The 52,438-nt window shown below is 45.1% G+C and carries 51 protein-coding genes; 17 read left to right on the top strand and 34 right to left on the bottom strand.

What is annotated here, in order from left to right:
• Positions 1-18: 18 nt before the first annotated feature.
• Both H6F98_RS22700 and H6F98_RS22705 read right to left on the bottom strand, forming a co-directional pair.
• Entirely contained in the window at positions 19-255 is a 237-nt protein-coding gene (locus tag H6F98_RS22700) for a hypothetical protein (protein WP_192220992.1), read from the bottom strand.
• A 1-nt stretch (position 256) separates the two neighbouring features.
• A complete protein-coding gene (locus H6F98_RS22705) occupies positions 257-1,282 on the bottom strand; it encodes a lipopolysaccharide assembly protein LapB (RefSeq protein WP_192220993.1) in 1,026 nt (341 codons plus the stop codon).
• 230 nt (positions 1,283-1,512) lie between these two features.
• On the opposite strand from H6F98_RS22705, the gene H6F98_RS22710 reads away from it, so the two are divergent.
• A complete protein-coding gene (locus H6F98_RS22710; RefSeq protein ID WP_192220994.1) occupies positions 1,513-3,564 on the top strand; it encodes an elongation factor G in 2,052 nt (683 codons plus the stop codon).
• 97 nt (positions 3,565-3,661) lie between these two features.
• On the opposite strand, the gene tsaD is transcribed toward H6F98_RS22710, so the two are convergent.
• Positions 3,662-4,702 carry a tRNA (adenosine(37)-N6)-threonylcarbamoyltransferase complex transferase subunit TsaD gene (tsaD, locus tag H6F98_RS22715; RefSeq protein ID WP_192220995.1) on the bottom strand — a complete coding sequence of 347 codons (1,041 nt, stop codon included), beginning with the start codon at positions 4,700-4,702 and terminating at the stop codon, positions 3,662-3,664.
• Positions 4,703-4,849: 147 nt separating this feature from the next.
• On the opposite strand from tsaD, the gene H6F98_RS22720 reads away from it, so the two are divergent.
• The 6 genes from H6F98_RS22720 to H6F98_RS22745 all read left to right on the top strand — a co-directional run bounded on the left by H6F98_RS22720 (position 4,850) and on the right by H6F98_RS22745 (position 8,278).
• Positions 4,850-5,359 carry a Photosystem I reaction center subunit III gene (locus H6F98_RS22720; RefSeq protein ID WP_192220996.1) on the top strand — a complete coding sequence of 170 codons (510 nt, stop codon included), beginning with the start codon at positions 4,850-4,852 and terminating at the stop codon, positions 5,357-5,359.
• Between the two features lie 40 nt (positions 5,360-5,399).
• Positions 5,400-5,534 carry a Photosystem I reaction center subunit IX gene (locus H6F98_RS22725; RefSeq protein ID WP_192220997.1) on the top strand — a complete coding sequence of 45 codons (135 nt, stop codon included), beginning with the start codon at positions 5,400-5,402 and terminating at the stop codon, positions 5,532-5,534.
• Between the two features lie 195 nt (positions 5,535-5,729).
• Positions 5,730-6,329: a DJ-1/PfpI family protein gene (locus H6F98_RS22730; RefSeq protein WP_192220998.1), complete on the top strand. Its 600-nt coding sequence runs from the start codon at positions 5,730-5,732 to the stop codon at positions 6,327-6,329.
• A 132-nt stretch (positions 6,330-6,461) separates the two neighbouring features.
• Positions 6,462-7,025, top strand: coding sequence for a Uma2 family endonuclease (locus H6F98_RS22735; protein ID WP_192221038.1), 564 nt, complete (start codon positions 6,462-6,464; stop codon positions 7,023-7,025).
• A 213-nt stretch (positions 7,026-7,238) separates the two neighbouring features.
• Complete coding sequence (mug, locus tag H6F98_RS22740) at positions 7,239-7,793, top strand: G/U mismatch-specific DNA glycosylase (RefSeq protein WP_192220999.1); 555 nt, start codon at positions 7,239-7,241, stop codon at positions 7,791-7,793.
• A 71-nt stretch (positions 7,794-7,864) separates the two neighbouring features.
• The gene (locus H6F98_RS22745; protein WP_192221000.1) at positions 7,865-8,278 is read left to right on the top strand and encodes a hypothetical protein; all 414 of its coding nucleotides are present in this window, start codon (positions 7,865-7,867) and stop codon (positions 8,276-8,278) included.
• Between the two features lie 133 nt (positions 8,279-8,411).
• Here H6F98_RS22745 and H6F98_RS22750 read toward each other — a convergent pair whose 3' ends face one another.
• From H6F98_RS22750 to H6F98_RS22770, 5 genes are all read right to left on the bottom strand, one after another.
• Positions 8,412-8,999, bottom strand: coding sequence for an HdeD family acid-resistance protein (locus H6F98_RS22750; protein WP_192221001.1), 588 nt, complete (start codon positions 8,997-8,999; stop codon positions 8,412-8,414).
• 405 nt (positions 9,000-9,404) lie between these two features.
• A complete protein-coding gene (gene ubiG / locus H6F98_RS22755) occupies positions 9,405-10,163 on the bottom strand; it encodes a bifunctional 2-polyprenyl-6-hydroxyphenol methylase/3-demethylubiquinol 3-O-methyltransferase UbiG (RefSeq protein ID WP_192221002.1) in 759 nt (252 codons plus the stop codon).
• 396 nt (positions 10,164-10,559) lie between these two features.
• Positions 10,560-11,672: a tetratricopeptide repeat protein gene (locus H6F98_RS22760; protein WP_192221003.1), complete on the bottom strand. Its 1,113-nt coding sequence runs from the start codon at positions 11,670-11,672 to the stop codon at positions 10,560-10,562.
• A gap of 247 nt (positions 11,673-11,919) precedes the next feature.
• On the bottom strand, positions 11,920-12,384 hold the full coding sequence (locus H6F98_RS22765; RefSeq protein ID WP_192221004.1) for an NUDIX hydrolase: 465 nt from the start codon (positions 12,382-12,384) through the stop codon (positions 11,920-11,922).
• Positions 12,365-12,826, bottom strand: coding sequence for a hypothetical protein (locus tag H6F98_RS22770; protein ID WP_192221005.1), 462 nt, complete (start codon positions 12,824-12,826; stop codon positions 12,365-12,367). Before H6F98_RS22770 ends, H6F98_RS22765 begins: the two co-directional genes overlap by 20 nt.
• A gap of 268 nt (positions 12,827-13,094) precedes the next feature.
• On the opposite strand from H6F98_RS22770, the gene folD reads away from it, so the two are divergent.
• The 3 genes from folD (at position 13,095) to H6F98_RS22785 (ending at position 15,603) form a co-directional block, all read left to right on the top strand.
• Positions 13,095-13,976: a bifunctional methylenetetrahydrofolate dehydrogenase/methenyltetrahydrofolate cyclohydrolase FolD gene (folD, locus tag H6F98_RS22775; RefSeq protein ID WP_192221006.1), complete on the top strand. Its 882-nt coding sequence runs from the start codon at positions 13,095-13,097 to the stop codon at positions 13,974-13,976.
• A gap of 81 nt (positions 13,977-14,057) precedes the next feature.
• Complete coding sequence (crtE, locus tag H6F98_RS22780) at positions 14,058-14,987, top strand: geranylgeranyl diphosphate synthase CrtE (protein WP_192221007.1); 930 nt, start codon at positions 14,058-14,060, stop codon at positions 14,985-14,987.
• A gap of 154 nt (positions 14,988-15,141) precedes the next feature.
• The gene (locus H6F98_RS22785; protein ID WP_192221008.1) at positions 15,142-15,603 is read left to right on the top strand and encodes a divergent PAP2 family protein; all 462 of its coding nucleotides are present in this window, start codon (positions 15,142-15,144) and stop codon (positions 15,601-15,603) included.
• Between the two features lie 210 nt (positions 15,604-15,813).
• Here the strand turns inward: H6F98_RS22785 and H6F98_RS22790 are convergent, their stop codons facing one another.
• The 4 genes from H6F98_RS22790 to H6F98_RS22805 all read right to left on the bottom strand — a co-directional run bounded on the left by H6F98_RS22790 (position 15,814) and on the right by H6F98_RS22805 (position 18,292).
• Positions 15,814-16,032 carry a hypothetical protein gene (locus H6F98_RS22790; RefSeq protein ID WP_192221009.1) on the bottom strand — a complete coding sequence of 73 codons (219 nt, stop codon included), beginning with the start codon at positions 16,030-16,032 and terminating at the stop codon, positions 15,814-15,816.
• Positions 16,033-16,212: 180 nt separating this feature from the next.
• The gene (locus H6F98_RS22795) at positions 16,213-16,782 is read right to left on the bottom strand and encodes a hypothetical protein (protein WP_199348829.1); all 570 of its coding nucleotides are present in this window, start codon (positions 16,780-16,782) and stop codon (positions 16,213-16,215) included.
• A 339-nt stretch (positions 16,783-17,121) separates the two neighbouring features.
• Positions 17,122-17,451 (bottom strand): MgPME-cyclase complex family protein, encoded by a 330-nt coding sequence (locus tag H6F98_RS22800; RefSeq protein ID WP_192221010.1) that lies wholly within the window; start codon positions 17,449-17,451, stop codon positions 17,122-17,124.
• 118 nt (positions 17,452-17,569) lie between these two features.
• Positions 17,570-18,292 carry a pyridoxine 5'-phosphate synthase gene (locus H6F98_RS22805; RefSeq protein WP_192221011.1) on the bottom strand — a complete coding sequence of 241 codons (723 nt, stop codon included), beginning with the start codon at positions 18,290-18,292 and terminating at the stop codon, positions 17,570-17,572.
• Positions 18,293-18,738: 446 nt separating this feature from the next.
• Here H6F98_RS22805 and ilvB point away from each other — a divergent pair, with 446 nt between their 5' ends.
• Complete coding sequence (ilvB, locus tag H6F98_RS22810) at positions 18,739-20,595, top strand: biosynthetic-type acetolactate synthase large subunit (protein WP_192221012.1); 1,857 nt, start codon at positions 18,739-18,741, stop codon at positions 20,593-20,595.
• A 102-nt stretch (positions 20,596-20,697) separates the two neighbouring features.
• Here ilvB and H6F98_RS22815 read toward each other — a convergent pair whose 3' ends face one another.
• Positions 20,698-20,838 carry a hypothetical protein gene (locus H6F98_RS22815; protein WP_192221013.1) on the bottom strand — a complete coding sequence of 47 codons (141 nt, stop codon included), beginning with the start codon at positions 20,836-20,838 and terminating at the stop codon, positions 20,698-20,700.
• 8 nt (positions 20,839-20,846) lie between these two features.
• Here H6F98_RS22815 and H6F98_RS22820 point away from each other — a divergent pair, with 8 nt between their 5' ends.
• Complete coding sequence (locus H6F98_RS22820; protein ID WP_192221014.1) at positions 20,847-22,067, top strand: glycoside hydrolase family 10 protein; 1,221 nt, start codon at positions 20,847-20,849, stop codon at positions 22,065-22,067.
• A gap of 452 nt (positions 22,068-22,519) precedes the next feature.
• On the opposite strand, the gene H6F98_RS22825 is transcribed toward H6F98_RS22820, so the two are convergent.
• The 10 genes from H6F98_RS22825 to H6F98_RS22870 all read right to left on the bottom strand — a co-directional run bounded on the left by H6F98_RS22825 (position 22,520) and on the right by H6F98_RS22870 (position 33,321).
• Complete coding sequence (locus H6F98_RS22825; protein ID WP_192221015.1) at positions 22,520-23,080, bottom strand: ATP/GTP-binding protein; 561 nt, start codon at positions 23,078-23,080, stop codon at positions 22,520-22,522.
• Positions 23,081-23,232: 152 nt separating this feature from the next.
• Positions 23,233-23,604 (bottom strand): roadblock/LC7 domain-containing protein, encoded by a 372-nt coding sequence (locus H6F98_RS22830; RefSeq protein ID WP_192221016.1) that lies wholly within the window; start codon positions 23,602-23,604, stop codon positions 23,233-23,235.
• A 914-nt stretch (positions 23,605-24,518) separates the two neighbouring features.
• Positions 24,519-25,172 (bottom strand): ATP/GTP-binding protein, encoded by a 654-nt coding sequence (locus H6F98_RS22835; protein WP_192221017.1) that lies wholly within the window; start codon positions 25,170-25,172, stop codon positions 24,519-24,521.
• A 414-nt stretch (positions 25,173-25,586) separates the two neighbouring features.
• Positions 25,587-25,958, bottom strand: a complete 372-nt coding sequence (locus H6F98_RS22840; RefSeq protein ID WP_192221018.1) for a roadblock/LC7 domain-containing protein — start codon at positions 25,956-25,958, stop codon at positions 25,587-25,589.
• Positions 25,959-26,317: 359 nt separating this feature from the next.
• On the bottom strand, positions 26,318-26,689 hold the full coding sequence (locus H6F98_RS22845) for a roadblock/LC7 domain-containing protein (protein ID WP_192221019.1): 372 nt from the start codon (positions 26,687-26,689) through the stop codon (positions 26,318-26,320).
• Positions 26,690-26,824: 135 nt separating this feature from the next.
• Entirely contained in the window at positions 26,825-27,310 is a 486-nt protein-coding gene (locus tag H6F98_RS22850; protein WP_192221020.1) for a hypothetical protein, read from the bottom strand.
• 89 nt (positions 27,311-27,399) lie between these two features.
• A complete protein-coding gene (locus H6F98_RS22855; RefSeq protein WP_192221021.1) occupies positions 27,400-27,954 on the bottom strand; it encodes a protoglobin domain-containing protein in 555 nt (184 codons plus the stop codon).
• 1,564 nt (positions 27,955-29,518) lie between these two features.
• On the bottom strand, positions 29,519-30,673 hold the full coding sequence (locus tag H6F98_RS22860) for a saccharopine dehydrogenase family protein (protein WP_396813029.1): 1,155 nt from the start codon (positions 30,671-30,673) through the stop codon (positions 29,519-29,521).
• Between the two features lie 201 nt (positions 30,674-30,874).
• Positions 30,875-32,344: a glycolate oxidase subunit GlcD gene (gene glcD / locus H6F98_RS22865; RefSeq protein WP_192221041.1), complete on the bottom strand. Its 1,470-nt coding sequence runs from the start codon at positions 32,342-32,344 to the stop codon at positions 30,875-30,877.
• Positions 32,345-32,538: 194 nt separating this feature from the next.
• Positions 32,539-33,321 (bottom strand): GDSL-type esterase/lipase family protein, encoded by a 783-nt coding sequence (locus tag H6F98_RS22870; RefSeq protein ID WP_242058657.1) that lies wholly within the window; start codon positions 33,319-33,321, stop codon positions 32,539-32,541.
• Between the two features lie 755 nt (positions 33,322-34,076).
• Here H6F98_RS22870 and H6F98_RS22875 point away from each other — a divergent pair.
• Together H6F98_RS22875 and H6F98_RS22880 are read left to right on the top strand one after the other, a co-directional pair.
• Positions 34,077-34,445 carry a Mo-dependent nitrogenase C-terminal domain-containing protein gene (locus H6F98_RS22875; protein WP_192221022.1) on the top strand — a complete coding sequence of 123 codons (369 nt, stop codon included), beginning with the start codon at positions 34,077-34,079 and terminating at the stop codon, positions 34,443-34,445.
• A 229-nt stretch (positions 34,446-34,674) separates the two neighbouring features.
• A complete protein-coding gene (locus H6F98_RS22880) occupies positions 34,675-35,031 on the top strand; it encodes a Mo-dependent nitrogenase C-terminal domain-containing protein (protein WP_192221023.1) in 357 nt (118 codons plus the stop codon).
• Between the two features lie 258 nt (positions 35,032-35,289).
• Here H6F98_RS22880 and H6F98_RS22885 read toward each other — a convergent pair whose 3' ends face one another.
• The 8 genes from H6F98_RS22885 to H6F98_RS22920 form a co-directional block, all read right to left on the bottom strand.
• Positions 35,290-35,823 (bottom strand): proprotein convertase P-domain-containing protein, encoded by a 534-nt coding sequence (locus tag H6F98_RS22885; RefSeq protein WP_192221024.1) that lies wholly within the window; start codon positions 35,821-35,823, stop codon positions 35,290-35,292.
• Positions 35,824-36,966: 1,143 nt separating this feature from the next.
• Complete coding sequence (locus H6F98_RS22890; RefSeq protein WP_192221025.1) at positions 36,967-37,683, bottom strand: heme oxygenase (biliverdin-producing); 717 nt, start codon at positions 37,681-37,683, stop codon at positions 36,967-36,969.
• A 167-nt stretch (positions 37,684-37,850) separates the two neighbouring features.
• On the bottom strand, positions 37,851-38,567 hold the full coding sequence (folE, locus tag H6F98_RS22895; protein WP_192221026.1) for a GTP cyclohydrolase I FolE: 717 nt from the start codon (positions 38,565-38,567) through the stop codon (positions 37,851-37,853).
• 94 nt (positions 38,568-38,661) lie between these two features.
• Entirely contained in the window at positions 38,662-39,387 is a 726-nt protein-coding gene (locus H6F98_RS22900; RefSeq protein WP_192221027.1) for an SDR family oxidoreductase, read from the bottom strand.
• Positions 39,388-39,836: 449 nt separating this feature from the next.
• Complete coding sequence (accA, locus tag H6F98_RS22905; RefSeq protein ID WP_192221028.1) at positions 39,837-40,814, bottom strand: acetyl-CoA carboxylase carboxyl transferase subunit alpha; 978 nt, start codon at positions 40,812-40,814, stop codon at positions 39,837-39,839.
• 182 nt (positions 40,815-40,996) lie between these two features.
• Positions 40,997-42,019, bottom strand: coding sequence for a long-chain acyl-[acyl-carrier-protein] reductase (locus H6F98_RS22910; protein ID WP_192221029.1), 1,023 nt, complete (start codon positions 42,017-42,019; stop codon positions 40,997-40,999).
• Positions 42,020-42,190: 171 nt separating this feature from the next.
• Complete coding sequence (locus tag H6F98_RS22915) at positions 42,191-43,777, bottom strand: B12-binding domain-containing radical SAM protein (RefSeq protein ID WP_192221030.1); 1,587 nt, start codon at positions 43,775-43,777, stop codon at positions 42,191-42,193.
• Between the two features lie 88 nt (positions 43,778-43,865).
• Positions 43,866-44,561 carry an aldehyde oxygenase (deformylating) gene (locus tag H6F98_RS22920; protein ID WP_192221031.1) on the bottom strand — a complete coding sequence of 232 codons (696 nt, stop codon included), beginning with the start codon at positions 44,559-44,561 and terminating at the stop codon, positions 43,866-43,868.
• A 187-nt stretch (positions 44,562-44,748) separates the two neighbouring features.
• On the opposite strand from H6F98_RS22920, the gene H6F98_RS22925 reads away from it, so the two are divergent.
• From H6F98_RS22925 to H6F98_RS22935, 3 genes are all read left to right on the top strand, one after another.
• Positions 44,749-45,585, top strand: coding sequence for a carbohydrate ABC transporter permease (locus tag H6F98_RS22925; RefSeq protein WP_192221032.1), 837 nt, complete (start codon positions 44,749-44,751; stop codon positions 45,583-45,585).
• 465 nt (positions 45,586-46,050) lie between these two features.
• A complete protein-coding gene (locus tag H6F98_RS22930; RefSeq protein ID WP_192221033.1) occupies positions 46,051-47,379 on the top strand; it encodes a glycosyltransferase family 4 protein in 1,329 nt (442 codons plus the stop codon).
• Positions 47,380-47,546: 167 nt separating this feature from the next.
• Complete coding sequence (locus H6F98_RS22935; RefSeq protein WP_192221034.1) at positions 47,547-48,125, top strand: YdcF family protein; 579 nt, start codon at positions 47,547-47,549, stop codon at positions 48,123-48,125.
• Positions 48,126-48,203: 78 nt separating this feature from the next.
• Here the strand turns inward: H6F98_RS22935 and H6F98_RS22940 are convergent, their stop codons facing one another.
• The 3 genes from H6F98_RS22940 to H6F98_RS22950 form a co-directional block, all read right to left on the bottom strand.
• The gene (locus tag H6F98_RS22940) at positions 48,204-50,675 is read right to left on the bottom strand and encodes an ATP-dependent Clp protease ATP-binding subunit (protein ID WP_192221035.1); all 2,472 of its coding nucleotides are present in this window, start codon (positions 50,673-50,675) and stop codon (positions 48,204-48,206) included.
• 271 nt (positions 50,676-50,946) lie between these two features.
• Positions 50,947-51,183 (bottom strand): hypothetical protein, encoded by a 237-nt coding sequence (locus H6F98_RS22945; RefSeq protein ID WP_192221036.1) that lies wholly within the window; start codon positions 51,181-51,183, stop codon positions 50,947-50,949.
• Between the two features lie 418 nt (positions 51,184-51,601).
• Complete coding sequence (locus H6F98_RS22950) at positions 51,602-51,814, bottom strand: hypothetical protein (protein WP_192221037.1); 213 nt, start codon at positions 51,812-51,814, stop codon at positions 51,602-51,604.
• Positions 51,815-52,438 lie beyond the last annotated feature (624 nt).

Genomic DNA, 52,438 nt, shown 5'->3' on the forward strand with positions numbered 1-52,438 from the left:
CTTAAAAGGGTTGGGATCTCAACCTTTGGCGTAGAGGATGTAAGACAGTCTCAGACTGCAATCCTTGCTTGATGCCTGAATCCCATCGGCTTCTAGCCGTGGGAGTGGATCAATTAAGGTAATTCTTTTGAAGGGATAAAAGTAACACCAAATCTGAGCACAGGAAACATGCGTAACAGCGAGTGCGAGGTGGGAATCTTGTTCGCGATAATCCGCCGCGAACAAAACGCCTTTGTGTATCAGTGGTTGCTTCATCTTATGAGCTGGGTAATTGATTGAGCAGTTCTTCTGCTTGACGTGCCCACTGAGTATTGCCCTGACTACTGTAGAGATCTTTGGCATATTGCAAAACTTCTTGGGCATCACTCCAGCGATTCTGACGCACGAATACTAAGCCAGCTCCGTAGTAAGCATTGGCATAGTTAGAGTTACTTTGGGCTGCTTTTCGGAAGGCTTCGAGAGCGGCATCGAAGTTTCCCTCATTAAATAAAATTGAGCCAAGATTGTAGTGGGCTTCTGGATATTTAGAGTTGATTTTAATTGCTTGTTCAAATGACTTTTTTGCTTCATTTACTTTGCTTTGTTGCAAATAAATCAACCCTAAATGATATGCCGGTTCTGGCGCATTTGTGCTGAACTGCATCGCACTTTTGAAAGCTGTGATCGCTTTTTCTTGTTCTCCCAACTGCGAAAGAACCAAACCATAGTTGTAATGAGCAACACCGAGATTAGGTTCCAGTTCCAGTGCCCGTGATAGGTACTCTCGTGCCTGCGGTAAATTATTGCCTTCCAAAAGCGCTGCCCCCAAATTGGCATACGCCATCGCGAAGCTGGAATCTATCTGGGTGGCGCGGTAAAAGGCATCGGCTGAGGCTTGCAATTGCCCTGCTTGCCGTAGGGCTAAGCCAAGGTTGTAATGGGCTGGGGCGAGTTGTGGGTTCAGCTCAGCCGCCCGTTGAAAAGCTGCGATCGCATCTGGCAACTTACCCTGTTCAATTAGCGCCAGTCCCTGATTAAGCTGCTCAAGCGCAGCAGGTTGTGTCGGTTTTAATGCCGGGAGTGACTGTGCCAGGGGTTCGATAGCAACAGCACTAAGCGTCGCTCCATTAAACAACAGTAAACTCAACCCAATGGTGAAGATGGGGAGATGGCGGGATGGGGAGATGGCGGGATGGGACAAGCGGAAATTGAGTCGCTTTCTGTTGAAAAATGTTAAGCTTGTTTGGGGAAAATCTTGCTTTATTTTGAAACAAATTCGTTTCCAGTTGTTGCTTAAATTCATAAAAGTTAGAAGTCATTCATTCCAAGTAATCTAACTTAATTTTTGAAGAAGTTTCCCTTACAAGACATTGCAAGGATTGTTGTATTGAGGTGAGAACGCGCTAATCTCACAGGCAGATAGTTTTAATCCCATATAAATATTGGCATCGGCAACTCGTAGTCGGGCATTCAGTCGCTATGGCGTAAGCTTATGCCAAGCCACTCAACATTAGATTATTCTGGGGGCGAATCATGAACGAAAATGTCAGTTCTGCCACACGTAATGTAGCAATTGTTGGTCCGTATTTAAGTGGTAAAACAACCCTTTTAGAAAGTTTGCTGTCCGTCACAGGTGCGATTTCTCGGAAAGGCAGCATCAAGGACGGTAACACAGTAGGCGATGGTGCAGCAGAGGCACGCGATCGCTCGATGAGTGTAGAAGTCTCGGCGGCGAGTACAGAGTATCAAGGTATCTGCTTCAACTTTTTAGATTGTCCCGGTTCTGTAGAGTTTACCCAAGAAACCTACAACGCTTTGATTGGTGTCGATGCGGCTGTAGTCGTTTGTGAACCTGTAAGCGATCGCGTCCTCACACTTGCTCCTTTATTTAAATTCCTCGACGATTGGGAAATCCCGCACCTCGTCTTCATCAACAAAATGGATCGGCTCACTTGTGATGGTGATGCCTGTGGTAACCCTTACCGAGAAGTTCTGGATGCTCTAAAATCCGTCTCAACACGCCCCCTAGTGCCGCATCAGTACCCCATTGGTAAAGGAGAACACCTAATTGGTTTTATTGATTTAGTCAGTGAGCAAGCCTACCATTACCATCCTGGAGCCGCCGCTGACCCTGTGCCACTGCCAGAATCCTTGCAAGAGCAGGAAAAGGCGGCACGAGCCGAAATGCTAGAAGAGTTAGCCAATTTTGACGACCACCTGCTAGAAGAACTATTAGAGGAAATTGAACCACCAACAGAAGAAATCCTCCAAGACCTGAAGATGGAATTGGGGGCAGACTTAATTGTGCCTGTATTTATTGGTGCGGCGGAGCAAGATTATGGAGTAAGACCGTTAGTTGAAGCACTGTTACGGGAAGCGCCAACGCCAGAGACAACGGCTGAACGACGAGGATTGGCTGGAGACACTAAAACTGCTGTTGTCCAGGTGCTAAAAACCTACTACACACCTCAAGGTGGCAAACTCTCACTCGTGCGTGTGTGGCAAGGTCAGCTAACAGATGGCATTATCCTCAATGGTGTTCGTGTTGGTGGCTTGTACCGTATGCTTGGTCAGCAACAACAGTCAATCTCGGAAGCCTCTGCGGGTGAAATTGTTGCACTTGGACGCTTGGAAGATATTTCAACCAGTACAACCCTAACCACGAATGGAAATGCGATTACATTACCCAAAGCTAAATCACTTGTACCTGTCTATGCATTAGCGATCGCACCAGAGAAACGCAAAGATGAAGTGAAGCTTAGTGGGGCATTAACCAAGCTTCAGGAAGAAGACCCCTCTCTTGCCTGGGAACAACATGGCGACACCCACGAAATCATCCTCTGGGGACAGGGTGAAATTCATCTCCAGGTTGCACTAGACCGACTACGGCGCAAATATAACCTGCCGATGAGTACTCACCTACCGCGAGTACCCTACAAAGAAACGATCCGCAAAGCCACCTCTTCTCACGGACGCTACAAGCACCAAAGTGGTGGTCATGGACAGTTTGGTGATGTTCACCTCGACATCAAACCCCTGTCCCGTGGTGAGGGCTTTAACTTCTCGCAATCGATTGTGGGTGGTGTTGTTCCGAAGCAGTACATCCCTGGTGTCGAGATAGGCGTTCGGGAGTATTTAGTACATGGCCCCCTAGGTTTCCCAGTCGTTGATGTTGCTGTGACACTGACGAATGGCTCTTACCATAGCGTCGATAGTTCTGAACAAGCGTTTAAGCAGGCAGCACGGCTAGCGATGACGGAAGGGATGCCCAATTGTGAGCCAACCCTCCTAGAGCCGATTATGTCGATTCAGGTATGTGCGCCTAAGGAATATACCTCGAAAGTTCTGCAACTCGTCACCGGACGTCGTGGGCAAATTCTCGGCTATGAGGGTCGTTCTGATTGGCCAGGTTGGGACTGTGTGTCTGGGTATCTCCCACAGGCAGAGATGCATGACTTTATTGTGGAATTGCGATCGCTCACACTAGGGGTCGGGTTCTTTCACTGGCAATACGACCATCTCCAGGAAGTTCCAGGCAAGTTGGCGGAAAACGTGCTGGCAACTATGAGCAACGGTAACGGTTAATCTGCCTAATATCGGGCACCAGTAGAGTAGGGGCGCAAGGTTTGCGCCCCTACAGAGGTTACTGGACAAACTACCAGTTGTTCCTACGCTTAACCTGCTACGAATAAAGCTGCATAACGCTAGTGAGGGGGAGACGCGACTGTACTCCTAATGTGAGTGGAGAGGTATGCCCTCGACTAAGATGATCAGCCGCCGCACAGCCAATCATCGCCGCGTTGTCAGTACAGTATTTGAGGGGAGGGAAAAGTACCCGCAAGTTATGACTGGCGGCAGCCGCTTGTAAATGCTTTCTCAATCCGCTGTTGGCAGCAACACCACCGCCAACGGCAATCGTGTTCAGACCATAATCCGAAGCACACGCGATCGCACGTTTGGTAAGCGATCGCGCTACGGTTTCCTGGAAGCTAGCGGCAATGTCATTGACAGGTAACTCAGATGTATCCTGCTCTAGTTTCTGTACCAAGCGCAGTACTGCTGTCTTCAAGCCGCTAAAACTGGAGTCATAGGGGTGATAGCCGCCATCAGGACGGGAAATCTTGCCTTCTGGTAGGGGAAAGGCTGCGGGATTACCAACTTTGGCTAAGCGGTCAATCACTGGGCCACCGGGATAGCCTAGCTTCAACAATCGCGCTACCTTATCAAACGCTTCACCTGCCGCATCATCTCGGGTTTCTCCTAGCGTTTCGTAATGACCACAGTCTTTGACATAAATTAAGCTCGTGTGACCACCAGAAACCAGTAAACACAGGAAGGGTGGCTCTAACTCTGGTTCACTCAGATAGGTCGCGTAAATGTGACCTTCTAGATGATGGACACCGAGGAATGGCTTTTGGTGGACAACGGCAAGGGTTTTAGCGGCGGTTAAACCGACTAGCAAGGCACCGACTAATCCGGGCGCACAGGTTGCCGCGATTCCATCAATTGCATCCCAGCCGAGTTCAGCTTCAAGGAACGCTTGTGCGATCGCCTCATTAATCGCCTCGACGTGACTGCGTGAAGCCACTTCCGGTACCACTCCACCATACTGTTGATGAACCGAAATTTGAGAAGCAACGACACTACTACAACAGATACGATTTTTAACAATCGCTACTGCTGTTTCATCACAACTAGTTTCTATCGCTAACACGCAAGTCATTGGCGAATGACCTTGATAAAAAGGCTACTTTTATTTAATTAAACTTTACTAGGCTAACCCATCGGAGTAATATTGCTTGGATGTACAGAGAGTTCCATCTTTTTTTGTACATAGAACTTTTTGTTTTGTAACAAAAGGAAATATTTCATGCGTCGATTGTTAGCTTTGATTTTTGCCGTTAGTCTGTGGTTTACCTATACAACCGCAGCCTCAGCAAACACATCGGAACCGAAAGCGGGACTTGTGCCATGCAGTGAATCCCCAGCTTTTCAGCAACGGGCTAAGGATGCTAAAGATACTATTGGCGATCCCCGTTCAGGAGAAAACCGATTTGACTATTACAGCAAAAACTTCCTTTGCGGCCCCGATGGTTTACCCCGCATCATTGCGGATGGTAGCCTGAGCCATGCTGATGAATTTATCATCCCTGGCTTACTATTTCTTTACATCGCTGGTTGGATTGGTTGGGTTGGTCGTTCTTACCTGATATCGGTCAGAAAAGAACCTAATCCAGAAATGAAAGAAATCATCATTGATGTGCCCCGTGCCCTCAAATTCATGTTAACTGGCTTTACTTGGCCCTTAGCAGCACTCAAAGAATTCCTTTCTGGTGAACTAACCGCTAAGGAAGAGGAAATTCCAGTTTCACCTCGTTAATCTTGTTTAACTTACTTACTGAATTTTGGGAGAAGAGTTCATGGCAGCAAAACAAAATGATTTTCTTACCTGGCTTTCCCTGGCACCAGTCCAGCTTATCCTTCTACTCTCAGGTCATGCTGTGCTGTTAATTGCAATAAATATCCTTTACCCAGATCTACTTTCTTTGGGCTAAGGTTCTGACAGTAGTCGTTGAGAAAAGCCATCTTTCAAGGTTTTCTAATTAGAGTTGGTTGAAACCCGTGATTGTTGAAAAGCGATCGCGGGTTTCATGTATTACAAATGTCGGTCTAAGATAGCATAGTCATAAGGAGCTTAAGTTGCTTCTGTAGCTTGCTTTTTATTGGAACTATCCAGAAGTGAGAAAAAGATGACTGGAAAGAAGATTTTAATGCTTGTAGGTGACTTTGTTGAAGACTATGAGGTGATGGTACCTTTCCAAGCATTACAAATGGTAGGACATACCGTTCATGCAGTTTGCCCTGATAAAAAAGCGGGAGAAACAGTAAGAACAGCCGTTCATGACTTTGAAGGTGACCAAACCTACAGCGAAAAACCAGGCCACAACTTCAAATTAAACGCGACATTTGATGAAATAACCGCTGATTCCTACGATGCCTTGGTAATTCCTGGAGGTCGTGCGCCGGAATATATTCGCCTCAATGACAAGGTACTCGAAATTACCCGTCACTTTGCCGAGACAAAGAAGCCGATTGCATCCATTTGCCACGGATTGCAGGTTTTAGCGGCAGCGGGTGTACTCGAAGGCAAGAGTTGCACCGCTTACCCCGCTTGTGGCCCCGATGTCACCCGTGCGGGTGGACTCTATGTTCATATTCCACCGGATGAGGCGATGGTTGATGGCAACCTGGTAACCGCACCCGCATGGCTTGCACATCCTAACTGGTTAGCAGAATTCTTGAAGCTTTTGGGAACCAAAATTGAGCAACAAGAAATGGTTACTGCATAGTACCATCTTCCGGTTAGATGGGCGTTCTAGGAGGATTGTTGAACTCAATCTATAAACTTTCAACGGTTGTGGTGGGCATTGCCCACCCTACCCAGCTATATCGGCATTCAGCGTAAAGCGAACCAATCTCAAATGGTACAGACACCCCCTAAATCTTTGACTTTGGAAGAGTTTCTGAAGTTACCAGAAACCGAACCCGCCAACGAGTATGTTGATGGTCAAATTATACAAAAGCCAATGCCCCAGGGAGAGCATAGCACCATCCAAGGTGAACTGATTATTGCGATCAATGCTGTTGTTAAGCCCAAAAAAGTTGCAAGAGCATTTCCAGAACTCCGTTGTACGTTTGGTGGCAAGTCAATTGTGCCAGATGTAGCCATATTTACAGGGGAAAGGATTCCTCGTAAAGAAAATGGCGGTGTCGCCAATGTATTCCAATTAGCTCCTGATTGGATAATTGAAATCCTATCTCCAGACCAAAGTGCTACTAAAGTCACGAAAAAAATTCTGCACAGCCTCAAGTATGAGACACAAATGGGCTGGCTAATCGACCCGGACGACCAGACAATATTTGTTTACCGACCAAAGCAACAGCCAGAGGTGTTTGACGCAGTGGAAGAACAGCTTCCCGTGCCTTCCTTTGCTAGCGAACTCCGCTTAACAGTAGGCGAGTTGTTTGGTTGGCTATTGGAGTGATGATGATAGTTTAAAATTATCGCGTCTTTCACCAAACAGGATAAGGGTGCGATCGCTTACCTCTCCCGCAGAATATCGCCTTGAATCTGACGGTTGAGCAAGTGTTTGCCTGGTTGCGGGCATCCAGATGAATTGAACAGAAAGTGCGATCGCCTTTTAATTGAAGAGAATGATTGCTACAACACGCCGCACTAACGCCCCTTAAAAAAAGAAATGACCTCTGTTCGTAAACCAACAAAAGACGAGATTCGTGCTGCCGTTGGTGGGACTATTCCAGACATCATTGCGCCTGACTTGCACATCTTGTTTTGCGGCATCAATCCCAGTCTGTATAGTGCAGCCGTGGGACATCACTTTGCACGTCCAGGCAATCGCTTCTGGCCAACCTTACATGGGGCAGGCTTCAGTGAGCGATTGCTGACACCCTTTGAAGATCGCAACCTCCTGCAACGGGGATATGGTCTTACGAATATTGTGGAACGGGCAACAGCAAGAGCTGATGAATTAAACTCGGAAGAACTCGTTACAGGTCAACAACAGTTGGCAGCCAAAGTTCAGCACTATCGACCCCGGTTTCTTGCTGTACTGGGGATTGGGGCATATCGCACAGCATTCAACCAACCGAAGGCAGTGATGGGACGACAAGGCGATTCGCTGCATGGTGCAACCATTTGGGTACTGCCCAACCCCAGTGGGTTGAATGCCCACTATCAACTTGATGCTCTCAAACAGACCTATCGAGAACTCCTATTGGCGGTTGAACTATAAGATTGGTTCAAGTTACGTAGGGAGGAACACCACGATTATGATGAAGAGAGTAGCGATCGCAATCCTTATCAATGTCTTCAGGCTATTCTCCTCTCGATCTTTCATTCCAACGCCTTCGCGAGGTACGTGCTGCACTGCTCCGTCTTCATAAGGCACTCCTCGACTCAGAACGAGATGTCTACGAGCAGTTTTACGGACGTATTCGGTCAAACGGAGAGTTTTTTCAGCTTGTTCTCGAAGATGAATGGTTTAGCTGGCTGCGCCCATTCTCTCAATTTATCGTTGAGATTGATGAAGCCTTGAGTGCCAAGGAGCCGATAACATTGGACAGAGCCAACGAGTTGTTAGACGAAGTGCGCTCCTTGGTTTCTCCCACAGAAGAAGGGACGAATCGAGAGCAGCGTTACTATCAAGCTATTCAACGCGATCCAGGCATTGCGCTCATGCACGCAGAAGTGTCAAGGTGGCTAACGACTGACCGTTAACTGAGTGACTCGCCCAAAGAAGCAAAGGCAGCTTACTATTCATCTCAAAATCAGCAGGGGCGCACTGCTACGCCCCCACAATACCAATATGCTTGCCTTGGGATGCTCACATCATGCCCGAAACCACAGCATTTTAAGCTGAAGTAGCTGTGTCAGCATGATTTAGGGCTGAACGCGCATTCAACGACAGCATCACTCGTGAAACGCCAGTGAAGAGAACGCTGATACCAACTAAAGTACCAATCAGCCAAGGTGCATTAAACGGCCACTGAAACCAAATCATTGCACCCAGCACCAGGGTAATGATGCCGTTACCCAGTGCCCATGTCCAGTTTTGTTGTGGACGTAACCGGAAGGCAAGAATCAACTCAAACACACCTTCAGTTAGCAAAAAGCTACCGAGCAACAAAGTCAGCGTCAGGACACCCGTTAAGGGGTAAACAAACAACATCACACCCGTTGCAATGTACAGAACACTCAACGACAGCTTCCAGATGAAGCCTTGATCATTATTGCGAGTTTGAAACGCATAGATTAGCTTGCTAACTCCCGCAGAGACAAGGATAAAAGCAATCCAAGTCTCAGCAACGATTGTAGAGAAAGCAGGAGATACGATCGCAAGAATCCCCAAAACAATTAAAAGAGCGCCAATCCAGAGCGATCCTTTAATCTCCTTCTTGATGTCACTAGACTGAACATTAGTTGAAACGTCGCTTGTCATATAAATCTTTTCCTTGTATTTATCTAACCCTATACTCAGGATAAAAAAAATCTTAACAACTGTACACAATCCTAGGATAGACTTTGCCTCAATAGGCTTCTTCTCTCTATTGATTGAGTATTGATACAAAAGACATTAAACTTAGGGCAGATTCTCAGTGGCCTAATTTTGAATACTAAGCTCCCTGGAAATCAGTTCAGCACGACTAATCTCGTCTTCTGTGCATCTACTATTACCCAATAATTTGTCTGCAATCAATAGTTGAGTTGCTTTTTGTTTTGCCCTAATAGCTTGAGCTAAAATAGAGAGTGATCAAGAGAATAAAAAATATTTACAAATCCCATCAAAAGAAAGACTAATAACTTGTATTTTTAAGCTATTAAATTAAGTAGAATAGCTTTTACGTTATCTTTTAACAGTCTTGCCAATATAGCAAACTGAAGTGTCCTCATTAATTTGGATTTTAAATAATTCAGGTTTCTCACCCTGTCTTTGATTGCTTAAACCCTTCGCGACAATATTTTTAAGAGTTTCAAAGTTAGTACCATCCGTTATGTCAAACCCTTTGATTACAATATCTGAAAAGCCAATGCTTTCCATTAATTCGCTCAATTCATTGGGTTTGATAAACTTATTCCAGTCATGAAGACCTTGTGGGAGTTGCCTTAGAAGGTCTTCTAAAAGCCAAATCATTATTACCTTTGATTTAAAAGTTCTGTTAATTGTATCAAATAAAAAAATTCCATTTTTGTTCAAGACCCTATAAGCTTCTGAAAGGACTTTCTTCAAATCTCCAACATGCTCTAAAACATCAAAGCATAAAACAACATCAAAAGTATTATCGTAGTAAGGGAGGTCTTCAGCCGCTCCACACTGATAATCAATTTTCAAACCATTATTTCTAGCGTGTTCTCGTGCAGTTTCAATTGAATTCAAAGATAAATCAATGCCTGATACCTTAGCTCCTAACTTAGCTAGTACCTCACAGGCTAATCCCCCTCCGCACCCAATGTCTAAAGCCTTGATTCCTTTCCAATTCGGAATATAATTATTAAAAAATTCAAACCTTGTTTGATTAAAGTGGTCTGATAGATTTAGAGCTTCACCTTCCTTCCACCAGCTCTCAGCATTTAACTCATAGTATTCTAAATCATTCCTTTTCATCTTTTAGCCTGCGTGTAATTGTAGAGCTTAGCTGTTTTTTGTTTGCAGGATTTTTCCGCTCTTATTAAAGAGAATAAATTTTACAGCTTTACCCAACTTCTACCGAAAGCATAGATCTAGTGTTAAGTCAGTTTGTAATCAAAAACACTAATAATTTTCCAGCGCCCTCCTATCACCCAATCACTCTCTTGAAAATAGGTGGTAGGGGAGAAAATTTTTCATCATTTATTGTGAAGGCAATTCATGGGAAGTCTTGTACCTAGAGTGTCAATTTGCTCAACGTTAACCCCTTCCTTTAGGTAGAAGACCAGGCAAAATAGCTATGACTAAAGCCGAGATTGTTTCTAAAGCTGATGGAGTCAAAAGTTAATAAAACAGAATCATCTAAACCGATTGTTATCTCTGCTCAAAGAAATGCTTGAGTGCTTCTTCACTAGGGTTATCGCCAAAGGTTCTAACAATTTCTAAGGCTTGTTGATAACACTGCTCTCCTTGAGCCTCTAAATTGAGACGGTCATAAGCGGTTACTAGATGCTGGAGAAATCTTTCACTCTCCGCAATGTCATCTAGAAGCATCGTACTGCTGGTTGTGTAGTGGTGGGCTTGCAAAATTCCTAAAGCTTGGAAGTGATACCCCAATGATTGAGGAAAGTAGCCTAGCTTATAGTGAACTGCGCCAATGTAATCCAGGCATCTTGCTTTAGCGTTCGCTGACGTGCCAACTACCTTGCGAATCGCCAAGGCTTGCTGATACGACTGCAAAGCTTGCCGTTCCTGGTTCAGCCTGACATAGGCTGTGCCCATACTCTCAAGGGTGATTGCCTCGCCCTTGTAGTTGCTGACTTTTTGGCAAATTGCTAAGCCTTGCTCGAAGAAAGCCAGTGCTTGACGAGGGCGATTGAGTTGTAAATAAATTTCCCCAATCGTGTAAAGAGTAGCGCTTTCGTCGGTTGGTGAATTACCTAAGCTTTGAAACTTGCTCAGCGCTTGACGAGAGCAAAAGAGTGCTTGCTCTAATTGACCTAAACAGCTATAAACTGACCCAAGCTGATTAAAGGTTCTTGCAACACAATGCTCATCACGGGTTTCTTTATAAATCACTAACGCTTGTAAATAAACCTTTAGCGCTTTGCGTTCTTGACCAGTCTGACGATAAGCCGCCCCCAGACAATTGAGAATGACAGCAATGCTAGAGCGATTCTTGTTCGCTTGGGCAATCTGCAACGCTTGCTCTAGGCACTTAACACCCCAAGCATACTCTCCAAGATTGCAATGAACTAAGCCTATACCCCTGAGACTGTTGATTTGGTTCTCACGGTCGTTGTTCGCTTGAGCATTTGCTAGAGTTCGATGGAGTTCCTTCAAGGCGGACTGTAGCTGGCTTTGGCGATCGCGTTTGCCTTGATGCCGCCTGGTACAACAACAGCCACAAGACTGCACCGTGTTGCTTTCTTCTCCCTGCTCATGCAGCCGCTCTAATTCAGCTTTAGGATTAAGATAAGTTTGCATGGTGCGAGTTCTCCCTCTACAGACTTCAGAGATTCTGTGATCTAAATGGTTATACCTCTCAAGCCTTCAAGGGATATGCAGATGCAATGTGCTAAATCTGACCTGATGACTACTAGACTTTTTGCAAAAGTCAATTAAAGCGAGGTAGCTTTAGTCTTATCACTCCTTTTTTCTCTATTTACGCAAAAATACTAAGCTTGCTCGGCATGAAGCCTTGCCTCGGTTAGATACTGTTAACCAATAACCGTCAACCCTCAACAAGCATCGACTTGCCATCCGTTTTTTCTACCTTTTCAAGAAAGTCCAGCAGAATACGTTGGTGAGGATGTCCTAGAGGTCGCGCCTGACCTGCTTTTTCTGAATAACAACTTCCTGCCCTAATCTCATCAGGCGTTAGCAAACCCATATCCCAGCCTTCTCCTAGCACCAGTTGATTTAGCTCTACTGTTAGGGGAGCATGGAAAACATGACGAGTCACGTCTGAATCCAGATAACAATGAAACTTTGAAATCCAAGGAGGGCTGTAGCTAATTTCTTCTAGTAATTCTCGCCTGACGGCTTCTTCGGGTGTCTCACCGGGGTCGAGATGACCGCCAAAAAAGCCCCAACAACCGGGATAGATGATGCCAGGGATATTATCTCGTAGCTGCATCAAAAAGCGGTCTGGGGTGTGAATGATTGCGATCGCTACTTCAAGGGGTTTGCTGTTCATTACGCTCCTCTGGGAGTGGTGATGGCCTCAGTTGTCCAGCTCTTCGTTGTAGTTGTTGCTGCTCTTGGACAAAGACTTCGCCTAAATCTTGTCCACCGACAGGAATGCTTTGAAATTGCACCTGACCTTGGATCACAACTTCATCACCGATATTCGGGGGAGATTGATTGGTGAGTACCCAGATGGTGCCAGTATCATCCTCCAGCTTATAGGCAGTATTTTCCAATAATGGAGCGCGATTGGTGACTTGACCTTGGAGGTAAACTGTAGCAACAGCATTCTGATCTTTCGGGATTTCACCGATCTTTGTGATGTTCCCTCTGAAACCGCCCAGACTAATCCCACCCATACTCAGGGGAGCTGAGTTTCCACAGCTAATTAGCCCTCCGCCAAAGAAAACAAAGCACAACGGCAGAAGATAAAACACTATTGATTTTGACATTCCCCCCGTTGACAAGGAAGAGTGGGAGGGGTTACCTTTTGCCTCTCTATGTTGCATTGCTGTGACTACTCCCAACGCTAAACAGCTTACACGGTTATAGCGTGAGCTTTGAGAATTTGAATACCCAACGCTGCCACTTTCTGACGAACAACTCGTTTGTTAATCATTTTTAACCAATGAGCGAAATCTGAGAAACTGTTATGGTTTAATGTCTAGCTGCTGAACGTGAACGACACCAAGTACCTCAGAAAACGCTCCTTCAACTGCAATGGACTCATCACACTCCTACTTACTCGATGGTAAAGCCCTTGCTCAACGAATTCAGACACAATTACAAGAACAGATCAAACCTTTGCTCTCGGCAACGGGTCGCCCTCCTGGATTAGCCGTGCTGATGGTGGGTGATAACCCTGGCAGCCTCGCCTATGTGCGAGGGAAAGAACGTGCCTGCGCCAAGGTTGGGATCGCCTCTTTTGGTCGCCATTTTCCGGCTAATACGTCCCAGGTAGAACTAGAGCAAACGATTCAAGCTCTCAATCAAGATGAGCGCGTGGATGGGATTCTTGTTCAACTCCCGTTACCTGACCATTTAGATTCTGTTTCCCTACTGCACCAAATTCATCCAGATAAAGATGCTGATGGACTGCATCCCGTTAATCTAGGGCGCTTAGTCCGAGGGGAAACTGGATTACGCAGTTGCACGCCTGCTGGTGTAATGCGCCTGTTGCGAGAGTACCAAATTGATTTAAAAGGCAAACAGGTAGTTGTTGTCGGACGCAGCATCTTGGTGGGAAAGCCGTTGGCGCTGATGCTTCTGGAAGCCGATGCGACGGTAACAATCGCCCACTCGCGATCGCACAATCTCCCTGAGATTACCCGGAATGCTGACATCCTCATTGCTGCTGTCGGACGCCCTCGATTAATTACGGCTGATATGGTTAAGCCGAAAGCCGTAGTCATTGATGTTGGGATCAATCGCATCACTGATGAAGATGGGAAATCACGCCTGGTTGGGGATGTTGACTTTGACGCAGTTCGGGAAGTTGCCCAATTTATTACCCCTGTGCCTGGTGGTGTTGGAGCGATGACTGTTGCCATGCTGTTACAAAATACTGTGCTTAGCTATACGCGATCGCACTTTGTCGGCTAGCGCGAGAGTTAATCGCACGCATAAAGACCCCAAGCCCCGTAGAATTGTTAGGACAGTGACAAAACATCAAGGAACTAAGGCATGGTAGCGACGGATGGGCGACCTGCCCCCAAAGGGGAATCCCCTGCTTTTGACTTATCAACTTACCTAAAAGAGCGGTGTATCCAAGTCGAGGCAGCTCTCGACCTTTCGCTCCCGCTCACCTACCCTGAAAAGATTTACGAGGCAATGCGCTATTCCCTACTCGCTGGGGGTAAACGGTTGCGTCCGATTCTTTGCCTTGCGACATGTGAGTTAGTGGGTGGCACCGTTGAGATGGCGATGCCTACTGCCTGTGCGTTGGAAATGATCCATACCATGTCATTAATTCATGATGACCTCCCGGCAATGGATAATGACGATTATCGTCGGGGGAAACTCACCAATCACAAGGTTTATGGTGAAGACATTGCGATTCTGGCAGGAGATGGCTTGTTAGCTTATGCCTTTGAGTATATTGCTACTCAAACCCAGGATGTCACAGCAGGGCGAGTACTACAGGTAATTGCTCGGCTAGGTAGGGCGGTGAGCGCTTCAGGATTAGTGGGAGGCCAAGTGGTTGACCTGGAATCGGAAGGAAAGCCAGATATTCAGGAAGAAACCCTTACTTATATTCATACTCACAAAACTGGCGCGTTGCTAGAAGCCTGTGTAGTTTGTGGGGGAATTTTAGGTGGAGCAACAGACTCAGAGGTTGAACGACTCTCTCGCTATGCCCAAAATATTGGGTTAGCGTTTCAAATTGTTGATGACATCCTAGATATTACTGCCACCCAGGAAGAACTGGGGAAAACTGCAGGTAAAGACCTCCTGGCACAAAAGGCAACCTATCCAAGCCTCTGGGGACTAGAAGCCTCAAAAGCCAAAGCCAATGAGTTGGTAGAGGCAGCAAAAGCTGAGTTGGAACCTTTTAAAGAGAAGGCACAACCCCTTAATGCGATCGCTGATTTTATTACAACACGAACTCATTAGGAGATTGGGAATTGGGAATTGGGAATTGGGAATTGGGACAAGGACGATTCTTTACTATGCCCATTGTCCGTTGTCTCCCTAATCGCTAATCCCCAATCCCTAATTCTCACCTGCTTTAATTAACACTTATCGTTTCAATTTCAAGTAAAACCCTATGCAGGACTTTGGCGACATATTAGATAATCAGGTGCTGCTGGTTGCAATCATCGCTTGTCTGGTTGCTCAACTCTCCAAGCTTCTTGTCGAACTCACCAAAAACCGCAAATTTAATCTCCGTGTCCTTGTCACCACGGGTGGGATGCCCAGCGCCCACTCGGCACTAGTTTCTGCTTTGGCGGCTGGTGTGGGGCAAACGGTAGGATGGGCTAGTCCTGAATTTGCGATCGCGGTACTTTTTGCCGTAATTGTTATGTATGATGCCGCTGGTGTTCGTCAGGCAGCGGGTAAACAAGCTCGCATCCTTAACCAAATCATTGATGAACTGTTCACCGAAGGCAAACAATTTAACGAAGACCGTTTGAAGGAATTACTAGGACATACACCCTTTCAAGTCATTGTCGGCTTGGCACTGGGCATTACCATTTCCTGTTTAGCCTCTCCGGCTTATCAGTTTTGAAAACTTCCCAATTGGGATTAACGAGTGGAGGGGTACTGCGAAAGGTTAAGGGAGAAAGGGGAAGGGTGAAAGGTAATCGCCCTTAACCTTTCCCTTTGTCCTGTGAGCTAAAACGATAGACTCATTTTGCAATTTCAAGCCTCTGAGAGCTTTAAATGCCACGACTCAACTTGCTGAACGTACTAAGCTAATGGGCATTCAAGTTGCGGCTTATCCTGGGCAGACTGGATTCGAGTTGAAGAAAGTCTTGCGTGAGTTACCATCAGTCACTACGGCATCAGCTAGGGAAATCGCCGCAGGTGTCGGTGTCTGAGGCTTGCTAGAGTCTTCTAAAATTTCTATGACTAATGTTTTTTGCTTGGGAGTAAGCCTATCGAGCCAGCGTTTGACCCAGTCTTCTTGCATGATGTTGTTGGAAGCGGTGAGCATGTTTGCTTTCCGTTGATTGTTCAGTTACCCTCAGTTTATAAAAAAAATATTAAGCTGGCTGTGAGTAAAGGCACATCTAATGTGAATATTTCAAAAAGTTTAGAAGACTTAGCATTTATCCGCTAAACTGTCTACACAATGCAACGACTGGAGTTGAGTCTTCCGGTATTTTTGCCAGTTTTAAAAATTGACAACTGGGCTAAGTAAGGTGACTCGGCGACTATCAACAACCATACTCCAGAAACCGCGATCGCTTAGTTCACGCAAGGTCGAGTTTGCCTCTCTCTGATTCCTGGTATACACAGCTAATAAGTAAGGGCGTTGACCATAGGAAACCAAGCCTACATCGCTGCCAATTAGCTGCCGTACCTCCGAGGCGACTTCCGGCTGATTGAAGTAATCAACCAACACAGCATATCCCTCACCTAGAGGCTGAGGATTGTAAGCACGGGAACTCGTCGTTGACGTTGCCGCAGTCGGTCGAACTACATACGCGGATAATCCGACGACCTCATTAACATAGCGTGCCCAAGTGTTTGCATCCTCAAGCTGCCGGAACCCTCCAATGCGTGTCACCGTATCGTCTAAATATTGACAAAAGGTAGACTGAGTGTTTGGCGGCAAGGTTTGTTGAATGACTTGATGCCTCTCTGATGTCTGGCTAAGTACTAATAAAAGATACTCATCTGACTGGGGCGGCTGGCAAGGAGAAACAGGTTGTTGCGCCATTGCCGAGTTTGCACCACTCATTAAACTGCTAAGTGCTAAGTAGGTAGACGCAATTAAGTGTAAGATGCTGACCTCTCCCCTAACCCCTCTCCTGCAAGGAGAGGGGAACCGAAGTTCTCCTACGCTGCTAGGGAAGGGGGCTGGAGGGTTAGGTTTTTTGTTGTGCTTAATTATGTCCACCTACTTAGCAAGACCTAACTGAATAAGAATAAGGCTATATAGCAAAAGGCAAAAGGCAGAAGGTTTATTACTAGTACGTGGTCGTTTGAACCGTTAAATCTGTCCTAACCTTTATGACGACAGCTATCTCTTTCACGACGCTTAACTCGTTATGTCCTCTACACGCCTCGTCTTAGCTGGTCAAGATACGGAGGCAAAAGAACCAAGGGGGTCAGGTATCGTATCAGATGGGGCTTGAAATTCGCCAGTTTTGACAAATTCTAAGCGCAGCTTTAACCAGGTGATGAACTGAGGATTGGTAGAAATTATCGCGGCTGCGGGTTGGGGGCATTCTTGCTTGGCTTGTGTCATCTGGGGTGCCTCCAGGAAAGCAGGTTGTTTGACTAGCCAAAAGTCAATTTCTTTTTCCTGTTCGTGATAGTGCCTTGTGCGTTCTTTAAGCACTTCATCAATGGGTTCTTCTTCCGTCAGGAAGTGTTGACTTGCTAAAACGTAGTAGTAGGTTTGCATTGGCAAAAGTTGTTGGTTGTTGGTTGTTGGTTGTCATTCAGGTACATCTAAAAGTTGTGAAACAGCGTTGGAGTCAGGAAAGCAAAAAAGCTGATGGCTGATAGCTGAAAGCTTTCTGCTATAACTTTCCCCACATCGCTTGTTTCATTTCTCGGACAGCCCGTTCTAGACCAACAAGTACGGATCTAGAAATAATGCTATGACCAATGTTGAGTTCTTCCATGCCTTCGAGGCAAGCGACAGGATAGACGTTCCAGTAAGTAAGACCATGACCCGCATTGACTCGTATGCCCGATGCGATCGCGTATTCACATCCTTTTGCGAGTATTGCTAGTTCCTTTTCTCGACTTGCCTCATCCGTTGCCTCAGCATAGGAACCTGTATGCAGTTCAATGAATTTGGCGTTCATTTGAGCGGCTGCATCAATTTGTGCTAGGTCAGCATCAATAAACAAGCTAACGGGAATATCGGCTTCTTGCAATTTAGTAACCATCTCACTTAGCCGCTGACTTTGACTCGCAACATCTAGTCCTCCTTCCGTTGTTACCTCCTCCCGTTTTTCAGGAACAAGGGTAACGTAGTCGGGTTTAATGTCAAGCGCGATCGCTACCATTTCATCAGTGGGTGCCATCTCCAAATTCAAGTGAGTTCGCACCGTCTGTCGCAATAAGCGAACATCCCGGTCTTGGATGTGGCGCCGATCTTCCCGCAGATGTACGGTAATACCATCGGCACCAGCTAGTTCTGCCAACACAGCCGCCGCAACTGGATCGGGTTCCACTGTACGCCTTGCTTGCCGAATCGTGGCGATGTGGTCAATATTGACACCAAGTGTCAGCACTTACGTTCTTCCCCTAAACTCTTCTGGAGTCTACAGCCCTCTATCTTACCTGAAACACGACCGTTGCCGAGGTTTGTTGTGACTTGCTAACTTCAAACTAAACAAGAGCGATCGCAACCTACCTAGTTCACGGGGTCTGTCCGCTTGGATATCTCCGTTCCTACGAGAAACCGCGTATTTCATCCCACGCTCACCAAGAGAGGGTTGAGACGTGCGGCTTCTGCTGATTCAGCTAAATCTGATAAATTAAACAAGAATAAAGCTTTCTGTCTGAAAAGCGAAAGCTTTCAGTTTCTAAGTATATTTTCTCGTGATTAGTATCACTACTACACTGAAACACTAGCCCACAATTCAGTAGACTGTAGCATTAACCGAAAATTCAATGATGCATTCTTAGATACAAAACTTAAAATAAACCCTTAGTTATTTACGAGGTTACCTAAATCGTGCGTTCCCCAAGCATCACCAAACGAGAAGTTCAACCAAAAACCATCAGTCGCCGGACAGGAGCATTTGCCTTAATCGACAGTCTCAGACGCCATGGTGTAGAGCATATTTTTGGCTATCCCGGTGGGGCAATTCTGCCAATTTACGACGAACTTTACCAGTGGGAAGCCGCTGGTGAAATCCAACATATTCTAGTGAGACATGAGCAGGGAGGTGCCCATGCGGCTGATGCTTATGCTCGTGCGACAGGTAAGGTCGGTGTTTGTTTTGGGACATCGGGTCCCGGAGCGACTAATCTGGTTACGGGTATTGCTACCGCTCACATGGACTCGATTCCTATGGTGATTGTGACGGGTCAGGTGCCTCGTACTGTGATTGGTAGTGACGGCTTTCAGGAAACGGATATCTATGGCATCACGCTGCCTATTGTGAAGCACTCTTATGTTGTGCGTGACCCAAGGGATATGGCGCGAATTGTAGCGGAAGCCTTCCACATCGCTAGCTCAGGACGTCCGGGGCCAGTTTTGGTTGATGTTCCCAAGGATGTCGGTTTAGAAGAATTTGACTACGAGCCAGTCGAACCAGATACGGTTAGATTAACAGGCTATCGTCCAACGGTGAAGGGAAATCCTCGCCAAATTAACCAAGCATTGAATTTAATTCGTCAAGCACGACGGCCACTACTTTATGTAGGCGGTGGTGCGATCGCAGCGAATGCGTACAGCGAATTGCGTCAACTGGCAGAGATCTTCCAAATTCCGGTGACGACAACCCTAATGGGAAAGGGTTCCTTTGAGGAGTCTCATCCCCTAGCTGTCGGAATGCTGGGAATGCATGGTACAGCTTACGCCAACTTTGCCGTGAGTGAGTGTGACTTACTGATTGCTGTCGGCGCACGTTTTGATGACCGGGTGACTGGCAAACTGGATGAATTTGCCTCCCGTGCCAAGGTGATTCACATCGACATTGACCCCGCTGAAGTAGGCAAAAACCGCGCACCCGAAGTACCAATTGTGGGTGATGTGCGGCAGGTATTGCTTGACCTATTGCGTCGGTACGAGGAAGTGGATATTCCCGCAGAACCAAACCAAACGAGGGAGTGGTTGCAACGAATCAACCGTTGGCGTGAGGATTATCCTCTACAAGTGCCTCAATATCCCGATCGCTTGTCGCCCCAAGAGGTGATTGTCGAGTTGGCTTGTCAGGCACCGGATGCTTACTACACAACCGATGTGGGTCAGCATCAGATGTGGTCAGCACAGTTCCTCAAGAATGGGCCACGCCGTTGGATTTCCAGTGCTGGTTTGGGAACAATGGGCTTTGGGTTACCGGCCGCTATGGGAGTCAAGGTAGCGTTACCAAATGAACAAGTGATCTGTATTGCTGGTGATTCCAGTATCCAGATGAATATCCAGGAATTGGGGACTTTGGCACAGTTCGGTATCAACGTGAAGACGGTAATTATCAACAACGCTTGGCAGGGCATGGTGCGCCAGTGGCAGGAGGCATTCCACGGAGAGCGTTATTCTTCCTCAAATATGGAAGTTGGGATGCCAGACTTTGTGAAACTAGCAGAGGCGTATGGCATTAAGGGGATGTTGATTGAGAACCGGGATGAACTCAAGGATGCGATCGCCGAAATCCTCGCTCATGATGGCCCAGTACTAGCAGATATCCGAGTCAACAGAAACGAGAACTGTTACCCAATGGTCGCTCCTGGCAAGAGCAATGCTCAGATGATAGGACTTCCAGAACGTAACAAAATTGAAGTCACAGAGCTAGTCTATTGCAGTAGCTGTGGAGCAAAAAACATTGGGAGTAACAAGTTCTGTCCTGATTGCGGCACAAAACTGTGACTTGACCAAGCTTAAGTGAGCTGTTCTCACGTTAAAAAAGCCCCTACCATTGGCAGGGGCTTTTTTATGCTCAAGTTTCTCTATGACAACCATCAATATTACTCATGGAATAAGTCCTGCAATTAACTCAATCTTTAGTAGATATAAATACCTGGATGAATAATTCATTTCATCGTCCAGATCAGCGATCGCCTCTTGGGCTATGCCAACGGCAATCGCGTGGTAGGATAACTCCTTGATCATTCAAGCCTATGAAATTGCGTTTTATGCCCAGAGGTTGGTGGCGATTCCTTAAGTATCTTTCCTTACTCTTGCTGGGATTATTTATAACAGTATTGTTCGCTAGCACCCCTACCTCTGCGATCGCACAAAGCGCACTACCAGAGGCAACAACACCGCAACCCCTTCAGGAAATTCGCGGGGTTTGGATGACGAAAAATGACTATGACGTTCTCAGCGATCGCTCCAAAATGCAAGAGGCTGTGAGTCAACTAGCACGGTTGAACCTCAATACGATCTATCCAGTGGTGTGGAATTCTGGCTATGTGCTGTATCCGAGTACTGTAGCTCAACGGGCAGAGATTCAACCATTTGTTCGCAAAGGCTTGCAGGGGCAAGATATCCTCGCTGATCTGATTACTCAATCCCATCGCCAAGGGTTGCTCGTAATTCCCTGGTTTGAGTTCGGCTTCATGACTCCTGCTACATCGGAACTGGCATTAAATCATCCGGAGTGGCTGACGCAACAGCGGGATGGTAACCAAACTTGGATTAGTGCAGCAGGTGAAGTGGTGTGGCTCAATCCCTTCCTGCCAGAGGTGCAGAAGTTCATCACCGATCTCGTGCTAGAAGCCGTTACCAAATATGATGTTGATGGCATTCAGTTTGACGATCACACCAGCTTACCCAATGTATTTGGCTATGATCGCTACACACTGGCTTTGTATAAACAGGAAACCAAGAAAGATGCACCTGCTAATCCTCAAGATCCCGAATGGGTGCGGTGGCGGGCTGATAAAATTACGGCGTTCATGACCCAACTCAACCAAGCTGTAAAACAGAGAAAGCCCAATGCAATATTCTCCGTTTCCCCTAATCCCTATGTCACTGCTTACAATACTTACCTACAAGACTGGCTGACTTGGGTGCGTCAGGATATTGTAGATGAGCTAATTGTGCAAGTTTATCGTCCTGATTTGCAAAGTTTTATCAACCAGATTACCCGTCCTGAAATTCAAGAGGTGCAACAAAAGATTCCAACCGGAGTTGGTGTGCTAACAGGCTTAAGAAATAAGCCAGTTGCGATGCCACTGATTCAGAGCAAGGTTCTGACAGCACGCGATCGCGGATTGGGTGTATCGTTCTTCTACTATGAAAGCCTTTGGGAGAATTCACCAGAACCCATTACAGAGCGGCAATCTAACTTTCAATCTCTCTTCAACTTCCCGGCTTCCCGCTTAGCAATGAAATAATATCAATTTCGTGACATACTCCAGACGCTCACCCTAAACGGGTAGAGCACTGGCTTCTCTTAGAGTTTAGTCCAAGAGTGCTTTTAAGTAAGGCGATGTCCATCCCCACTATTCCAAAAAATCTAGGATGCTCAATCATTTCACCTGTTGAGAGTGCTACATAATTCTCCACACCTAAATCAATCCCAATAGTGTTTTCTTCAGTCGGTTGGATTTCTGCAACCGTTACAGGTGCATTTTTATCTTCAAGAGTCAGAGAGATGTGAAATCCGTCTGCTTTACTCCCCCTGCTTCCTCTGTTCGATCACTACATCAAAAACACAAAGAATAATGCGATCGCAATTACTAAGCTCAAACCTCCCAAAACAACAAAGATAAAAGGCTGAGCAGGGGGATTGTCTGGATTCTGCAATCTTCAAATGCAAAATGCACCTTAAATAAAAACTTCTTTTTTAAGGAGTTTGGGATAATTTCACATCGCTCTGTGAAGTTACAAGACCCATTAAAAGAACCAAAGCTTCCAGAACAGAGCTTCGATCAGTTGGATTAACATTCAAAACTGGAGGTCGATTTTTATCATTCATGTTGTAGCCCAGAGCTGAGATAATTTCTTCTGGAGCGAGGGCACCTGGGCAATCTGTATGAGTTAACCCCACAATCATGGGAATTTGTACTCGCTGGTTGATAAACGAAATAATCTCGCGGGTGTAAGAGAAATTCTCAGGTCGATGGGCTGCTACTAATAGAACGTAACTGTGAGAATGTTTAATCAAAATATCCCACATAAAATCAAACCGAGATTGACCTGGAGTCCCGTAGATATGCAAATCCATGTCTGGGTTCAGCCTGACTCTGCCAAAGTCTAATGCCACAGTTGTTTCTTTTTTAAGTAAAGTTGTTATATCAGTGGCATTACAGTCTGTCTCAATAACGTTTCTTTCACTGATTGTCCGAACAAAAGTAGACTTTCCCGCCCCCACAGCGCCTGCAATTACTGAACGCATTGTCTTCATTGCGATTTACTCCGTGAAAATTTAATAGTATTTAGAGTGCAGAAGAGAATCTTGCTAGAGAGGCACCCATACTTTTAAGTGAAGTTATCTATTCCACCAACATTGCGGTATTTATTCGTGCCTCAAATTGGAGCATGAAGGTTAATTCCGGCTTACATCAAAGCCGATTTCAATTCGCCCAATGTCCGCTTAATTTCCAACATCAACACCCCTTGTTTAGCTGCCTTTCCCGCTAGCACGAGAAACACCGCATCTTCACCGCAACTGGTCAAAATGCTGAAGCCTTCCTGTCCTTCAACATAGATGCGATCAATCTCACCACGGGCAAGTTCTCTGCCGATGCGATCGCCTAAGGAAAGCATGGCGGCTGACATCGCTGACACTCGCTCATCATCCATACCACCAGGTAAGCTGGAGGCGAGAGGTAAACCATCGGGTGTTACCATCGCTGCACCCTGAACATCCGAGGTGGTTGAGACAAAGTTACCGAGAATGTATCCGAGTTTTTCCGAGTTGATTGCCATTGAATTCCTACTTGTATTACTAATTGTGTATTTGTCTCTTGCGAGAAACTAGCTGGTTAGAATCTACTTGAATTAGAACTTGCGCCAGCTCATAAAAGTCTTCAACAGGCTGTTATTGCCTTTTGATTGCTCGGCATTTCGTACTCACAGACCTTATTGTTTTTGCCAGGTAATACCGATTGAATGCACTTTCTTAATAGCACTTACCTAGGAAATATTCATAAATAAAGGTCTGGTTGCTTAATTCAGTTTTAGCAAAATATTTTTTATATTTAGTGCATTTTTGTTAGAAATTTAATGAAAATAATGTGTAGCATTTATAAAGGATGAAATGGTTTATTTTTAAACAATTAAGTAGTGTAAAATTAAAATTTTTATCATTAAAAACCATGGAAAACGTATTCAGCTAATGATATAGGGTTTCTCGATTAAATGGGAGACACTATAACTTTTTTAATCCAACTAAATCAACTACTTTTTCTAAGCTCTCAAGTAATTGAGAACCTTGTAGGTCAAGCGTTTTAGCTTATAAATCATGTAGTCTTAGAGCCTCATACTCAGCACACTGCCTCTTGTTGTGCAGGCAGAGGCGGCTATTACCATTGGCTCCTGTTTACTGACAAGGGCTTAGGTAAACTAACTAAACAAGCGAATATGGCACCTTCATCAGGAGCGTTTGGGAAGTCTTAAGCTGAATGTCACTGACTTAACAAGAAAGGCAGGAGGCAGAGGGCTTTTATGTTTATATTGATGCCCGACCCTCCTGCCTTCTGGCGATCGATAAGGAGCAAGGGTCGCAATCCCCATGTGAGTAAGGCTCACTGGCTCCCGTTCAGGTTGGTCAGAATCCCCTCAGAACGGAACCTAAAAGCCTCCTGCGCTCTGCCCTCTGCCTTCCCTTACAGTTGCCTTGTTTAGCGATCGCGTGAGAACTGCGGTCGGGGTAGACTAAAGCTACTTCTGTGACTGCTAGACTGCTGAAGCAGTTGACTCGCGTCTTTACTCCTAGCAGAACTGTTGACAGGTTGGTCAATACCACAGTTTGCAACCATCACAGCCATTGAAGTCATCAGTGCTTCAATAACCGAAGCTCGATCATTTGGATTAATTTTCAAAACCGGGGGTCGATTTCGGTCATTCAGGAAACCCAGTCTCATCATGATCTCTTCTGTTGCCCAAGTTCCTGGACAATCTGTATGAGTTAGACCAACAATCATCGGAATTTGTACTCGCTGGTTCATGAATGTGAGAATCTGACGAGCATAGTGAAAATCAGCGGGTCGATGCGCTGCTACTAGCAAAATATAGGTGTGTGCTCTTTGAATTAAAAAATCCCACATGAAATTAAAGCGAGATTGACCAGGAGTACCGTAGATTTGCAGATCCATCACAGAACCGAATGCCAATCTCCCAAAATCGAAGGCGACCGTGGTTTTTTGCTTCATGAGGGATACATCATCCGTAGCAGCACGATCAGTGTCTATCGTTTCAATTTCACTAATCGTCCGTACAAAAGTAGACTTACCAGATCCTGGAGTCCCAGCAACTACTAAACGCATCGTTTTCATTTGATTTTGCTCCGCAAAAACTTACCGAACTTGATCGAGTATTGGATGAAAGGTCATGCACCAGAATTGAAGTGACACAGAGCCTCAAACGTCTTATTCGCAGACTGATGATTAGTTAATGAATCGCGCTTGACTCATCAGACTTTGCGTAAGCCCTGGTAGTGCTAGGTTAAATTTGACCCATGATTTCACTCTTATGACTCAATGATGACCGATTAACGGCTCCCTGGTAAACTAACGCAGCTTTTATTTACATTCAACCTAACCCTTCAAAAGAGTTAGGCAAGGCTCAATACATCTATGATTTCCTGTGTGGTGTTTAGCAACAACTGTCATAAGGAGTACGCTTTTTGAATTAGCCTTGCTCTAACGATTAACTCTATAGATAATCTTTAGATAATCTTTCGGCACAAATTACCTCAAAAGGGCTTTCAAATCACCCAGAGTCCGCTTAATTTCCAACATCAACACCCCTTGCTTGGCTGCCTTTCCCGCCAGCACAAGAAACACCGCATCTTCACCACAACTGGTCAAAATGCTGAAGCCTTCCTGTCCTTCTACATAGATGCGGTCAATCTCACCACGGGCAAGTTCTCTGCCGATGCGATCGCCTAAGGAAAGCATGGCGGCTGACATCGCTGACACTCGCTCATCATCCATACCACCAGGTAAGCTGGAGGCGAGAGGTAAACCATCGGGTGTTACCATCGCTGCACCCTGAACATCCGAGGTGGTTGAGACAAAGTTACCGAGGATATGTCCGAGTTTTTCCGAGTTGATTGCCATTGAATGCCTACTTGTATTACTGATTGTTTATCTCTTGAGAGAAACTGGTAGCGTTTAATTGCACTCAAACCTGTGCCAGTTGTGAAAATTCTTGTGAGAGACTATCTCTCTTGTGTCTCGTCAACGTATTTGTGGAAGTAGATAGGTGTAAAACCAAGGATGAGTCTGTAAAAACTAGTTGATACGAACAGCAAGCGGTTGGCATCTAAATTGGTGATTTTTAATCTGCTTATCGCTGTTCAGATCATTCCTAAAGCTTCACTAACTCTATCGGTTTATGTTCACCCACCTACTTATCCTGTTTTAAGGGATGGCTAAGCGATGAAGTGTTGGATTTGCTTTCTTGCCAAAGACACGTTTTACCGCAAAAGGGCTTTCAATTCACCGAGTGTCCGCTTAATTTCCAACATCAACACCCCTTGTTTGGCTGCCTTTCCCGCTAGTACGAGAAATACTGCATCTTCACCGCAACTGGTCAAAATGCTGAAGCCTTCCTGTCCTTCTACATAGATGCGGTCAATCTCACCGCGTGCGAGTTCTCTGCCGATGCGATCGCCTAAAGAAAGCATGGCGGCTGACATCGCTGACACCCGCTCATCATCCATACCACCAGGTAAGCTGGAGGCGAGAGGTAAGCCATCGGGTGTTACCATCGCTGCACCCTGAACATCCGAGGTGGTTGAGACAAAGTTTCTCAGAACGTATCCCAGTTTGTCCGAATTGATTGCCATTATTGTATTCCTGCTCTAATTTTCAGATAGTACGATTCACACGATTAATACTTGGTGGAACTGGCAACATGAGATTGACACAGCAACGATGCCAGTTGTGCCTAGCTTCTTGGGAAGCTTGTCCTCAGTGTTGTGTTAGGTGAGAGCACTGTACTCTAAGACATCATGAGTATCACCAAGCAAGACAGACTTGGTGTGTGTGCCCCGCAAGCGCTTTCCTAAAAACGCTTCCAAAAAGCCCTGAATTGCGCCTAAGGTAAAGGTACACTTACGATTGGAACCCAGTGATTCCCCCGCAGAACAAAGCGTTTCACGGGCATAGACTTTATAGACATCTCCGTCCTGTTCGATCTTGTCAATAATGCATAAGCGGGTGCCTCCAGTGCCTAAGACCTCACTAACCTTACCTGTGACATCTTCCAGAGAGATTGTTTCTATACCATTGACTAAACCGAGGTCTGCCGCTAACTTTTTGCCCCGTTGACGACCAGCAGAAATTAAGGCAATTGCTGCTGCTTTTTCACCGAGAGCTTCTTCTACACCAACAACGACGGCTTTGAAGCAGACAATGCTGCTAAAATCTCCAAGTTCTTGACGTAAAGGATTCAATGTAACTGACATAGGATTAACCTTTTTGAGTTGTGTTTAGGTTCTGAATGAACAGCTAAGCTTCCAAGAGTTTTATTGGTTCAGTAGAAGAAGCGTCCGATTTACATTGAGCCTGCACCTGTTGCGATCAAGCGCCGGAACAAACCTTCAGTCCAGCCTGTTTCTTTGAGTACAGCGGCAGAAGAAACTTCAACGTAGGCTTGCTCAATAAACGCTAAATCGATCATGCAAATCCGACCGAGGGCATCCCGCAATTCTTCAGGTTTCCCATCTTTTCTTGTGCGTTTGCCAACTTCATTAACTACTGTTGCCATTGCTGGGACAACATGTTGAGGACCAATGCCAATTTGCACATGCACTAGACCAATACGCCAACGGCGATCGGCATAGCCATTGCCCCAGTTATCCATCCCGGTAAACATTTCGTGAAACCATTGAATAAAGGTTTCACGTAGACGATGTATACGTCCTTCTTTCGCACTCATAATGGCATCCATTTCTGGATCGCGACCTAAGTAGGCATAGAAATGATCAGCCATTTCTGAAGCAATTGATTGACCCCAACTTTGGTGAGACATCAGAAGCGCTTTATCGGCTTCTGTAAAGGCAACACGCTTTTCCATGGTGGTCATAAATGTATGGGGTTCTAAGGTCATTTGTTTCTCCGGATGCTCTTGGTTGAACTTTGTTCTTCTTCTTCAGTTTTAGCAAGTTTGTAGTGAGTAATGTGCGTATTTTGGTGAGCTTAATTACCTAATTTATATGTAGTCTTGATGAAATCCTGCTTTCGCTTTACGTGAATTTTGTATTTAATAAATAGCTACAATTTCATTTAACAAAAGCCTGAATTTTCAACTCTCATCTTTATTATTAGGTGTAACAGCCAACGAATACTCGCTATAATCCTTGTTCACTAACTTATTCAGATATTGTTGGCTAAATCCGGATAGTTTTCTTGACTGGCTTTCTATTTCCATCAAGATTATTTGACTTTACTTTGTAGAGATTATAAGAAGTTTTGGGAGCAACAGACTTCTATTTGTCTTACAACTAAAACAACACTTAGGTTGTTTATTGTGCTAGATTCAGTTGTTTAATAAAATGTAAAATAGTTCAAGCTTTATAGGTTTCCTTGAACAGATGAGAAGGCATTTATGACATTACCCTTCTCACTGACAAGATTAGTAAGTACTCTTGTTGATTAAGGTAGCTAAAATACACGGCAGATAAGAACCTATCCGAAAAACCTTTGCACAGTAACTGAACATCCGTGTACCCTCTCTAGGGAATCGGAAGCCGTTATCGCATCTATATCTATAGTCTCAAATCTCGAAAATGCGCTTTTCGGATAGATTCTTAGTAATTCATCACACTAATGGTGATGACTGAAGAGGCAGAAAGAACATAGCAGCACTTCGGTTCACTTATTCGCCCTGAGATAGAAGTTGTGTCGCATACTATCTTCAGGGTTTCAGTCCTAAACTTGTATGTACTCTACAAAGTACCTACACCCCCAGTAACCAGACCCTTTGTAAAACCAACACGCTGTTCAATTTTGGTCATAAAGGCTGTCGCATCTAAGGACATAATTAATTCCTTTTTATGAAGAATATAGGTTGAATCTTTCTTTTTTATTTCTAGCAAGCTTTAATAGCTATGTCTGTAGATGAAGTGAGTTTATATACTTAAATCAGTCTGTATTCTTTATAAACTTTGGCTAAAAAATTTATTTCAGCTCAGCACTTTTAAAACATCTGTGTTTTTTAGGTTAATAACAACCTAAAAAACTTGTTTACCAAGCTAAAAAAGTGATTTTAGCTAACAGATGCTTTACCTTGTAAGCATTTCTAGGTGTTACTACTCAAATCAGGATAGTTTCTCTATTTAGTGATCCCTGTAATTTCATAGCTTGTTCAGCTTTGATAACAGTTTGTTGTTTTAGTTATAGTTTTACAACCACAAACAACGAAAGTGCAATACTATTTCCCTTATGGTAGATAAAAAAATTGCTCTCCAAGTAATAGGAGAGCAAAACTCGACTTTTTTATGTAGTGAAAGCATATTAGGTGAGTGTGAAGAATTTGTGAAGCTGAACACTCACTTTTTCTTAATCAAAAGCTATGAGTTATAGAGTTTGGGTACTATGCAGTAGCAGCATTAAAGATGCTTACTTGGTTGTATTCGGTTTCTCTTTTTAGAGAAAACTAGCCAGATAGCAGCTTATAAAACGACGGCTTCTGCTGTAGTTTCATAGTCAATCTTCAGCCCTCTGCTTTGCATTGTTGCTTCAAATAATGCTGTAGAAAGGGCTTGCTCGACTGGCCAGACACCTGGTTTACTAAGCTTTCCGTTGAGCATGAGTTCTGCAAGACTACCCGTTCCTGCACCAGCAGCTACGGCTGTATTTTCATGCACCAAGGTTGAGCAAACACAGGCAGGCTTACCTTCTTTGTAACCCTTAACTTCTGAGCGAATGGCAACACCGATACCGCTGAAGCGATCGCTTACATCTGTCATCCGGTGGCTAACATGAGATAAAAATTCAATACCACCTGGATTTTTTAGCCAAGATGGTGGAAAGACATGAGCTGCAATCCAGGTAAGGTGATTATAAAAATCCGGAACAGACCCGAACTTGGTAATAACCGTTTTCACAGGGAACGAGTCAACCAAGGTAAAGGCTTCTGGCATATCAAACCAGTAGACACCCGCCTTGCCATAAGGAGCGGGGAATTCAATTTTTTCGCGCTGGCTATACGGCTTTACCTCCTGCCACTGACCATCAATCCAAGCCTCAAATGGCTCTTGTAAACCCAAGAACGTCGTCCGCATCACAGTAATACCAGCACCGCCAGAACCTGCAACTAGATAGCTCAAATGAATTCGTTCTGCTTCATCTAGCTGTTCAACATCGTGGCGCACCATGCTGTTGGAGACACCCGGAAAAATTCCGGAATTGACAATTGCTGTCACTCCTTTTTGGGCTGCTGCCTCACGGTAAGCTATGGCTTTACGGGTAAAGGCACGGTTATCACTGACATCCAGGTAATTAACACCCTGCTCAATGCAAGCTTTGAGAACATTAGCATCTCGGTAGACAAAAGGGCCTGCACAGTGAATCACCAAGTCGTGAGACGCGATCGCCTTTGTTAACCCCTCCTGATCTGCCAAATCCAAAGCGAGAAACTGCACTTGTGGCTGTCCCTTCTGCCTCGCCGTCACTTCAGGCGAAGTCGGACGCCCGGTAACCGTAATCTTCGCTTCTGTATGGGCAACTAGGTCTTGCGCCACACTGCTACCGATTCGCCCTCGTCCTCCAAGAATTAAAACCTGCTGGTCTGCCATTGCACCTGCATCAGTAACATCCTTTCTCATTTCATCATCTTTGAGGCACTCTAATCATCGGTAGCCAGGATGACACTTTCACTCTACTTAAGTATGATTTCAGTTTCCAATGACCATGAACTATCAACCCTGAGTCATGAACCCTTATGACTAGTGCAAGAAGGCAGGAGACAGGAGGCGATCGCACCAGTCTTTCGCTAATTTGATAGCAGTAAGTTAAGCCAGTAGCCCTTAAAAGCGTTCTACGTCCTTAAATTGCTCTAGCTTCTGAGCATTTGCCGCTTCGCCACAAGTGCGAGGGGTGGGGAAAATCTTCCCCGGATTGGCTAAACCTTTTGGATTAAAGACTTGGCGTACCCATTGCATCGTCTCTAAATCTGTTTCAGTGAACATATCTGGCATGAAGCATTTTTTATCCGAACCAATACCATGTTCCCCAGAGATGCTACCGCCCACTTTCACGCAGAGTTTGAGAATTTCTCCACCTAATTCCTCCACTTCTTCTAAGGCACCAGGCACGGAATTATCGTAAAGAATCAGTGGGTGCAGGTTGCCATCACCAGCATGAAACACATTAGCGATCGCATAGCCATATTTCTCGCTTAACTCTTCAATTTCTTTGAGGACACCGACTAGTTGAGTGCGCGGAATGACACCATCTTGCACAAAATAATCAGGACTCATATGTCCTGCTGCGGCAAAGGCAGCTTTGCGACCTTTCCATAATTTCAGTCGTGTTTCTGGGTCACTAGCCGTTGTGATATTACGTGCCCCATTCTTTTTGCAGAGTTCAGCCACACGGTGTTTAGCAGTTGCCACTTCCACTTCTAACCCATCAAGTTCAACTAACAGGATGGAACCCGCATCTCTGGGGTAACAACCTGTAGCAACAACATCTTCCACAGCATTGATGCTGAGATTATCCATCATCTCCATCCCTGCTGGAATAATCCCGGCACTGATGATATCGGCAACAGCAGCACCCGCTTCTTCAATAGTGTTGAAGTCTGCCAGGAGAACACAAATTGATTCAGGAGTCTTGAGAATTCTTAGAGTAATTTCTGTAGCAATTCCTAAAGTCCCTTCGGAACCAACGAATACCCCTGTCAGGTCATAGCCTGGTTGTTCTGGTACTGACCCCCCAACATCAACAATTGAGCCGTCAGGAAGTACCAGTTTTAATCCCATAACATGGTTAGTAGTAACACCGTATTTCAGGCAATGAACACCACCAGAATTCTCAGCAACGTTGCCACCAATTGAGCAAATAATTTGGCTAGAAGGGTCAGGGGCATAGTAAAAACCAGCACCACTGACAGCTTGTGTGACCCAGTTGTTGATGATACCGGGTTGCACAACGATTCGCTGGTTTTCTAAGTCAATATCGAGAATTCGCTTCATCAAAGCGGTAACAATCAACACGCAATCTTCTACTGGCAGCGCCCCACCTGATAAGCCTGTCCCAGCACCTCTAGCGACCCAAGGAATTTGGTTCTGGTCGCATATCTTCACTACTGCTGCCACTTGTTCCGTTGTTCGGGGTAGCACCACCAACGCAGGACGCTGACGATAACTGGCTAGACCATCACATTCATAAGTCAGCAATTCTTCACGGCGGCGAACCACACCATTTTTTCCAACCACAGCTTCAAATTGCTTGATGACTGGTTGCCAATTCCGTTTCGTATCGTGGGCAAGCATAGGTGGCACAAGTAAAGGTAGTTGCAATCCTATGATTGCACGATCACGAAGTCATTCGCCAAAAAGCGATTAGGTCTTAGGAAGTAACCCTACCACCTACTACCTCATGAAGGAGGTTAAGTACACCGTCAACTTTTAGGGAAAGCTCTATTCCTACCATTGTTGTCAGAGAAAAATTTAATCAACAATGAGCCTCAAATTTCATCGTTTACATCTTTCTCAATAATTTTTTTCCAAAGCAAATAACCTTGTCCATTCAAATGTACACCATCTATTGTGTATTGAGAATTGAGTTCCTTATTTATATCTAGAAATGCAGAAAATAAATCAATATATTGATATGAGAATTCTTTGGTTAGCTCTCTCAGTATGACATTCAATTCGACAACCTTATCATTAACACCATTCCTTTGGAATTTTTGATAATTGACTGGCAAAACACTTTGAATAAATACTTGTGTATTGGGTAGGCTCTCCTTCACCTTTCTTAAAATAAGATGGTAGTTTTCTACAATGTCTAATACTTGTATGCCTTGATTTAAATCATTAATTCCAATAAGAATAAAAAGCTTTTTTGGTTGATGTTCAATAATGTTGTCGATCCGGTTTAAAACTCCCTCTGTTGTGTCTCCACAAATCCCTCTATTTTTAATTCGATCATTTTTCAGCAACTCTGCCCACTCACATAAGTCTGTGAGACTATCTCCTAAAAATATTATTCCTGATTCTGATTTAGGCAAAGCCCGAAAGTGGCTTGTCTTGTCTTGATAAAAAGGATTGTCATACATAGCAGTTAGTCTAGCCCTCTCACTCGTTAGGAAAGAAAGTTTGTGCAATAGATAGAAAAGTCCGCCTCTTCTCGCAACAAAGATACTTCCCATTCCTAAAAATAATATATTAATTAAGCACGAAAGTAATAAAGTAAATTTAATTGCCTCATTTATTGTTACTAAGTTATGCATATCATAAGTTGCCATATAATTTAACCGTTTTAATCGTCAGCGATTAGTCCTGAGGCAGCGAACACAACAAGTCCTATTAAGTGACATTCACAGATGCGACTAATGAAGTTAGCGGCAGAGAGCCAATTCTCTCGGTTCCTTTACTACTGTAGTTGCTCTGGTATAACGAGATACAATTTAATCTCAGAGTTTGTCACAGCCCGTCTAAAGTTTTCAATCAAGCGAAAAATGTCTCCTCTCAAGTGGGACGCGATCGCTTTGTATATAAGTTTTCAATTTTTGTCATTGGTCAGGAGCTAGTGGTCACTGATTAGCAGCCAGTAGCCACGGATAAAGGTAACTAAACGAGTAAATTTAGTAATTTAGTCAGCCAAAAGATTGACAGGGTTCAGCGGTTAGATTTTGTGACTCTCAACCTTAAGTATTAGCCAAAATTCTTGGTTCCATAAGAAATTACCCCTCCGGGTACTGATATGTTTTACAGGTAATAGTACAGAGTATTAGATATAGCAGCTCCATATAAAAAGCATTAGAAATTTATAGAGTTGCTTAGCCCCTACTTAGCTTTTTCTTATTTAAGATAAGGAAGCAAAAGTTATTCCTTTTCATTCAATCAGTATTTACTAGGAATGTCTTTGTGATGGTCAAGGGCAGATTTGGCATATCTTTTAACTAATAACTCTAGCAAAGACACACCATTTTTTGCCAGCGAAACCCTGCCAGAAACTATCTTATTGAGCAACTACTTGATCCAAAAAGAGGATGAATTGATGAGTATGATTTGGAAAAACAATCAGTCTAACGCTTTTCCTAACGTAGCCATAGCTTCTGGAGCGAACTTGCCGTCCCTTCAATGCAATGCATTACCCAAGTTCTCATTGAATTTAGTGCGAGCGCTACGTCAATGGCTTGACCGAATCGAGGTTCATGACCCTGAATTTGCTCGATTTCTCTCTAATCTAATACCATCCCAGTGTCCATTTGAGCGCGACATTATATTCCTGGGTCTTAAGCTAGGGCATATTCCCCCTCTATGCAAGCTGAACCCGTTTTATGAGCAACTTGTCGCCTTACGGTTTCGTGCTATTTGTTTCCTTGCTGATCAATGTGGCGAGGATATTCAGCCTTACTGCTCTTAATTCTTCTAATATTGACTCAGCAACTAAGAAATCCCAATTGTTAGGTGTCTCAGAGAATTTCATCAAAGCTTCATCCGTACTTTCAGGTTTCTTGTTTGTAGCTTTACCAAATTGCTTGTTAACCTTCCTATCGTTGTAAGTAGAAACGACTCAAGACAACTCAGCAGCAACGTGACACCTAAGCGCTGCTACTTCAATAAACTAATTCCTTGGTGTAGAGGTGTAGACAATGCTCAAAACCAACACTCAAAGCCCTATGCTTCCCAGTTCAGCCGTAGCTCATCAAAATCCTAGCTCAGCAAAGAAGCATCTACTACCCAAGAAGCATCCTGATTTACTACAACCTGTGCGTCAATGGCTTGATGCAATAGAAGTCAACGATAGACAGCTAGCTCGATTTCTCTCAAAAGTGATTCCAGCTCAATGTCCATTTGAGCGTGATATTAAATTATTTGGCTACTTAGTGGTACACATTCCACCGCTATGTAAGCTTAATCCTCTTTACGATCAGTTTGTTGGTCTGCGTTTTCGTGCTCTTTGTTATTTAGTTGATCAGTGTGGTGAGGATATCCAATCCTACGCTTAGAAGCCTTAGAAAATCTATTTCTCAGTATCATTAAGCCAAGACCTAATGGCTGATATGACTTTGTACATTCAGGCAAACTAAGATTCAGGAGAGAATACGAGTCAAACATACCTCTCCTGAAGTTCTTGCTATCTTATGTAGCTTATGGGGCTTGTAAGCCTAAGTCAGTTCTCTGTCTTACGCACTACTAACGCCGCCTAACCTAAAACATCACCTACTGAACCGACTCAGGAAGCCAACTCGGAAACAGGAGTGACTTTAACCCCATCCCAGGTCTAAACTCCAAGATCCTAAAGCACCAGAATCACCAGCAGAGTAATCGTTGATTAGGAGCCGCCAGGTACCTGTTGCGGGCAGACCCCGAAAGGCTGAGAAAGACTGGAGGGAAGCATACTTGCCACTGGGGATGACAACATTCTCCGATGCTGCTGCCTCAAAGTTGTTGATAAAGTGGTCGTTGAAGCTATAGTTGCCATTTAAATCGCTGCTATAACCACTGGAAGAGAAGTGGGGTTGACCAGGGCGTCGGAACAACTCAACGACAGTCTCCGATTCAACATGACGTAAGCGCACAACGACGTCACCCACCCAGGTGTGAACAAGGTTTTTCAGCGTGACAGTCACGTCTGTAATCTCGAAGTTTTCCGTAACAATAATGTCATCCTGAAAGCTACCGCTGCCATCGGGAATATCACCACCATTGCCAACGAAGGTTGAGGCGTGAGCTTGGGTAGTGGTAGGAATCTCAAGTTCGATGGTGGCGGTTGATGTATTCGGGATGATCTGAGACATAAGCTATTCGCTCCAAAAACGAAAGGTTGACAATGGTAGTGAACTTCAGGGGCGATAATCCTGACGGGATAGTGTGCAATGCGAAATTAATTTGTTAAGAAAGTTTGCGGTTTCTTGTCATAGTCTTAAGAGATGCAGCCAAAAGTTTTAATTAATTTCGCAATCCTACAAAATTTTCACTTAACTAATAATTACACCCCTTTAGAAATATATCTAGTCCCTAAACGTGCCTTTACTAAAAAAAAATATTTAATTGTCGTATTACTCTGTACTTAATTCTCTGAAGTCCTTATCCCTAAGGCTTTAAAGCCGATTTAATATTAAAAGTTAAATGATTTTATATGAACTTGTAGTAAAGATAACCTTGAATAATATTTGAATCATTTGAAATACAAACTACCCGAAATAGTAAATATTTCAGGTTAATAGCTTTCTCTCACTTTTAAATAATTGCTAATAAAAAAGCAGAAATAAAATGACAGAAAACTAATTTATATTTTTTTACTTTCAGTCCACATCCTGCCTAGTTAGTTGTTCATCTCCAAAATGAGTAGTCCCTAAGAACCCAACGCAAATTGGTGACGGAAACTTTTGGGTTACAAGCCGATTAAGGCAGAATATGGGCAGGAGCAAGAGAACTGCTATCACCAGCCCACTGCTTTTATTGGGTAAACCTCATGCCGTCATACAGCGTATGACGTGTATTACATACTAGGTATAGTATTGCAATCAGTTGTTGTTTTTTCTTAAGATTTATTGCGCCATACTCGAAGCATTTTGTAATGTAATAGGCTGCTGCGTCTTCAAGTTCCATCCTACGGACGGGCAAAATGATCCCACAGCACTTTCAAAATGTAGCCATGCAAAATTGAATGCTTGTTAGCTACCCTCTTTTTCGGCAACCCATAAAACTAGGTAGAGACGTTCCGTTGGAACGTCTCCACGACTAGAACCTAAAAAGGGGCTATAGAATCAGGTTTAGTATAAGAACCAGTAAAAAAGCACCCATATAGGGTGCCCTCATACAACAAACATCTCCAGAAATTAAACTAAGCCCAAGTGGGAAAAGGACTTCCGCTCAATTTTTGGAGATGTCTAGTCAAAGTTGAGATTGTACCTAATCGTTCCCTGATGAGGCAACGATTAATCAGCTGTTGCGAGTTCCGTACTGCCGCGACTGCGACGACGTGTCACAGTGTTGAAGAGCATCTGACCGATCGCTTTGATCAGGTTGCCTTCTAGTTCCTGAAATAGCTTCATATTCATGCCGAACGTCGCATTCGCTTCGTCTACAATTTGATCCGCTGTTGCTTCATCAATCGGTAGCCCATCCAAGACTTCGCGGTAGTTGCGCTTGAATGCCTTCTCGTCAGGAATGTCGTTGAATTCATAGAAAGCAGTTCCCTGCCCTTCTGATAAATTCATCCCTTGTTGGGCAATCTTTTTAAGAATTTGTCCACCTGATAAATCACCGATGTAGCGTGTGTAGGAATGGGCAATCAACAGTTCTGGTTTTGAAGCCGATATTTCTCGAATGCGCTGCACGTAAGATTTAGTCGCTGCCGAAGGAGTCAGTTGCTCACGCCAGTTAGAACCGTAGTAGTAGTACAAGTCCTGCTCCAGGGACTTTTTCCGGTTTAACTCTTGGAAGTAGATTTTTGAGACAATAGGATGTGAATGGTGGCGTTCCATCTCTTCTTCCATTGCCGAGTAGACGAAGTAGAGGTTCGATACCAGCTTCCGGTATGAGGTTTTCTCAACAACACCTTTTAAAAAGCATTTGATAAACCCAACATTCTCTGCCATCGTGTGAGCTTTTTTAGTGCCCTCACGCAACTTGGTGGCTAAATTGCTACTCATGTATGAAGTTTCCTATCCCTTAAAGTTGATGGCTAGTGTATTGTTGCTTACAAAAGGGCGAAATACTGCCCAAAATGTTAGGTTAAACTGATTTGATGAGAAATGCCGTTAAGAATTTTTACGAAAAGGCACTCTCTAGGGAGTGCCTTTGTTGCTAAACAGCAATTTTAGAAGAAGCTTGGTTGATGGCGGATTAGGTTGAGGTATTCCTCACGAGTTTTTTGGTCGTCCTGAAAAACACCAACCATTGCGCTAGTTACAGTCCAGGAACCGGGTTTTTGCACACCCCGCATTGCCATGCACATGTGGATACCTTCCATCACTACAGCAACGCCTTTGGGTTCTAATATAGTTTGAACGGCTTCGGCAATCTGGCGGGTTAAGCGTTCCTGTACTTGCAGCCGCCGTGCATACATTTCAACAACACGAGCAAGCTTACTGAGTCCTACAACTTTTTCGTTAGGAATGTAGGCGACGTGAGCTTTGCCCATGAAGGGCAGCATATGGTGTTCACACAGGCTAAAGAAATTGATATCCCGGACGAGAACCATTTCATTATGACCTTCATCAAAGATCGCCCCATTGACCAATTCTTCCAGGGATTGATTGTAACCACTTGTCAGGAATCGCATTGCTTCTGCTACCCGCTTGGGAGTCTTGAGGAGTCCCTCCCGTTCTGGATCTTCACCTACGCCCAAAAGTAGTGTCCGCACCGCGCCTATCATTTCTTCGTTCAGATCTTCTGAGGGAGGTTGTATGTTGGGTTCCCGACCATTCTGGGTGTTGCGGTCGGGCCGTGTCTCGACGCGAGTGGTTGCACTTGTACTATCGGGCGTGGAAGTAGAGTCAGAACTGTTAGAGCCGTTGGAAGAAGCAATACTCATAATTTGCCTAATTAAAGTTTGTTACAAGGATGAGTGAGAATTTTGTTGTTCGTTGTTGGTTGTTAACAACGAACTAGCCAGAGAAGTACTCTTTTTAGAGACTCCCAGCACTTGGCATCAAAGTCAGTGACTCGATGACGGCTTGCTCTGGCAACAGAGCGGTGTGAAGAATTGATTGAGCAACAATTTCTGGGGTCAACATCGCTGAGCGATTTAAGTCAACTTGAACCGTGTCTGTATCCCATAGTGAAGTATTAACGGCACCAGGGGAGATGGTAACAACACGAATACCGCGATCGCGTTCTTCTGCTGCTAAGGTTTTGGATAAAGCAATCAACCCAGCTTTGCTGACATTGTAGGCGCCCCAGGCAGGGAAGGGTTGCAAACCAGCGATTGAGGCAACGTTGATGATCATTCCTCGCTGTTGCTCACGCATCATTGGTAAAACACCCAAAATGCACTGAAAGACACTCGTGAGGTTGAGGTTCATTACGTGCTGCCAGTCCGATAGAGGTGTCTGGTCTAGGGCGTTGGTATAACCAATACCAGCGTTGTTGACCAGAATGTCAATAGGAGCGAAATCTGTTGCGATCGCACTAATTCCTGATTGAACCTGCTCAACTTTCGCAAGATCCAAGGCATAAGCCTTAGCTTTCACCCCAGCTTCCCGTGCCTCTGTAGCCACTGCCTCTAACTTGTCTTGGGAACGACTGACTAAAGCAACATCAATCCCTGCCTTAGCAAATGCCAATGCTGTCGCTTTGCCAATACCACTACTAGCCCCAGTAATCAGAGCACGTCGTTCAATTGGAGAAGTCATGAAATTTTTCAGTACTCTCTAACTAGATGCTTTCATAGAACTCTGTATAATTACTTAGCGCTCCTTGAGGAGCTGCTCACATTTGCCTACTAAGACCCTTTTAGTCTGTCATTTGAACAAGTAGGCAGCAATCTGTGGACAAAATTGAACACAATAAAATTTCTCCAGGCTTTGTAGGTGCTTGAAACATGAGATCTTCCTTAATCTGGTAGGTCAAGCGCCAAATGCACCACGAGGCTTTGATTTAGCTGAAATTAGGTGACAAATTGACTATCTCCCTCAAGTGGGAAGATGTAAAAAATTGTTACCTATGAAATTATATCACTTTGGAGAGTTGACAGTTGAAAAGCCACTGAGTACTGGCAAGGTTATAGGGAAACCTATGGCTACTGTGACTTTAAGCTTCAGCTATAAAATACGCAGGATGCTACTAACATCTGCTTGTCACTTTAAGTAGAAGGTTCGAGGAACACGCCAATTCTGCGAAACTTTTGATAACGTAGCTCCCGACGCTGTTGAGCTGTTAGTTGAGTCAGGCTTTCCAGATTTTGCAACAGTGCCTCTTTAAGGATAGATGCTGTTCCTAGAGGGTCAGAGTGGGCACCTCCTACAGGTTCTGGCAACAGTTGGTCAAGAATTCCCAAGTCTTTGAGGTCTTCAGCCGTAATTTTTAATGCCGCTGCTGCCTGTGGCGCTTTAGCGGCATCTCTCCAAAGGATTGCCGCACAAGCTTCCGGTGTCGCCACGGTGTAAACGGAGTGTTCAAACATTAATAACCGATCGCCAACCCCAATCCCTAAAGCCCCACCGGAACCGCCTTCACCAATTACTGTACAGATAATCGGCACATCCAGCCGAAACATCTCTCGGAGATTGTAAGCGATCGCTTCTCCCTGACCCAATTCTTCTGCTTTGACACCCGCCCAAGCTCCCGGCGTGTCAATAAACGTCAAAATCGGCATACCAAAGCGGTTGGCATGTTCCATCAGCCGCATCGCCTTACGGTACCCACCAGGAGCAGCTTGTCCAAAGTTCCGAGCAATATTGTCCTTGGTATCCCGTCCTTTTTGGTGACCTAAGATGACCACAGGACGCCCCCCCACACGCCCAACACCACCAACTAATGCCGGGTCATCACTCCCACCGCGATCACCATGCAACTCCATCCATTCATCACTAATCGCCTGAATATAATCCAGCGTACTCGGACGCTTGGGGTGACGTGCTAGCTGTAGCCGTTGCCCTGGTGATAAACCGCTGAAAATCTCCTGACGCAATTGCACCGCACGCTCCTCCAGTTGGCGGATTTTGTCAGAGACATCGACGTTATTTTCCTCAGCAAGTTCACGAATCTGGTTAATTCGTGTCTCCAATTCAGAAAGCGGCTTTTCAAAGTCGAGCAGAAAGGTTCTGTGTTCTGTGGTCATTTGTCAGTTGCCAGTTGTTAATTGTCAGTTGTCAGTTGTCAGTTGTCGTTAACCCTAGACAAAGGACAACCGACAAAACCTTAGTGCAAGAAGGCAGGGGGCAGAAGGCAGAAAGTCCAAAGGCTTGTACTTTTGACTTTTGGCTCTGTTATTAACTGGTCACTGACTTCCGCCATGCTGCACTAGTAGCTTAGTAGCGGTCTAAACCCATGTTTGACTGACACCTGTCCGATTAGATCCATCTTTTCTACCGTAATCTGATTCCGTCCCCAAGAAAAGTTGGTGTACCACTTTTCAAACTCCAGCAGCATCGACTCGGCAAAACAGGCAAACAACTGACGCCCTGGTACATCCATATTGACAATTTGCATAATTCGCCAGTCAATATCCAGGGAATGCTCCACAATGCCACCGTTGAGGACGTAGATCCCTGGATGCTGAATTTTCGCCGCCATGTTTTTGGGGTAGCCACCATCGATCAACAGACAGGGTTGCTTCAACGTCGAGAAGTCGATTTCAACGCCTTTGGGCATACTGGCAACCCAGACGACAATATCTGCCTGTGGCAGTGCTTCTTCCAAACCCATAATTTTGCCGCGCCCCAGTTCATCTTGCAAGGCTTGTAATCGCTCTTGGTTCCGAGCAATTAGCAGGAGTTCCGCGACATCCGTTCGGGCATCCAGCCAGCGGCACACGGCACTACCGATATCGCCAGTCGCTCCACATACGGCGACGGTTGCCTTGGAGAGTTCAATCCCCAGTTTTTGGGAGGCTTGTTCTACCTGGCGGCAAAGAATGTAAGCCGTGTGGGTGTTGCCCGTAGTAAATTGCTCAAACTGTAGCTTGATGTTGCGAACCTGCTTGCTCTCCTGCAAGTTGAATTCTTCAAAAATAATTGAGGAGAAGCCTCCTAATGCTGTAATGTTGATACCATTCTTTTGAGCATGAGCCATCGCATTCAGGATTTTACGCATTGCCGCTTTGATTCGGCGATTAGCGAGCATCTCTGGAAGAAAGCAAGATTCGACATACCGACCTTCAATTTTCTGACCGGTAAGGCTTGTGACCTTAATCGTGTCAACGATTTGAGGCGGCGCACTGCACCAAAAGTCCAAACCTTGATCGGCATACTCTGGGTAGCCTAGCTCTTTAGCGACGGCTTGGGCGTGTTCCAAACTGGTAAGGTGACCGATGAGACCAAACATGAATTGCTCGCTTTTTAGACCTGTAATCAGGCGGAAATGGGGTTAAGGGGAAGAAATAGCTAGGGACTCTACAAAATATTACAAAAAATTGCCGCTGAAGAGAGCGGCAAGCCGAAAAAGAGTATAGGTACTCTCTTGTCAAATTTAGATAAATTATGATTCAAAGAAGAATTAGGCTCCGACAAGGGTTGGTTCCCGTTCAGGTGAGGTAGTCTCGATGAGTGGATCGTAACCTAATTGCTGAGTAATTCGTTTTCTAGCTAATGCACGGTACTCCCAGAAATGCTCTCCGGCGGCACATAAACCCAGATACATGTTGAGAAATTGGGGCTTGATTCGCGCAATTGTCCAGAGTTGTTGCCAAAATTGTGCGCGAATCTCAGGTCGTCGGATGCCTTGGTGCCAAATTACCTGAGCAACCAGTCGTAACCCTTTGCCAGGGGGAAAGTACACGCTCTGCTGGAGCTGAGGATTGATTGTAATGTTTAGACATTGCTGAAGACAACGCTTGAGGTAGTTTTTGGGTTCGTACATTGCCCAAAGCGCCTCGACGTACTCTTCGGCAACTTCCGTGAGTGGACGGGTGGGTGTGAAATTCATCAAGGAATTCTGATCTCCGACTTCAACCGCACCAACGCCCTCTAATAATCGTTGCTCTTTTTGGAGTCGTTGCCAGAGTGCCGTATTGGGGAGAGCTTGCAGAACGCCGAGCATCGGTTGAGGAATCCCCGTTTCTTCGACAAAGGCTCGAATTCGCTCACCTGCACCAGCTCGTTCTCCATCAAAACCAATGATAAATCCTGCATAAATGAGCAACCCAGCTTGGTTGATGGTATTACAGGCTTCTACTAAGGGGTTACGGGTGTTCTGTAGCTTGCGAGTAACTTGGAGGCTATCTTGATCTGGGGTTTCGATACCTAGAAAGACACCGTAGAAGCCTGCTTTTACCATTAGCTCCAACAGTTCCGCATCCTCTGCCAAATTTACAGATGCTTCGGTCAGGAAGGTGAAGGGATACTTACGTTCCTGCATCCAAGGAATTAATTCTCGCAGTAGGCGTTTGACATTGCGCTGATTGCCAATAAAGTTGTCATCGACTACGAAAACAGACCCTCGCCAACCCAAGTCGTAGAGGGCTTGGAGTTCTGCGAGGGTTTGGCTTGGTTCTTTTGTGCGAGGCTTGCGACCATAAAGGCTAATGATGTCGCAGAATTCACAGTTGAAGGGGCAACCTCTGGAATATTGAATCGCCATCATTAAGTAGGCATCCCGCTTGAGCAGGTCGAAGCGAGGCAGAGGACTTTTGGTAACGTCTGGTTTCTCCGTGGCGCGAAAGACACCTTGACCTTCACCATTGGCAACTGCTTCTAGAAATTGCGGGACTGTAAGCTCCCCTTCATCCAAAATCAGATAATGGGCACCCGTATTAAGCGCGGGTTCGGGGACGGAGGTGGGATAGGGACCTCCGACTGCTACTTTTTTCCCTAGCTGTATGGCTTTCTTTATTTGGGCGAGAAAGTCTGACTTCTGTGCCAGCATGGCAGAGAGAAAGACGATGTCGCACCACTCCCAATCAGCATCCGTTTCGTCTTCGACATTACGGTCATAAAACCGAAGTTCCCAGTCTTCTGGCAGCAGTGAGGCAACTGTAATGATTCCTAAGGGTGGAATAGATGCCTTTAGTCCCGCCATTTCCATAAATCGGTCGTATGACCAGAAGGTTTGGGGAAAGCGGGGGTAGAGTAGAAGGGCTTTCATAGGTTAATCCTAGTTTTTAGGATTCAAACAATTTCCACCCTTATACCACTGCCTCCATCTTAAAGTTGACAGCACTAGTTAATTTATGCTAAGCGGCGGTTAAACCATAGGCAGACATCCGCATGATGTCACGGGTGGTAAAGCCAATGTTGCTCAGGGCTTCGCCGTAAGCAATCATGAAGTCTTCAACGAGTGCTTCTTTTTCCATTGCCAGGATGCGAGCATCGTCTTCAACTTGGTTGAGCATCCGCCAAACAATCGGCAGGTTCTCGCGATTGGCAGCTTCAAGTTCGGCTTTGGACTCTTCAAAATGGTCTTTGAGCCAAACTTCACCAAAGTTGAGGTGCATATACTCGTCTTTAACGACACCTTCCGTGATTTTCTTAGCGAAGGCGTCAGCGACGGGGATATAGATGTTGTAGGCTGCGATCGCAAAACACTCAATAATCAGTGATTGAATCAGCAAGCAAGTAACCACATTGCCAGTTGCGGCTGCCTTCTGGAAGTTTCCGTGCAAATCACCAAAGTACTTGTGAGCAAATTCCATATCTGGCGTTACGCTCAGGTTCCGCCCACAGGCTTGAAAGCCCTTCATGTGGCGGTTTTCCATTTTTGAGAGGCGAATGAGTTCCTCTTTTTGGTCTGGTAGAAGTTCAGCTAGTTGAATGTAGTTATCATGAGCCTCTTGTTCACCCTCAATTACAATCGCGTTGATGCGGCTGTAGGCGTCTTTATAAATTTCACTTTGGAAATCAAGCTCAGAACTGACTTCAAGCTGCTGCATAAGTTGATTGTTTCCTGTTTGCATGAGTTAGGCTGCGAAAAAATTGCTTGACCCGGTAGCTTGGGAGCAGGGGTCAAAAACGTTAATTTGGACATAACCAGCCATGTTATACGTTGCTGGTCATTATTCAATGGTGCCTGAAAATATTTCATCTGTATATTAAAAGCATAAAGTCAAATCCGTATAAATGCCTAAAACCTCTCAAAAAAACCACAAGTTACCTCTTGGGACGTTGCTGATTGTGGTTTTACTGCTGACGGGTGCAGTGATGGTACTACTGCCCTTAGTTATAGTGTTCCTCACCTCCTTGGCACCTGCCACAGCAACAGGTGGAACCGTTTTACCCAAGACCATAACGTGGGAGAACTATCAGGAGGCTTGGCAACGGGGCAAATTTCTTTTGGCGTTCGCTAACTCAACCTTGGTAGCACTGCTAGTCACGGGCTGTCAGATTATTACCTCGGCATTGGCAGGCTATGCACTCGCCAGACTCAAATTTCGAGGGCGTCAAGCACTGTTGCTGATTGTTCTCGCAACCTTAGTGATTCCCTTTCAGATCTTAGTCGTGCCGATTTTTCTGGTGCTGAAGTGGGGAAACTTAGTCAATACCTATGGTGCTTTGATTTTGCCAACGGCAGCAAACGGTTTTGGCATTTTTCTATTGCGCCAGTATTTCCTGACGGTACCAGTGGAGTTGGAAGAAGCGGCGGCACTTGATGGGGCAAATCGCTTGCAAATCCTCTCGCGTGTAATGCTGCCGTTATCTCGTCCCGCCTTGGTAACGCTGTTCCTATTTACATTTATTGCTGAGTGGAATGATTTATTTAAACCATTGGTTTTTACCACAAAACCGGAGTTGAGGACGGTACAACTGGCTTTGGCAGAATTTCAGGAGCAGTTTACAAACAATTGGTCTTTACTGATGGCTGCTGTGGTGATAGCGACAGTGCCTGTAGTGGTGGTGTTTCTTATCGGTCAGCGGCAGTTTGTTCAAGGAATTGCCGCGACGGGGATTAAGAATTAGTTTTGACCACAAGCGATCGCTCTGCCTTACTCAATGTAGGATAAAAATCTTTATCCCTCTTACTCACCTGTGACCTATTTTAAAGACAAGATAAAGTTTAGTAGACATCAGGAACGATTTAGCAGGGTTCCCGACTTTATGTTGATATAGGGACTCCTTTGTTACTCATTCAGAAAACATCCAGACAATCGCAATTCCACATTGCATCCCTTTCAGAGAGGGCTGCCTCCATTGGACAAGTGGCGAATTACCCCACAGTTGTTTTTACTGAATTTTGGTCAACAACGAATTCTGAACCCTAACTCAGAATGTCATATAGGTTGACAAGAATGCGCGATTATGGATTAGAAAACTTAGTCCCTTAGATTAACTTTTACTTTCTACTGTGCTTTAAGGCTTGATAGCAAAGTAACAGCATCAGGGAAAGATAGTTTACAACCTTACCCGACTTAGTAGCGAGGCGACATGAGCAATGGAAAGACCCCAACACGGCATAACAAACCTTTTAAACTGTCGATTATTACTCAGTTTTATCCGCCTGACTATGCCGCGACAGGGCAGTTGATTGAAGAACTAGCGATTCAATTGGGACAGCTTGGTCTTCCCGTTCAAGTCTTTACAGGACAGCCCAGTTATGCTTTCCAAAAAAAGTCAGCGCCAGCAATTGAGCATTCAGGTCAGGTTGTGGTTAAGCGATCGCGTGCGACTCGAATTTGGTCGAAGCGAATTCGTGGCAAAGCTCTAAACGGGCTGTTGTTTTGTGTGCGATCGGGACTTTATTTACTAAAAACTGGCAGTCGTGGAGACGTTTTACTAGTCACAAGCGCTCCCCCTTTCCTTCCAGTCCTAGGCTACTTGGTCAATAAGGTTTTTGGACTTCCCTACGTTTGCCTTCTCTACGATTTGTATCCTGATGTCGCTGTTGAGTTAAACGTCATTTCTCGTCATCATTGGTTAGTTCGACTTTGGGATGCTCTAAACTGCCGTATTTGGCAGCAGGCGCAACAAGTCATCGTTCTTAGCCCTTCAATGAAAGACCGGGTTGTCGCTAAATGTCCGGAGATTACCGATAAAATTACCGTCATTCATAACTGGGCTGACCCGAATTGGATCGTACCCATAGCTAAACACCAAAACTGGTTTGCCAAAGCCTTCAATCTGGTTGACAGCTTTACTGTCCTGTATTCAGGCAACATGGGTCATTGCCATGATGTAGAGACAATTCTGGAAGCGGTCAAACTCTTACAACAAGAACCAGTTCAGTTTGTCTTCATTGGGAATGGTGCGAAAAATCAATTGTTCCAGGCGCAAGCTAAGCAACTGGGCTTAAGCAATTGTCAATTCTTGCCTTACCAAAACAAACAGAACTTACCCTATTCATTGACCGCATGTGATTTGTCTTTAGTTAGCGTTAGTCCTGGTATGGAAGGACTGGTTGCTCCTAGTAAGCTTTATGCCGCTTTGGCAGCAGCGCGTCCTGTTGCTGTCATCTGTGAACAACACTCCTACCTTCGTGCGATTGTAGCTGAAGCCCAGTGTGGTGAGGGGTTCTGTAATGGTGATGCAGCAGGTCTTGCCGCTTTTATTCTACGTTTGGCAGCAGATACGCAACTAGTACAGCAAATGGGTTTGGCGGGACGTCGCTATCTCCAAGGCAACTTCACTCCTGACTTAATTGCTAAGCAGTATTCCGATCTTTTATGTGACGCTGTTCTTAACGACCTTGACCCCTCTTGTTCTGGAAATGTTGGACAAGTCAAGCGTGAATCTTTTCCAATTCGCAAAGAAACCTGATATCCAGTGCGGTGAGATACTTCATTTTTAAGTAGTCGCTTTTTGAGCGTTGTTCGTTGCAACTGAACTACTGGCTACTGACAACTTACCTAGCCTATAAACAAAGCGATGAACTGGATCGAATTGGATAAAAGTTCCGCTAATATAACGGTAAAAACTTTCGTTCAATGAGAATTTTCCGGGGCAAGCGCAACGGATATAGATTTTATGGCTTGGTTAGCTGTACCCTGATTGTGCTGCTTTTGGGCGTTATTCCGATGCGATTGGCGATCGCATATTACCAAGTACCCTACCCCCAAGCGATTTTTACGCTTGGTGGTGGTATGGAACGAGAACAATTTACCGCTCAATTTGCCCAATCTTATCCCTCTCTAGACATCTGGGTTTCTTCCGGCTACCCTCCCAAAAAGGCGCTTCCTATCTTCCGTGCTGCGGGTATCCCAGACACACGAGTCAATTTCGACAATCGTGCGCTTGATACAGTGACTAACTTTACTTCCCTCGTCGCTGACTTCAAGCGTCGGAAGATTCAACACCTTTACTTAATCACCTCAGACTTTCATATGCCGAGGGCAAAAGCGATCGCTACTCTCGTTTTGGGTAGCCGGAGTATTGCCTTCACACCAGTTTCCATTCCCTCACGCCAACCTGTTGAATCCTGGATTCGCATCCTACGTGATGTCATTCGCACACTACTATGGATGATTACAGGTCACACAGGCGCTAGATTTCACCCCAACCGCTAGTCGATTGGGACTTTCGCAAGTGAGGCTTGTATCTCACTTACCATAAGACAAGCTAACAAAACAAATATTTATAAGTTTTTACAAGGCTGCTGGTGGCAGTAATTCTCGTTTATCACCTTGCAGGGCTTTAATTTGCCCATCATCGTCTACATCAACAACAATTGTGTCTCCATTTTTAAGGCGACCATTTAGGATTTCCTCGGTAAGGCAGTCTTCCAACAAGCGTGTGATCGCTCGACGCAGAGGACGCGCTCCGTAACTGGGGTCATAGCCTTGTTCCACCAAGCGGTCTTTAAAGCGTTCAGTGACTTCCAGAGTAATTCCTTGCTCAGTTAAACGGTTGCCTACTTCACCGATAAGGATAGAGGAAATTTGTTTAACTTCATCCTTGGTTAGTTGCCGGAAGACAATGATTTCATCAAGACGGTTGAGAAATTCTGGGCGGAAGTAAGCTTTAAGTTCTTCATTGACCAGGGAGCGAATGCATCTGTATTGAGCATCAGCTTGATTTTGAGAAAATTCAAACCCAAGACCACCACCACCTTTTTCAATCACCTTGGAACCGATGTTGGAAGTCATAATCAACAAGGTGTTCCTAAAGTCCACAGTACGACCCTTAGTATCGGTCAAACGACCATCTTCTAAGACTTGCAACAGTAGGTTGAACACATCGGGATGTGCTTTTTCGATTTCGTCAAACAGCACGACTGTATAAGGACGACGGCGGACGGCTTCTGTCAGTTGTCCCCCTTCGTTGTAACCTACAAATCCGGGAGGGGAACCGATGAGCTTGGAGACGGTGTGACGCTCCATGTATTCGGACATATCCAACCGAATCATCGCTGACTCAGACCCGAAGAAGTAAGCCGCCAGTGACGTGGCGAGTTCTGTTTTACCCACCCCTGTCGGGCCAGAGAAAATAAAACTGGCGATTGGACGATTGGGATTACTGATACCAACGCGGGCGCGACGAACTGCACGGGAAACTGCCTTGACGGCTTCTTCTTGACCGATGAGCCGAGTATGTAGAGTATCTTCCATCTGGAGTAGCTTTTCGGACTCAGATTCGGTCAGTTTGCTCACAGGTACTCCTGTCCATGAGGCGACAATGTGAGCAATGTCCTCCTCGTCTACGAGGGGAGTAGACTCAGCATCAGTAGGGTTGGAGTTATTGTCTTGAACGAGTGCCCGAATCTCTGCCTGAATTTCTAGTTCGCGAGTACGCATTTCTCCCGCCTTGCTAAACTCTTGCAACGCAATAGCATCTTGTTTAGCGATTAGAACTTGGCTTAACTCCTTGTTGAGGTTCTTGGCTGGCGATCGCACTTTAGAGTTGAGTATGCGGACACGGCTTCCTGCTTCATCAATCAGGTCAATGGCTTTGTCGGGCAGAAAGCGGTCTGAGATATAACGATCTGAGAGTTTAGCCGCAGCTTCTAGAGCCAGGTCTGAGATTTTGAGCTTGTGGTGCTGTTCGTAGCGATCGCGTAACCCATACAAAATTTCAATGGTTTCCTCAACATTGGGTTCATTCACCATTACCTGTTGGAAACGACGTTCTAATGCCGCATCTCGCTCAATGTACTTACGGTATTCATCCAGAGTAGTCGCACCAATACACTGTAGTTCCCCACGCGCTAGGGCAGGCTTAAGCATATTGGCGGCATCAAGTCCACCTTCCACTGCTCCAGCCCCAACTAAAGTATGAACCTCGTCAATTACCAGAATCACATTCTTGCAAGCGCGGAGTTCTTCTATGATGTTTTTGAGACGTTCCTCGAACTCGCCTCGGTACTTAGTGCCTGCGAGCAATGAGGCTATATTTAGAGTGAAAACTTGCTTACCTTGAAGGCTGTCAGGAGCATCGTTATTGACAATGCGTTGAGCTAGCCCCTCTGCCAGTGCTGTTTTACCGACTCCTGGCTCCCCAATTAAAATAGGATTGTTTTTAGTACGGCGACTCAGAATTTGAATTATGCGTTCAACTTCCTTTTGGCGACCCACAACGGGATCAAGCTTGCCCTCGGCGGCTAGTTGAGTCAAGTTGGTGCCACATTCGTCTAAGGTTGGTGTCTTTTTATGGGTGCGGCTATCATCATTACTCAGGTCAGGTGTCGTCTCGGAAAGCATCTGAATCACTTTAGCCCGGACTTCTGTGGAGTTAACCCTCAGGTTGAAGAGTACTTTTGCTGCCACCCCCTCTCCATCCCGAATCAGACCCAGAAGTAAGTGTTCGGTGCCAACATAGTTCTGCTTAAGCGAGCGAGATTCTTCCAACGCCATATCGAGAACACGCTTGCTCCTTGGGGTAAAGGGAATTTCAACGGCGACAAAGCCAGAACCCCGACCAATAATGTTTTCAACTTCTTCCCTTGCATCTTCGAGAGTGATGCCTAAGGAACTCAGCACTTTTGCCGCGACACCATTTCCTTCCCCAATCAGACCTAAAAGGATCTGCTCTGTACCCACAAAGTTGTGACCAAGGCGACGTGCTTCCTCATGGGCTAGCCTAATCACTTTAATCGCCTTATCTGTCAAGCGTTCAAACATCGATATGTCCTTGTGGAGAGAGTAATTGCTGTCCCGTCTGGGAGTGGGATTGTGAAGTACTGCTAGTCGCGATCGCGTCAAGCCGCTTCTAGTTTCAATGGGGATGCTTCTGTCGGTTACTCATCAAGAGTCTGAACCGAGTGAGCGTGGAAGTCTTAGTACCCCTGGAGGACACCAGAGGGTAAGTCCCTCTCGCCTCCCATAACGATTTTTCGTTATCCTAGCAGCCACCCTCCTTCCGAAGGCGGTTTGATTTTTTACTTCGACACGTTCACCTTGGACTTATGCTCTTAGTTCTTGTTAAGCCAGCCATTTCAATCAATGCCTCTCGGTGAAACTGCACCACGAAAGAGGCTGATTCCCGATAAATGGCAGATGTGGATACTCTCAGCGTAATGTTGTTCTGCGTCGAGGAAAGTAACCGTTGCACCGTGCAGGGTTGCATCTTCTGCTTACAGTAAGCAATGATGCAATCGCCGACCTTAATATCTAGCGCTTGAATGTTCATAAAAGTCTTCCTGCCTGGAAACTCCATCCCTTTATGGGTGGGGAGGAAAGCGGGGCAGGGTATAACGCTTTCCACGAATTAATACTCATGCTCGTGGTTAAGGAATTGGCTCAACCAATCCTATCCAGGCAGACACGGCTTGGCGGGACGACCAACCGATTTTGCCGTTTATTCTCCTGGAGGTGTCGTGATTCGCTACCGCCTTTATCACCCAAAGCTCGTCAGATAGGAAGAGTAGATTTCTAGCTCTTAGCTACTCAACTGTTGTAGTGTTCCTTGAGAGTAGCACAAAAACAAAACACTTAATAATATCAAAAACCAAATCTTAACGTCAAGAAAAGACGGCTAGCGTGAAATTATTGTTCACTTACGCTTAAAATTGCTAGCTAAGTTTAAGTTAAGGAAACCGCTCCAAGACTTATTTTTGCTCGGCGATAGCTCCAGCCTCAACAAGTTTGGCTAGTGAATCGCTATCAAACTCGTTCAGAGCTTTGCACAAATTTTCAAAGTGATGGTATTTCTGCAAGCTGTACTGTCCCTTATCGAGGTTTAATACTTGACAGAATTGCTTGTAATCAGTTTTCCAGTGGAAAGTGTTGAGAGATTGAACAAAGCTTTTAAGTGTATACATTTGAGATATCTCCTGATAAATACTTTTAGAGGCTATAAATTTCTTGTAATTTAGTGAGTACTTAATAATATTTTGTAAGTCTATAGCCGTTTTCCTAAAGAATGAGGTACAAGGTTCTGGGTTTTCGGGAATTGGCAAGGAAGTAAGATGTACTTCACTGATACAAGAATCGTTATAAACAGTTAAATGGTTTAATAAAATGAGGGTTATTTTTTAGGTATTAGTCTGGAGTCCCTTTCGTTTGATTGATTTGAGCAAAAAGTAAGAAAGTAATCCTTTTATCTTCATTAAACAACTTTCATTCAGGAACTTCCAGATTCTTTAGATAGAGATATCTTTAAAAAGTAAGGTAAGTTTTAAAAAATACTCACATTGATAAAAACCAGGTGAGAAAGCTCCTTGGGACTATCGAAGATTTCTATGAACGAGTAGATACAGCTAGGGAGCACCCTATTATGCAAATACATTTTCTTGTGGGACAGGCCGGAAAGCCTGTCAAAGCTAAAGGGCAGGCATCCTGCCATAGGCGTCAAGTTAAGGCATCTAGCCAAATGTCAAGAGATTGAGAGGCAGTGCGTCGTTGTCGTTGGCGCACGGCTTTGACCAGCCCCATCGAACGCTGAT

It is taken from the genome of Microcoleus sp. FACHB-SPT15, assembly GCF_014849525.1.
Lineage (GTDB): Bacteria > Cyanobacteriota > Cyanobacteriia > Cyanobacteriales > Coleofasciculaceae > Symplocastrum > Symplocastrum torsivum.

What these genes read in the sequence shown, in the direction of transcription:
- H6F98_RS22700 (WP_192220992.1), bottom strand. Translation starts at nt 255, where the DNA reads ATGAAGCAACCACTGATACACAAAGGCGTTTTGTTCGCGGCGGATTAT.
- H6F98_RS22705 (WP_192220993.1), bottom strand. Translation starts at nt 1,282, where the DNA reads ATGAATTTAAGCAACAACTGGAAACGAATTTGTTTCAAAATAAAGCAA.
- H6F98_RS22710 (WP_192220994.1), top strand. Translation starts at nt 1,513, where the DNA reads ATGAACGAAAATGTCAGTTCTGCCACACGTAATGTAGCAATTGTTGGT.
- tsaD (WP_192220995.1), bottom strand. Translation starts at nt 4,702, where the DNA reads ATGACTTGCGTGTTAGCGATAGAAACTAGTTGTGATGAAACAGCAGTA.
- H6F98_RS22720 (WP_192220996.1), top strand. Translation starts at nt 4,850, where the DNA reads ATGCGTCGATTGTTAGCTTTGATTTTTGCCGTTAGTCTGTGGTTTACC.
- H6F98_RS22725 (WP_192220997.1), top strand. Translation starts at nt 5,400, where the DNA reads ATGGCAGCAAAACAAAATGATTTTCTTACCTGGCTTTCCCTGGCACCA.
- H6F98_RS22730 (WP_192220998.1), top strand. Translation starts at nt 5,730, where the DNA reads ATGACTGGAAAGAAGATTTTAATGCTTGTAGGTGACTTTGTTGAAGAC.
- H6F98_RS22735 (WP_192221038.1), top strand. Translation starts at nt 6,462, where the DNA reads ATGGTACAGACACCCCCTAAATCTTTGACTTTGGAAGAGTTTCTGAAG.
- mug (WP_192220999.1), top strand. Translation starts at nt 7,239, where the DNA reads ATGACCTCTGTTCGTAAACCAACAAAAGACGAGATTCGTGCTGCCGTT.
- H6F98_RS22745 (WP_192221000.1), top strand. Translation starts at nt 7,865, where the DNA reads ATGTCTTCAGGCTATTCTCCTCTCGATCTTTCATTCCAACGCCTTCGC.
- H6F98_RS22750 (WP_192221001.1), bottom strand. Translation starts at nt 8,999, where the DNA reads ATGACAAGCGACGTTTCAACTAATGTTCAGTCTAGTGACATCAAGAAG.
- ubiG (WP_192221002.1), bottom strand. Translation starts at nt 10,163, where the DNA reads ATGAAAAGGAATGATTTAGAATACTATGAGTTAAATGCTGAGAGCTGG.
- H6F98_RS22760 (WP_192221003.1), bottom strand. Translation starts at nt 11,672, where the DNA reads ATGCAAACTTATCTTAATCCTAAAGCTGAATTAGAGCGGCTGCATGAG.
- H6F98_RS22765 (WP_192221004.1), bottom strand. Translation starts at nt 12,384, where the DNA reads ATGAACAGCAAACCCCTTGAAGTAGCGATCGCAATCATTCACACCCCA.
- H6F98_RS22770 (WP_192221005.1), bottom strand. Translation starts at nt 12,826, where the DNA reads ATGTCAAAATCAATAGTGTTTTATCTTCTGCCGTTGTGCTTTGTTTTC.
- folD (WP_192221006.1), top strand. Translation starts at nt 13,095, where the DNA reads ATGGACTCATCACACTCCTACTTACTCGATGGTAAAGCCCTTGCTCAA.
- crtE (WP_192221007.1), top strand. Translation starts at nt 14,058, where the DNA reads ATGGTAGCGACGGATGGGCGACCTGCCCCCAAAGGGGAATCCCCTGCT.
- H6F98_RS22785 (WP_192221008.1), top strand. Translation starts at nt 15,142, where the DNA reads ATGCAGGACTTTGGCGACATATTAGATAATCAGGTGCTGCTGGTTGCA.
- H6F98_RS22790 (WP_192221009.1), bottom strand. Translation starts at nt 16,032, where the DNA reads ATGCTCACCGCTTCCAACAACATCATGCAAGAAGACTGGGTCAAACGC.
- H6F98_RS22795 (WP_199348829.1), bottom strand. Translation starts at nt 16,782, where the DNA reads ATGAGTGGTGCAAACTCGGCAATGGCGCAACAACCTGTTTCTCCTTGC.
- H6F98_RS22800 (WP_192221010.1), bottom strand. Translation starts at nt 17,451, where the DNA reads ATGCAAACCTACTACTACGTTTTAGCAAGTCAACACTTCCTGACGGAA.
- H6F98_RS22815 (WP_192221013.1), bottom strand. Translation starts at nt 20,838, where the DNA reads ATGATCAAGGAGTTATCCTACCACGCGATTGCCGTTGGCATAGCCCAA.
- H6F98_RS22820 (WP_192221014.1), top strand. Translation starts at nt 20,847, where the DNA reads ATGAAATTGCGTTTTATGCCCAGAGGTTGGTGGCGATTCCTTAAGTAT.
- H6F98_RS22825 (WP_192221015.1), bottom strand. Translation starts at nt 23,080, where the DNA reads ATGAAGACAATGCGTTCAGTAATTGCAGGCGCTGTGGGGGCGGGAAAG.
- H6F98_RS22830 (WP_192221016.1), bottom strand. Translation starts at nt 23,604, where the DNA reads ATGGCAATCAACTCGGAAAAACTCGGATACATTCTCGGTAACTTTGTC.
- H6F98_RS22835 (WP_192221017.1), bottom strand. Translation starts at nt 25,172, where the DNA reads ATGAAAACGATGCGTTTAGTAGTTGCTGGGACTCCAGGATCTGGTAAG.
- H6F98_RS22840 (WP_192221018.1), bottom strand. Translation starts at nt 25,958, where the DNA reads ATGGCAATCAACTCGGAAAAACTCGGACATATCCTCGGTAACTTTGTC.
- H6F98_RS22845 (WP_192221019.1), bottom strand. Translation starts at nt 26,689, where the DNA reads ATGGCAATCAATTCGGACAAACTGGGATACGTTCTGAGAAACTTTGTC.
- H6F98_RS22850 (WP_192221020.1), bottom strand. Translation starts at nt 27,310, where the DNA reads ATGTCAGTTACATTGAATCCTTTACGTCAAGAACTTGGAGATTTTAGC.
- H6F98_RS22855 (WP_192221021.1), bottom strand. Translation starts at nt 27,954, where the DNA reads ATGACCTTAGAACCCCATACATTTATGACCACCATGGAAAAGCGTGTT.
- H6F98_RS22860 (WP_396813029.1), bottom strand. Translation starts at nt 30,673, where the DNA reads ATGAGAAAGGATGTTACTGATGCAGGTGCAATGGCAGACCAGCAGGTT.
- glcD (WP_192221041.1), bottom strand. Translation starts at nt 32,344, where the DNA reads ATGCTTGCCCACGATACGAAACGGAATTGGCAACCAGTCATCAAGCAA.
- H6F98_RS22870 (WP_242058657.1), bottom strand. Translation starts at nt 33,321, where the DNA reads ATGGCAACTTATGATATGCATAACTTAGTAACAATAAATGAGGCAATT.
- H6F98_RS22875 (WP_192221022.1), top strand. Translation starts at nt 34,077, where the DNA reads ATGAGTATGATTTGGAAAAACAATCAGTCTAACGCTTTTCCTAACGTA.
- H6F98_RS22880 (WP_192221023.1), top strand. Translation starts at nt 34,675, where the DNA reads ATGCTCAAAACCAACACTCAAAGCCCTATGCTTCCCAGTTCAGCCGTA.
- H6F98_RS22885 (WP_192221024.1), bottom strand. Translation starts at nt 35,823, where the DNA reads ATGTCTCAGATCATCCCGAATACATCAACCGCCACCATCGAACTTGAG.
- H6F98_RS22890 (WP_192221025.1), bottom strand. Translation starts at nt 37,683, where the DNA reads ATGAGTAGCAATTTAGCCACCAAGTTGCGTGAGGGCACTAAAAAAGCT.
- folE (WP_192221026.1), bottom strand. Translation starts at nt 38,567, where the DNA reads ATGAGTATTGCTTCTTCCAACGGCTCTAACAGTTCTGACTCTACTTCC.
- H6F98_RS22900 (WP_192221027.1), bottom strand. Translation starts at nt 39,387, where the DNA reads ATGACTTCTCCAATTGAACGACGTGCTCTGATTACTGGGGCTAGTAGT.
- accA (WP_192221028.1), bottom strand. Translation starts at nt 40,814, where the DNA reads ATGACCACAGAACACAGAACCTTTCTGCTCGACTTTGAAAAGCCGCTT.
- H6F98_RS22910 (WP_192221029.1), bottom strand. Translation starts at nt 42,019, where the DNA reads ATGTTTGGTCTCATCGGTCACCTTACCAGTTTGGAACACGCCCAAGCC.
- H6F98_RS22915 (WP_192221030.1), bottom strand. Translation starts at nt 43,777, where the DNA reads ATGAAAGCCCTTCTACTCTACCCCCGCTTTCCCCAAACCTTCTGGTCA.
- H6F98_RS22920 (WP_192221031.1), bottom strand. Translation starts at nt 44,561, where the DNA reads ATGCAGCAGCTTGAAGTCAGTTCTGAGCTTGATTTCCAAAGTGAAATT.
- H6F98_RS22925 (WP_192221032.1), top strand. Translation starts at nt 44,749, where the DNA reads ATGCCTAAAACCTCTCAAAAAAACCACAAGTTACCTCTTGGGACGTTG.
- H6F98_RS22930 (WP_192221033.1), top strand. Translation starts at nt 46,051, where the DNA reads ATGAGCAATGGAAAGACCCCAACACGGCATAACAAACCTTTTAAACTG.
- H6F98_RS22935 (WP_192221034.1), top strand. Translation starts at nt 47,547, where the DNA reads ATGAGAATTTTCCGGGGCAAGCGCAACGGATATAGATTTTATGGCTTG.
- H6F98_RS22940 (WP_192221035.1), bottom strand. Translation starts at nt 50,675, where the DNA reads ATGTTTGAACGCTTGACAGATAAGGCGATTAAAGTGATTAGGCTAGCC.
- H6F98_RS22945 (WP_192221036.1), bottom strand. Translation starts at nt 51,183, where the DNA reads ATGAACATTCAAGCGCTAGATATTAAGGTCGGCGATTGCATCATTGCT.
- H6F98_RS22950 (WP_192221037.1), bottom strand. Translation starts at nt 51,814, where the DNA reads ATGTATACACTTAAAAGCTTTGTTCAATCTCTCAACACTTTCCACTGG.